This window comes from Kitasatospora sp. NPDC127067 (assembly GCF_042724755.1).
Taxonomy (GTDB): Bacteria; Actinomycetota; Actinomycetes; order Streptomycetales; family Streptomycetaceae; genus Kitasatospora; species Kitasatospora lactacystinica.
In genome coordinates this window covers 1-57,671 of the sequence record NZ_JBHXEM010000008.1, presented here as the reverse complement: position 1 = coordinate 57,671, position 57,671 = coordinate 1, and the positions used below count along the sequence as shown (strand labels likewise).

The following is a 57,671-nucleotide window of genomic DNA, read 5'->3' as shown; positions in this document are numbered from 1 at the left end:
CGAGCAGGTACTGGCCACGGTGCCGGCCGGCGGTCCGGCCGACGTCGACGCGGCGGTGACGGCGGCCCGCCGGGCGGCCCGGAGCTGGGGCTCCACCACCCGCGAGGAGCGGCTGGCCCTGCTGACCCGGCTGCGGGACGGGATCGCCGCCGCGCAGAACGAGATCACCGAGACCGTCGTCGCCGAGCTGGGCTCGCCGGTCGGCTTCGCCGGGGCCGTGCACGCCGGGCTGCCGCTCGCCGTGGCGACCTCCTACCTGACCCTGCTCGCCGAGCACCCCTTCGAGGAGCGGATCGGCAACTCGGTGGTGCACGCCGAGCCGGCCGGGGTGGTCGCGGCGATCACGCCCTGGAACTACCCGCTGCACCAGATCGTGGCCAAGGCCGTCCCGGCGCTGGCGGCCGGCTGCCCGGTGGTCCTCAAGCCGGCCGAGGACACCCCGCTGGTGGCCCGGCTGTTCGCCCGGCTGGTGCACGAGGCCGGCTTCCCGGCCGGCACCTTCCACCTGGTGACCGGCACCGGCGCGGTGGCGGGCGCGGCGCTCGTCGGGCACCGGGAAGTGGACCTGGTCTCCTTCACCGGCTCCACCGCCGTCGGCCGGCAGATCGCCGAGACGGCCGGCCGGGGGCTGAAGCGGGTCTCCCTGGAGCTGGGCGGCAAGTCCGCCAACGTGGTGCTGCCGGGCGCCGACCTGGCCCGCGCGGTCAAGGCCAACGTCGCCAACGTCTTCGCCAACTCGGGCCAGACGTGCAGCGCGCTGACCCGGCTGCTGGTGCACGAGGACCAGTACGACGAGGCGGTCACCCGGGCCGAGGAGCTCGCCGCCCAGTACCGGCCGGGCGACCCGACCGACCCGCGGACCCGGATCGGCCCGCTGGTCAACGCCAGGCAGCTGGACCGGGTGCGCGGCTACATCGACGGCGCGCTGGCCGAGGGCGCCCGGCTCGTCGTCGGCGGCTCGGAGCCCGTCGCCGAGCTGCCCACCGGCTACTACGTCCGCCCGACCGTGCTCGCCGACGTGACCCCGGAGATGACGGTGGCCCAGGAGGAGGTCTTCGGCCCGGTCCTGGCGATCCTCCGCTACCGCGACGAGGAGCACGCCGCCGAACTCGCCAACGGCACCCCGTACGGCCTTGGCGGCGGCGTCTGGGCCCGCGACACCGACACCGCCGCCGCCTTCGCCCGCCGCCTCGACACCGGCCAGGTGGACCTCAACGGCGGCCGCTTCAACCCGCTCGCGCCCTTCGGCGGCTACAAGAACTCGGGCCTCGGCCGGGAGCTGGGCCGCCACGGGCTGGAGGAGTTCCTCCAGTACAAGTCCCTGCAGTACTAGCCGCACCGGGCCGCCCGCGCCCGGGGATGTGGAGGCCGGGCGGGGTGGGGCGAACGACCGACAGCTGACAGCTGACAACTTTCAGATTTCAGCGAACAGATGACAGATTTCGAAATCTGTCATCTGTTCGCCGTCTGCCGTCCGCCGTCAGGCCAGGTCGACGCCCGGGTAGAGCGGGTACGGGGCGAGCAGGTCGGCAGCGCGCTTGGCGGTGGCGTCGCGGAGGGCGGCGTCCAGGCTGTAGGCGGCCTTGGACGGGGAGCCCTTGGCCGTGGTGGTGGGGGTGGTGGCGCTCAGGACGGTGTGGATCAGGTCGGCGATCTCGTCCATCTCCGCGGTGCCGAGGCCGCGGGTGGTGAGGGCCGGGGTGCCGAGGCGGACGCCCGAGGTGTACCAGGCGCCGTTCGGGTCCAGCGGGACGGAGTTGCGGTTGGTGACGATGCCCGAGTCGAGCAGGGCCGCCTCGGCCTGGCGGCCGGTCAGGCCGTAGCCGGAGACGTCGGCCAGGACCAGGTGGTTGTCGGTGCCGCCGGTGACCAGCTTGCCGCCGCGGCGCAGCAGGCCCTCGGCGAGCGCCTGGGCGTTGGCGACGACGGCGCGGGCGTAGGCCTGGAACTCGGGGCGGCGGGCCTCGGCGAGGGCGACCGCCTTGGCGGCCATGACGTGCGAGAGCGGGCCGCCGAGCACCAGCGGGCAGCCGCGGTCGACGTGCTCGGCCAGTTCTGACTGGCACAGCACCATGCCGCCGCGCGGGCCGCGCAGGGACTTGTGGGTGGTGGTGGTGACGATGTGGGCGTGCGGGACCGGGTCGTGGTCGCCGGTCAGCACCTTGCCCGCGACCAGGCCGGCGAAGTGCGCCATGTCGACCATGAGGGTCGCGCCGACCTCGTCCGCGATCTCGCGCATCCTGCGGAAGTTCACCAGGCGCGGGTAGGCGGAGTAGCCGGCGACGATGATCAGCGGGCGGAACTCGCGGGCGGTCTCGCGCAGCGCGTCGTAGTCGATCAGGCCGGTGGCCGGGTCGGTGCCGTAGCTGCGCTGCTCGAACATCTTGCCCGAGATGTTGGGCCGGAAGCCGTGGGTGAGGTGGCCGCCGGTGTCCAGGGACATGCCGAGCATCCGCTGGTTGCCGAGCTCCTGGCGCAGCCGCGCCCAGTCCTCCTCGGTGAGGTCGTTGACGTTGCGCACCGCGGCGCGCTCCAGGGCCGGGCTCTCGACCCGCTGGGAGAGGACGGCCCAGAAGGCGGTGAGGTTGGCGTCGATGCCGGAGTGCGGCTGGACGTAGGCGTGGTCGGCGCCGAACAGTTCGCGGGCGTGCTCGGCGGCGATGCTCTCGACGGTGTCGACATTGCGGCAGCCCGCGTAGAAGCGGCGGCCGACGGTGCCCTCGGCGTACTTGTCGCTGAGCCAGTTGCCCATGGTGAGCAGGACCGCCGGGGAGGCGTAGTTCTCGCTGGCGATCAGCTTGAGCGAGGCGCGCTGGTCCGCCAGCTCCTGGCCGATGGCGGCGGCGATCCGGGGTTCGACGCCGGCGACCACGTCGAGGGCGCTGCGGAAGGCGGTGTCGGCCGCGGCGGAGGCGGCGGTGTGGGGCTGCTGGGCCATGGCGGTCTCCTGGTGGGGATGCGGGGGCCCAGGCGCTCGGCAAGTTCACGTGAGGATTCACGGGGCCGCTTCCCGATGGTTGATTCCATCCCTACGCGCCAGTTGCGGCCCACCGGGATCGTACCAACACCGGAGGGACTGTGGCGGAGGTCTCAGAATGCGGAACGGGCAGTCCGCTATGTGCTGCTATGTCCGTTCTTTTGCAACGCCGGTGTTTCGGCGAAATGAAGCCGCCACATATCCCGAAACAGTTCCGCAGGAATGACCCGAACGACCTCCGAAGGTGATTTGCGGAACCTCGGACGCATCCGATCCAATGGCGCTCGAACGGCCGCCGGGAAAACCCCGGGACGCCGTACCGGAAATGCACACCAGCGCACCCTCACCCATGGGGCGGCGGAGAATTCGGGGGTTACGCCTCATGGCAGCGGTCGACACCGTCCCAGGCACCACGGCCGGGCCCGCACCCACCGCCGACGCCGGCCTGCTCCGCCGGATCCTGCGGGACCGGGTCGGCGCCGCCGCCCTGGCGGTGGTGGTGCTGTTCCTGCTGCTCGCACTCGGCGCCCCGCTGGTCGCCGCGCTGTACGGGAAGAACCCGGTCGACCACTACGGCCAGAACGTCCCGGGCCTGCTCAGCGACAGCGGACTGCCGATGCTGCCGAACGGCGGGATCTCCGGCGACTTCTGGTTCGGCCTGGAGCCCGGCCTCGGCCGGGACGTCTTCACCCAGCTGCTGTACGGCATCCGCACCTCGCTGCTGATCGCCTTCGCGGCCGCCGCGGTGACCACCACCCTGGGCGTGCTGGCCGGCGTCGCGGTCGGCTACCTGGGCGGGATCACGGACCGGCTGTTCGGATTCCTCGCGAATGTGCTGCTGGCCTTTCCCACGCTGCTCCTGCTGCTCGCGCTCAGCCCGGTGATCCAGTCCCGTTTGGTCGACCCGGGCACCGCGGAACCGGAGTGGATGCAGTTCCTGGTGCTGATCCTGGTTTTCTCGGCGTTCGGCTGGATTCCGCTCGCGCTTTCCCTGCGGGCCACCGTCCGCTCACTCCGGGAAAGGGATTTCGTGCAGTCCGCACGGGCCCAGGGCGCCGGCCGGTTCCATGTCGTCGTCCACGAACTTCTGCCGAATGTGCGCTCGCAGCTGCTGGTGCACGCCACCATGGCGGTGCCGACCTTCGTGGCCTCCGAGGCCGCGCTGTCCTTCCTCGGCGTCGGCATCACCGAGCCGGTCCCGGACTGGGGGCGGATGATCGCGCGCGGCTCCGAGGTCTTCCAGGCCGACCCCACCTACATGGTGTTCCCAGGCGTGGCGCTGCTGCTGTTCGTCATCGCCTTCAACCTGCTCGGCGACGCCGTCCGGGACGCGCTGGACCCGCGCGCCCGCACTGCCCGCTGAGCCCCCTCGCCTCCTCCCATCCATCAACCCGAGCCCGCCCCGGCACGATCCGCCGGGGCAAGGAGAGATTCGCCATGCGCTGGACCAGACCGTCCCTCGCCGTCATCGCCACCGCCCTGCTGGCGACCTCCTGCTCGGCCGGCGCGGGCAGCACCACCGGCTCCGGCGGCGCCGCCGGAGCCTCCGCCAAGGAGACCTCCCCGCTGACCGCCGTGCTCGGCAGCGAGCAGGAGAGCGCCGGCCCGGCCCCGGCCGTCCCGGGCGCCCGCGCGGGCGGCACGGTGAACGTGTACAACAGCGTGGAGTTCCGCCACCTCGACCCGCAGAAGGTCTACGCGGGCGCCGCCTACAACGCCTCGCTGCTCTGGGGCCGCCAGCTGACCCAGTACCAGGTCGTGGACGGCAAGGCCAAGCTGGTCGGCGACCTGGCCACCGACACCGGCACCCCGGCCGACGGCGGCCGCACCTGGACGTACCGCCTCAAGCCGGGTGTCGCCTGGGAGGACGGGCAGCCGATCACCGCCCAGGACGTCAAGTACGGCATCGAGCGCACCTTCGGCAAGGGCTACGAGGTCGGCCCGCCGTACTGGCCGCAGTGGCTCACCGGCGAGGCCGGCTACGAGGCGGCGCGCACCAAGTACGCGGGCCCGCAGGCCGGCGACCTGGACGCGATCGAGACGCCGGACGAGCGCACGATCGTCTTCCACTTCCCGCAGCCGCAGGCCGACGTCCCGTACATGGCCGCGCAGTCCTCCTCCTCCCCGGTGCGCCGGGACAAGGACACCGGGACGGACTACGACCGACTGCCGTTCGCGACCGGGCCGTACCGGATCGTCGAGCACGTCCAGAACACCCGCATGGTGCTGGAGCGCAACCCGGCCTGGAAGCCCGAGACGGACCCGATCCGCAGCCAGTACCCGGAGAAGTTCGTCTTCACGTACGGCAAGGAGGCACTCAACCTCAACCAGGAGATCCTCTCCGGACGGGACGGCGGCGCCAACGCCACCACCGCCTCCGACACCCTCTCCGCCGAGCTGTACCAGACCACCGACACCGACCCGAAGGCCAAGGAACTGGTGGTCTCCGGGCGGCAGGGCGCCTTCGTCACCCAGCTGATGATCAACAACGAGCGGGTGCCCGACGTCGAGGTCCGCAAGGCGCTGCACCTGGCCTACCCGCGCCAGCAGGCCCGCCAGGTCCAGGGCGGCGCCCGGACCGGCGAGCTGGCCACCACACTGAGCTCCCCCGCGCTGATCGACTACCAGAAGTACGACCTCTACCCGGCCAGGCCCGAGGGCGACCCGGAGGCCGCCAGGGCCGCGCTCGCCAAGGCCGAGCAGGCGCCCGGGAGCCTGACCTACGCGTACCGGAACACCCCGACCGGGCAACGCGTCGCGCAGGTGCTGGTCGAGGGCTTCGGCAAGGCCGGGATCACCGTCGTGCCCAAGCCGGTCGACCCCAAGGCCTTCCTGGACGAGGTGCACCGCACCGACTCCCCGTACGACCTGTTCGAGGAGACCAGCTCGGTCGACTGGCCGACCCCGTCCACCCTCGTCCCGTTCTCCTTCGACGGCCGGGCCGGCAGCGACATCAACTCCGCGCGCTACCGCAACCCGGAGGTCGACAAGGAGATCGACCGGATCAACCAGATCGGCGAACCCCGCGCCAAGGCCAAGGAGCTGTACGCGCTGGAGCAGACCGTGATGAAGGACCTGCCGGTGCTGCCGTTCGCCTACCCGACGGTCAACCAGCTGCGCGGCAGCAACGTCGGCGGGGCGTTCGTCCACCCGATCTACGGGACCGTCTCGCTGGCCTGGCTGTACCTGAAGTCCTGAGCGCCGGGGCCCGCTCCCGCTCCCCGGGTTCCACGGCGGAACGGGGGCGGGCCCCTTCCCCCTCCCTGCTCGCCCGCTCCCGCTCGCCCGCTTCCCGCTCAGCTGCTCGCCCTTCGCGCGCCTCCCCCGTCACGTCGACCCCGGATCGGCCATGCTCTCCTTCGTCCTGCGGCGGACCGCCCAGGCCCTCGCGGTCCTGGTCGCGGTCTCCGCCGCCGCCTTCGCCCTCTTCTACGCCGCGCCCGCCGACCCGGCCCGCGCCGCCTGCGGCCCGCGCTGCGACAGCGGGCAGGTCGCGGCGGTGCGCCAGAGCATGGGCCTGGACCAGCCGCTGCTCACCCAGTACACCGACTACCTGGTCGGAGTGGTCGCCGGCCGGGACATCGGCGACGTGGACGGCTCGACCATCCACTGCGACGCCCCCTGCCTCGGCTACTCCTACCGGCTGCACCAGCCCGTCACCGAGGCGCTGGCCGACCACCTGCCCGTCACCCTCTCGCTGACCGCCGGGGCGCTCGCCGTCCTGCTGGTGTTCGGCCTCGGCACCGGGTTCGTCTCCGCGCTGCGGCACGGGCGGCGGACCGACCGGCTGCTCTCCGGCTTCACCCTGGTCGGTGCGAGCGTGCAGATCTACTTCCTCGGGTACGTCGCGCAGTGGCTGCTGGTGTACTCCACCGGGCTGCTGCCGCTGCCCTCCTACACTCCGCCGGCCGAGGACCCGGCCGCCTGGGCGGGCGGGATGCTGCTCCCCTGGTTCATCCTGGGCTTCGTCAACTCGGCCGTGTTCGCCCGGCTTTCGCGCTCGCAGCTGCTGGAGACGATGAACGAGGAGTACGTCCGCACGGCGCGCGGCAAGGGTCTGGGACGGCTGCGCGCCCACCTGAAGTACACCTCGCGCGGCGCCGCCGGGCCGCTGGTGCAGCTGATCGGGCTGGAGGCCGGGGTGCTGCTCGGCGGAGCCGTGATCACCGAGACGGTGTTCGGGCTGAACGGGGTCGGACGGTTCGCCGCGGAGGCCGTCGCCGGGCAGGACCTGCCCGCCGTGGTCGGCGCGGTGCTGCTGGCCGCCTGCTTCATGGTGCTGTTCGTCGCGCTGGCCGACCTCGCGGTCGCCTGGCTCGATCCGCGTGTGCGGCTGAGCTGATGGGGAGTCCTTCGATGAAATCCACTGTTCCCGGGGACGGCGTGCGGCGCGAAGGGGCGAAGGGCACCGCGGCGGGGAGCGACGAGCCGGTGCTGAGCGTCCGCGACCTGACCGTCGCCTTCGCCGACCCGCGCGGCGGCGCACCCGTGACCGCCGTCCGGAACCTCTCCTTCGACCTCGCGCCGGGTGAAGTCCTGGGCCTGGTCGGCGAGTCGGGCTCCGGCAAGTCGACCGTCGGGCTCGCCGTCCTCGGTCTGCACGACCCGCGTACCACCACCGTCACCGGCTCGATCCGGCTGGGCGGACAGGAGGTCGTCGGTGCCGAGGAGTCCGCGCTGCGCGGGGTGCGGGGCGGACGGGCGGCGCTGGTCTTCCAGGACGCGCTCACCTCGCTCAGCCCCTTCCACGGCGTGGGCGCCCAGCTCGCCGAGATGTACCGGCTGCACCACCCGGGCACGGGCCGCGCCGAGGCGGGCCGGCGGGCAGCCGAGATGCTCGACCGGGTCGGCATCCCGGCGGCCCGGAGCCGCGACTACCCGCACCAGTTCTCCGGCGGCATGCGCCAGCGGGTGATGATCGCGATGGCGCTGATGAACGACCCCCGGCTGATCATCGCGGACGAGCCGACCACCGCCCTGGACGCCCGCGTCCAGCGGCAGGTCCTCGACCTGCTCGGCGAGTTGCAGCGCGAGCACGGGACGGCGGTGCTGCTGGTCAGCCACGACCTGGGCGTGGTCGCCGGGACGACGGACCGCACGCTGGTCATGCGCGGCGGGGCCGGGATCGAGTCCGCGCCGACCGCCGAACTGCTGGCCGCGCCGCGCGAGCCGTACACCCGGGCCCTGGTGGGCGCGGCGCTCCGGCTGGACTCGGTGCCGGGCACCGCCCTGCCGACGGTCGACGAGCCGACACCCTCGCGGACGTTCCGGCCGCGGACCGTCGGGCGCCCCGAGCGCTGGCTGGTCGAGGTTGACGACCTGTCCGTGCACTTCCCGGGGCGCCGGGGCCTCCCCGGCCTGCGGGCCGAACCGGTCCGGGCGGTCGAGGGCGTCGGCCTGCGGATCGCCCCGGGCGAGACACTCGGGCTGGTCGGCGAGTCCGGCTCCGGGAAGTCCACCACCTCGCGGGTCCTGGCCGGACTGCAACGACCCACCGGCGGAAGGGTGCTGTACGACGGCCAGGACGTCACCCGGCCCGACCGGGAGCTCAGGAAGCGGCTCAGCCGCGAGATCCAGCTGGTCTTCCAGGACCCGTACGCCTCGCTCAACCCGCGCCGGACGATCGGCCGGACCCTGGACACCCCGCTGCGCCTGCACACCTCGCTGGGCCCGGCCGAACGGCGGGAGCGCTCCGTCGAACTGCTGGAGCAGGTCGGGCTGGAGGCCGGGCACCTGGACCGCTACCCGCACGAGTTCTCCGGCGGGCAGCGCCAGCGGATCGGCATCGCCCGGGCGCTGGCCCCGCAGCCGCGGCTGATCATCGCCGACGAGCCGGTCTCCGCGCTCGACGTGTCGGTGCAGGCCCAGGTGCTCAACCTGCTGATGGAGCTGCGCGAACGGCTCGGCGTGGCGTTCCTGTTCGTCTCCCACGACCTCGCGGTGGTGCGGCACTTCTGCGACCGGGTGGCGGTGATGCACCGGGGCCGGCTGGTCGAGTCCACCGACCGGGACCAGCTCTTCGAGGCGCCGCACACCGAGTACACGAGGGAGCTGCTGGCGGCGGTGCACTGAGACGGTCCGGGCCGCCCGGCGAGTGGTCCGGCGACGGCTCGGCGGACGGCTCGACGAGTGGCTCGGCGGACGGCTCGGCGAGTGGCGTGGGAGTGAACGGGCAGGTCGTTCGCCGTTCGTTCGGCTGCGCCGGTCCGGCTCAAGACGCTAGCGTGCAGGCGATGTGACGTAGGAGACCCGAGCAAGGAATCACCAACCGAGGAGGCACATTTGTCGGACGACCTGCTCATCGCAAAGATCAACCACGGCTTCGATCACCTCGACGCCGACGGCGACGGCCTGCTCACCGAGCGGGACCACGTCCTGATGGGCCTCTCGGTGGCCCGCTCGCTCGGCCATCAGGAGGGTTCCGAGGCCGAGGCCGTGATAGTCCGCGCCTACCTGACGACCTGGCACGACCTGCACCTCGCCCGGCTGCCCGCCGGCACCGAGGCGATCACCCGCCAGCAGTTCGTCACCTCGACCGGCTCGCTCGCCGACGACCCCGAGGCCGCGCGCGAGATCCTCGGCGCGCTCGCCGAGGCCTTCCTCGCCGTCGCCGACGCCGACCGCAGCGGGACGGTGGACGCCGGTGAGTTCTTCGTCTTCCAGCGCGGCCACTTCGCCGGCCTCTCCCGCGACGACGCCGACGAGGCCTTCCGCCACCTCGACACCGACGGCGACGGCGTGCTCTCCGCCGCCGAGTTCACCACCGCGATCATCGAGTTCTGGACCAGCCGCGACCCGGACGCGCCCGGCAACTGGTGGACGGGCAAGCCGCCGTACGCCTTCTGAGCCGTACGGCGGACGGCCCTCCCCCGTGAGCCGGAAGCGCGGGGGCGGGCCGCCGTTGACATCGTGGACGCCGTGGCCGTCCTGACTGCTGTGGATGCCGTGGACGCCGTGACCGCCGTGGCCGTCGTCCGGGGCGGTGGTGGCGGGCCGGGCTCACCTCCGAGCGGACGGCTCCTTCGCCGGACGGGCCGGACTCCCGGCGCGCGACGCGCCGCCCGAACGCCGGCTGACGCTCACCACCAGGCAGACGCCCGCCACCACGATCGCGCCGCCCGCGAGGGTCGGGCCGGTCAGCGGTTCGGCGAGGATGAGCCAGCCCAGCAGCACCGCGACCACCGGGTTCACGTAGGCGTAGGTGGCGACCAGGGTCAGCGGGGCCGACCGCAGCAGCCAGGCGTACGCGGTGAAGGCGAGCAGCGAGCCGAACATCACCAGGTAGGCGAGGGCCAGCCAGGAGCGCCCGGAGATCGTTCCGAGGTCCAGCCCGTGCTGCTCTCCACGGCCCAGTCCGATCACCAGGTCGCCGACTCCGCCGACCAGCATCTGGTAGGCGCTCGCGGCCAGCACGTTGTCGGGCATCGGGATCCTCTTGGTCGCGAAGGAGCCGGTCGCCCAGAGCAGGGTGGCAGCGATGATCATGATCACGCCGGTCGGCTCGATCGACCCGCCGATCGCGGGCGCCGACAGGACGCCGAGGCCGACCAGTCCGAGCAGCACCCCGGCCAGCTCGGCGGGCCTCGGGCGCTCGCCGCCGACCGCCGTGAGCACCACCATCCACAGCGGGACCGCGGCCACCAGCAGGGCGGCCAGCCCGGAGGGGACGGAGGTCTCGCCCAGGACCACCAGTCCGTTGCCGCCGGTCAGCAGCAGCAGGCCGACCAGGGCGGAGGAGGCCAGCTGCCGCTTGGTCACCTTCAGACCGGCCGGGCCCTGGCGCACCAGGAGGTAGCCGGTCAGCAGCAGGCCGGCGACGAGGAAGCGGGCGGCGGCGGAGAGGAAGGAGGGCATCGTCTCCACGGCGATCCGGATCGCGAGGTACGTCGACCCCCAGACGATGTAGACCACGAGGAGGGCCAGCCAGACCGCGCCGCCGAGGCGGGGGCCGCGGGCGGGGGCCGCCTCGGCCCTGACGGCGGCGTCGGCGGGGACGGGGCTGTCGGCGCGGACGGGGGCGTCGGGGCGAACGAGGGCGTCGGCGGGCGCGGGAACGTCGGGGGCCACGCCGGGGGTCGGGCCGGGATCCGCGGCCGGTTGGGAGGGTGAAGCGGGCGATGTCATGGGTGTCCCCCTTGGACGGTGCTGGCCGAACATCCGACATGACAGCGCATGGACGGCCCGGTGCGCCAGTCCGTATCGGAACCCGGACCGCGGGACGTACGGTGGGCGATCCCCGACGAGGAGGTCGAACCCGTGCCCGCATCCGAGGAGTCCCTGCCGTTCTTCGTGTACGGCACCCTGCGCAGCGGCGGCCGCAATCACGCCGCCCACCTGGCCGGACGCTGCGCCGAGATCCGGCCGGCGGTCCTGGAGGGCGCCGCGCTGCACGAGGGCCCCGGCTTCCCGTACGCGGTGCCGGATCCGGCGCCCGGGCGCCGGATCCTGGGCGAGCTCGTCACCGTACGCCCGGGCGCGTACGCCGGAGCCCTGGACGCCCTGGACCGGCTGGAGGACTGCCGGGCGGACGGGACCGGGCTGTACGTGCGGCGGCGGATGGCGGTGCGGACGGCGGCGGGCGAGTTGCGGGAGGCCTGGGTCTACCTCGCCGGACCGAGGGCCGAGGCACGGCTGCGGGAGCGGCCGGCGCTGATCGAATCGGGGGACTGGGGAGCAGCCGGGGGAGGAGTGGGATGACGGGTGGCGGATGACAACCGCCAGGTAGGCTGCCCCGGCCAATGAGATTTCCTGCTCATCGGCCCATCGAACGACGAGGAGCCACCCGGTGCCCGAGCTGCCACCCCCGATCACCGTCGTCGGGATCGGGGCCGACGGCTGGCCCGGCCTCGCCGCCGGCTCCCGGGCCGCGCTGCGGGAGGCCGAGACCGTCGTCGGCGGCCCCCGCCAGCTGGACCTCCTCCCCCACGACGACGTCACCGCCGAACGCGTCCCCTGGCCGTCCCCGCTGCGCCCCGCCGTCCCCGGACTGCTCGCCGCCCACGCCGGCCGCCGCATCGCCGTCCTGGCCAGCGGCGATCCGATGTTCTACGGCATCGGCCGCACCCTCGCCGAGACCGTCGGCGCCGAACGCCTGCGCGTCCTGCCGCACCCCTCCGCCGTCTCCTACGCCTGCGCCCGGCTCGGCTGGCCGCTGGAGGCCACCGAGGTGGTCAGCCTGGTCGGCCGGCCGCTGGACGCCCTCTCCCTCGCCCTCCACCCCGGCCGCCGCCTGCTGGTGCTCAGCGCCGACGCCGCCACCCCGGCCGCCGTCGCCGAGCTGCTCACCGCCCGCGGCTTCGGCGGCGCCCGCCTGCGGGTGCTCGAACAGCTCGGCGCCCCCGCCGAACGCCACCTCGACGGCCCCGCCGACGGCTGGCCGCACCCGCCCGGCGACCCGCTGAACGTCATCGCCGTCGACCTCGGCGACGGCCCCCGCGCCTCCCTCGTCCCCGGCCTGCCCGACGCCGCGTACGAGAGCGACGGCCAGCTCACCAAGCGCCACGTCCGCGCCGCGACCCTCGCCACGCTGGCCCCCTCCCCCGGCGAGCTGCTCTGGGACGTCGGCGGCGGCTCCGGCTCGATCGCCGTCGAGTGGCTGCGCGCCCACCGCGACTGCCGGGCCGTCAGCATCGAGCGCGACCCGGCGCGGGCCGGGCGGATCGTCCGCAACGCCGCCGCACTCGGGGTGCCCCGGCTCCGCGTGGTGACCGGCCCCGCCCCCGCCGCTCTCGCCGAACTCCCCACCCCCGACGCCGTGTTCATCGGCGGCGGCCTCACCGCGCCCGGCCTGCTGGACGCCTGCTGGGCCGCGCTGCGCCCGGGCGGCCGGATCGTCGCCAACACCGTGACGCTGGAGTCCGAGGCGCTGCTCACCGAGTGGTACCGGCGCCACGGCGGGGAGCTCGTCAAACTCGCCGTCGCCCACGCCGTCCCGGTGGGCGGCTTCACCGGGTGGCGCCAGGCCATGCCGGTCACCCAGTGGTCCGCAGTCAAGCCCGAAACCCCTCAGGAGAACGCCTCGTGACCGTCCACTTCATCGGAGCCGGCCCGGGCGCCGCCGATCTGATCACCCTGCGCGGCCAGCGCATCCTGGCCCGCGCCGAGGTCTGCCTGTACGCGGGCAGCCTCGTCCCGCGCGAGCTGCTGGACGAGTGCCCGCCCGGCGCCCGCCTGATCGACACCGCCCAGCTCAACCTGGACCAGATCACCGCCGAGCTGGTCGCCGCCCACCGCGCCGGCCAGGACGTGGCCCGGCTGCACTCCGGCGACCCGTCCGTCTTCTCCGCCGTCGCCGAGCAGATGCGCCGCCTGGACGCGGCCGGCGTGCCGTACGAGGTGGTCCCCGGTGTGCCCGCCTTCGCCGCCGCCGCGGCCGCGCTGAAGCGGGAGCTGACCGTCCCGACCGTCGGCCAGACCGTCATCCTCACCCGGATCGCCAAGCGCGCCACCCCGATGCCCGAGGGCGAGGACCTCGCCACCCTCGGCCGCAGCGGCGCCCTGCTGGTGCTGCACCTGGCCGCCGGCTACGTGGACGACGTGGTCGAGCAGCTGCTCCCCCACTACGGCGCGGACTGCCCGGCCGCCGTGGTCGCGATGGCCAGCCGCCCCGACGAGCTGGTGCTGCGCGGCACCGTCGGCGACATCGCCGAGCAGGTCAAGGCTGCGGGCGTGGTCCGCACCGCCGTCATCCTCGTCGGCCGCACGCTGGCCGCCGAGCAGTTCCGCGACAGCCACCTCTACTCGGCGGACCGCGAGCGCCCGCACGAGCCCTGCGGGGCGTGATGCGGCACGTCCTGATCCTCGGCGGCACCACCGAAGGGCGGGCGCTGGCCGCCGAGCTCGCCCCGACCGCGCACCGGGTCACCAGTTCGCTGGCCGGCCGGGTCGCCCAGCCTCGGCTGCCCGCCGGGGAGGTGCGGATCGGCGGCTTCGGCGGACCGGAGGGTCTGGCCGACTGGCTGCGCACCGAGCAGGTGGACGCGGTGGTGGACGCCACCCACCCGTTCGCCGCCGGCATCTCCCGGAACGCCGCCCTCGCGGCCGCCGCCACCGCGGTCCCGCTGCTGGTGCTGCGCCGCCCCGGCTTCACCCGCGTCGACGGCGACCACTGGCTCCCCGTCCCCTCCCTCGCCGCGGCGGCCGACCTGCTGCCCCGGCGCGGGGAACGGGTCTTCCTCACCGTCGGACGACAGGGCGTCGGCGCCTTCGCCCACCTGGACGGGGTCCACTTCCTCGCCCGCTCGGTGGACCCGCCCGAGCCCCCGGTACCGCCCTCGTTCGAAGTCCTGCTGGACCGGGGGCCGTTCACGATCCACGGCGAAGAGGCACTGCTGCGCGGACACGCCATCGACGTCCTGGTCACCAAGGACAGCGGCGGCGCCGCGACCGCCCCCAAGCTGACCGCCGCACGCGGACTCGGCCTGCCCGTCATCATCGTGGACCGCCCGCCGGTCACGGAAGGCGTCCCGGTCGCACCGGACGTCCCCGGCGCACTGCGCTGGCTGGAGCACCTGGGCTAGCCGGCCCGGGCGCTGGACGGCCCGAGCACCAGCCGGCCCGGGCGCTGCGGCTGCTCACCGTCGTGCTGGTACCTGCTCGCCCGGTCGTCCCGCGGAAATTGCGGGGCGACCCCGGTGGACGCCGGGAAGGATGGCCCGATGACCGATGATCAGCGTACGCAGACTCCCCGCACCGCCGACGAACGCGCCACCCTGGCGGGCTTCCTGGACTACCAGCGCGACACCCTCGCGATGAAGTGCGCGGGCCTCACCGCGGAGCAGCTCCGCGCCCGCGTGCTGGAACCGTCCGGGCTCTCCCTGCTCGGGCTGGTCCGCCACCTCGCCGAGGTGGAGCGCAGCTGGTTCCGCAACGTCCTCAACGACGAGGGCCTGCCGGGCTTCTGGAAGCACCCGGACGGGTCCTTCGCCGAGTTCGACGCCGACACCGCCGACCCCGACGAGGCCTTCGCGATCTGGCGCCGGGAGTGCGACCACGCCCGGGAACTCGTGTCCGCCGCCGAGTCGTTGGACGTCCTGGGCCACTACGGCGACGAGGTCTTCTCGCTCCGCTGGATCCTCACCCACATGATCGAGGAGTACGCCCGCCACAACGGCCACGCCGACCTGCTCCGTGAGCACCTCGACGGCACCACCGGCGAGTAGCACCGGAAGCAGCACCGGACGCGGCCGGACGACGAGGGAGCGAACAGAGCGTGCGGACCCGCCAGAAGGGACGCGACACCCCCGGGCCGTCCGAGCCCTGGAACGAGATCGTCCCCGGGCTCTGGATGGGCGGGCACTACTTCACCCGGCCCGGCGGCGAGCTGGAACTCGCGATCGTACGGGCCGAGTTCGACCTGGTGGTCAGCCTGTTCACCCGTTCCGGGCACGGTCCGGCACCGGGGGTGGAGCACGTCGTCCGGGAGGTGCCCGACGCCCCGCTCTCCCCCGGTCAGCTGCTCGCCGTCCAGGAGGCGGCCGAGCTCACCGCGGCGGCCGTCCGCCGGGGCCGGCGGACGCTGGTGCGCTGCCACTCGGGGTACAACCGCTCGGGCCTGGTGGCGGCGCAGGCGCTCATCGGCCTCGGCCACGAGAGCGGCGAGGCGGTCCGGCTGGTCCGGGAACGGCGCTCGCCCTGGGCACTGAACAACCCGGTGTTCGTGGACTACCTGGACACCGGACTGGAGGTCGCCGTACTGCTGACCGGCCTCAACGGGTGAGGCCGGTCAGCGACATGACGTTCCGTCAGGCTTCTCAGATGTCGCGGAAGGTCTCGATCTGGGCGCCGATGGAGTTGAGGCGCTCGGCGAGGTCCTCGTAGCCGCGGTTGATGACGTAGACGTTGCGCAGCACCGAGGTGCCCTTGGCGGCGAGCATGGCGAGCAGGATGACCACGGCGGGACGCAGGGCCGGCGGGCACATCATCTCGGCGGCACGCCACCGGGTCGGCCCCTGGACCAGCACCCGGTGCGGGTCGAGGAGCTTGACGTCGGCGCCGAGGCGGGTCAGCTCGGTCAGGTAGATCGCGCGGTTGTCGTACACCCAGTCGTGGATCATCGTGGTGCCGTGCGCGGCCGCGGCGATGGCGGCGAAGAACGGCACGTTGTCGATGTTGATGCCGGGGAACGGCATCGGGTGGATGGTGTCGATCGGCGCGGTCAGCTTGGACGGGCGCACGGTGAGGTCGACCAGCCGGGTGTGACCGTTGTGGGCCCGGTACTCGGGGGTGCGGTCGTAGTCGAGACCCATGCCCTCCAGCACGGCGAGCTCGATCTCCAGGAACTCGATCGGCACCCGGCGGACGGTCAGCTCGGAGGAGGTGACGACGGCGGCGGCCAGCAGGCTCATCGCCTCCACCGGGTCCTCGGCCGGGGTGTAGTCGACGTCGCAGGTGATCTGCGGGACGCCGTGCACGGTGAGGGTGGTGGTGCCGATGCCCTCGATCCGCACGCCCAGCTTCTCCAGGAAGAAGCAGAGGTCCTGGACCATGTAGTTGGGCGAGGCGTTGCGGATGACGCTGACGCCGTCGTGCCGGGCGGCGGCCAACAGGGCGTTCTCGGTGACCGTGTCCCCGCGCTCGGTCAGCACGATCGGGCGGTCCATCGGGGCGCCCGGCTCGACCGAGGCGTGGTAGGCGCCGCCGGTGGTGGCGACCTCCAGGCCGAAGCGGCGCAGCGCGGTCAGGTGCGGCTGCACGGTGCGGGTGCCGAGGTCGCAGCCGCCCGCGTACGGGATGGCGAAATGCTGGGCGCGGTGCATCAGCGGGCCGAGGAACATCAGCACGCTGCGGGTGCGGCGGGCCGCCTCGACGTCCATCGCCGCGAGGTCCAGCTCGGCGGGCGGGGTGAGTTCGAGGTCGCGGCCCTCGTTGATCCAGCGGCTCTTGACGCCGATGCTGGTGAGCACCTCGAGGATGCGGTAGACCTCCTCGATCCGCGCGACGCTGCGGATCGTGGTGCGGCCGGTGGTCAGCAGCGAGGCGCAGAGGATCGCCACGCAGGCGTTCTTGCTGCTGCGGACGTCGATCGCACCGGAGAGCCGGGTGCCGCCGGCGACGCGCAGGTGCATCGGGCCGGAGTAGCCGAGGGAGACGATCTCGCTGTCGAGGGCTTCGCCGATGCGGGCGATCATCTCAAGGCTGACGTTCTGCTTGCCCTGTTCGATGCGGTTGACCGCGCTCTGGCTGGTTCCGAGGGCCTCTCCGAGCTGCGCCTGGGACCAGCCGCGGTGCTGGCGCGCGGTACGGATGAGGGTGCCGATACGGGTGAGGTAGTCGCCTGTCACTCGCCAGACGATATCTCATGGTTGAGATGGCGACAGACCGGGGGCCCGGCGTGGTACTCCATTTGTCCGTTTCTCGCCCCGTATGGACGTCAGTTCTTCACATCACCAGGTGAGGTTGTCACGCCGTCGTGACACTCGTGACAGTGTCACGGCCCGAGCGGCTCCGCCCGGCCGACGACGGTGCCCGCGCGGTCGATGCAGATGACGTCCACCGCGACCGGCGAGCCCAGCAGCACGCCGAGCGCCGTCGCCCGGGCCGCCTCGGCGACCAGATCCCCGAGCGGCACCCCGGCCGCCCGGCACAACTGCACCGCTTCCAGTGCGGTGTTGGCGCCCGCGACCGCCCCGGCCAGCGCCTCGTCGGCCCCGCCCCGACGGGCCAGTTCGGCCAAGTACCCCTTGTCCACCTGGGAGCGCGCCGAGTGGAGGTCGAGGTGGCCGGCCGCGAGCTTGGACAGCTTGGCGAAGCCGCCCGCGATGGTCAGCCGGGGCACCGGGTGGCGCTTGAGGTACTTGAGCACGGCGCCGGCGAAATCGCCCATGTCCAGCAGCGCGTCCTCGGGCAGCCCGTGCTCCGCCACCGCGACCTTCTCCGAGGTCGACCCGGTGCAGCCGGCCACGTGGGTGCGCCCCGCCGCCCGGGCCACGTCCACCCCGCGGCGGATCGAGTCGATCCAGGCCGAGCAGGAGTAGGGGACGACCACCCCGGTCGTGCCGAGGATGGACAGACCGCCGAGGATGCCGAGCCGGGGGTTCCAGGTGGAACGGGCGATCTCCTCTCCATGGTCGACCGAGATCTCCACCACCACGTCCCCGCTGCCACCGCGGGCGGCGGCCACCTCGGCTACCGCGTCCCGGATCATCTGCCGGGGCACCGGGTTGATGGCGGGCTCGCCGACCGGCAGCGGCAGGCCGGCCTTGGTGACCGTCCCCACCCCGGGACCGGCCCGGAACACCACCCCGGTGCCGGGCGCGCCGGGCCGTACGGTCGAGCGGATCAGCGCGCCGTGGGTGACGTCGGGGTCGTCGCCCGCGTCCTTGACCACCCCGGCCATGGCGGCGATGCGCCGGTCGGGGCCGGGCACACCGGGCATACCGGGCTTGTCGGGCGCACCGGCCGGCTCTCCGGTGACGGGGTTCGCGGCGGCGGCCGACCCCTCGGCGGTAGCCGGCTCTCCGACGGTGGCCGGCTCCTCGGCGGCGGTCAGTTCCTCGGCGGCGAGGGCGAAGGCGGGCTGCTGGCCCTTGGGCAGGGTGATGACCACCGGGTCCGGGAACTCGCCGGTGAGCAGCGCGGTGTACGCCGCCTTGGTGGCCGCGGTGGCGCAGGCCCCCGTCGTCCAGCCGGGCCGCAGGCCGCTGCTCTTCAGCTGGCCGGCCCGGCCTCCTGCTCCGGCTCCCGCCTCGGCTCCCGCTGCGGCCACCCTGCGCCCCGTTTCCGACGGCGCCCGCGCCGTCCTGCTCCGCTCCGGCGGCCACACCGGCCGCCGCCGCCGATTTTCCCCCACCGGGCCGGGTGGGACCCGACCGGGGTGGCGGCACCCGCGTCCCGCGCGGTGCGGAGGAATCCCGATCACGAGCTGCACGGGGCCGCTGCCCCGCGTTCCCGAAGAGTTCTCCGCACGGGCCTCGCCCACCGTGCCTACCAGTGAGTAATCTGGCGGTCCGCCAGAAGCGGGTTCATGACAGACGTGGGCCCGGCCGGGGTCGAAGCGCCCCGCCGGGCCATCAGCATGTGGGGGTTTTTGTGGCAGGGATGAGTCGGCGTACGTTCCTCACCGGTACGTCGGTGGCCGCCGCCTGGTCGGCCTTGTCGCTGGGCGGCGCGCAGTTCGCCTCGGCCGCGGCGCGCGACCGGGCGCTGGCGACGACGGCCGAGCGGGCGGTCAGGATCACCGGGACCACGCTGGAGCAGGTGGCCACCCCGGTCGGCACCGGTGGCTACAAGCGGCTGACGGCCGGACCGGGCTGGCCGCTGATGGTGCGCGGCGACCTGGCGTCGGCGACCACCGGACGGGACGACCGCCGGACCGGCCTCGCCAGCTTCGTCCAGTTCAGCGACCTGCACCTGGTGGACACCGAGTCCCCGGTGCGCTTCGAGTACCTGGCCAAGCTCAACGGCAGCGCCTACCGGCCGCAGGAGGCCCTGAACGCCCGCGGTGTCTCGGCCCTCGTCGAGCGGGTCAACTCGCTCGCCGGCGGCCCCTACACCGGGATGCCGTTCAGCATGGTGATGGCCACCGGCGACAACACCGACAACCACGAGCTCGCCGAACTCGACTGGTACCTCAAGGTCATGGGCGGCGGCCGGCTGGCCCAGAACACCGGTGACCCGAGCCGCTACGAAGGGGTGCAGAACTCCGGCAACGCCGCCTACTGGAACCCCGAACTCTCCTACAGCGACGGCTACAAGGCGAAGGGCTTCCCGCAGATACCCGGCTTCCTGTCCGCCGCCGGCCGCCCCTTCGACGCGCCCGGCCTGCGCACGCCCTGGTACACCACGGTCGGCAACCACGACGACAGCATCGAGGGCTCGCTGCCGGACCTCGGACTGCTGAACGACCTGTACGCCGGGCAGTACAAGCTGGAGGGCTGCGACGACGCCACGGCCGCCCAGCTGATGGACTCGCTGCGCCGTGACCCGGCGGGCGCCGTACTGCTGCTCGCGAAGCTGATCGCCAGCGGTGACCTGGTGCGCAGGATCACCCCGGACGATCGCCGCCGGCCGTTCACGCTCAAGGAGTTCGCCAAGGCCCACCTGAACCCGGCGGTCACCGGCGCGGGCCCGTACGGGCACGGCTTCACCTCGGACATGGCCAACAGCGGCAAGCTCTACTACACCTTCCGCATCTCGGAGAAGGTGGTCGGCATCAGCCTGGACACCACCAACCAGGCCGGGTTCGCCGACGGTTCGCTGGGTACCGCGCAACTGCGCTGGCTGGAGCAGCAGTTGAAGGCGCACAGCGGACACTGGTACGACGCCGACGGGCGCAAGGTGACCGGCGGGAGCACGGACGACCTGGTCCTCGTCTTCAGCCACCACACCAGCGGCACGATGGGCAACCTGCTGCCGGACCCGCGCAACATCTTCGAGGGGCGGCACGACGGCAACGAGCTGGTGGCGCTGCTCCAGCGCTACCCGAACGTGGTCGCGTGGGTGAACGGGCACACCCACATGAACAAGATCACGCCGCACGGCCACGCGGTGCCGGAGCGGGCGTTCTGGGAGATCAACACCGCCTCGCACATCGACTACCCGCAGCACGGGCGGATCATCGAGATCGCGGACAACGGGGACGGCACGCTCTCGCTGTTCACCACGCTGATCGAGTCCTCCGCACCGTACGGGACGGACTTCGGCAGCACCTCGGACGCCAACCTCGCGGCGCTCTACCGCGAGCTGTCGTACAACGACCCGAACGGCCGGCCGACGGCACTGCTGGGCACGGACGGGGACCACAACACGGAGCTGCTGCTCACCAAGCCGACCCGGTAACGGCCGGGGTCCGGCGAACGGCGGCCAACGGGTGACGGCCGACAGTCGACGGATGGCGGATGACAGCTGACGGATGACAGCGAACAGATTATGAAATCTGTTCGCTGTCATCCGTCGCCCGTCACTCCTCCGGGTACCGCCGCGGCGTCCAGACGACCTCCACGCCGCCGCCCCGCTCGACCGCCCGGGTCTGCGAGGAACCGATCAGCAGAACGGTCCGCATGTCGACCAGCGCCGGGTCCAGCTCGCCCAGCCGGACGATCCGCACCCGCTCGGTCGGGCCGCCGACGTCGCGGGCCATCACCACCGGGGTCTCCGGCGCCCGGTACTCCAGCAGCAGGTCCCGGGCGAGCCCGACCTGGGTGGTCCGGGACTTCGAGCCCGGGTTGTACAGCGCGAGCACCAGGTCCGCCCCGGCCGCGGCGCGCAGCCGCTTCGCCACCACGTCCCAGGGCTTGAGCCGGTCCGAGAGCGAGATCGTCGCGTAGTCGTGCCCGAGCGGGGCGCCGACCCGGGAGGCGGCCGCATGGGCGGCGGTCATCCCCGGGAGCACCCGCACCGGGACGTCCCGGTACGCCTCCTCGCAGGCGACCTCCAGCACCGCGGTGGCCATCGCGAACACCCCCGGGTCACCCGAGGAGACCACCGCGACGCGGTGCCCGCGCCGGGCGAGGTCCAGGGCGTACTCGGCGCGCTCCGACTCCACCTTGTTGTCCGAGCCGTGCCGCCGCTGCCCCGGCCGTTCCGGCACCCGGTCCAGGTAGGTGGTGTAGCCGACCAGGTCGGTGGCCTCGGACAGCGCGCCGCGCGCCTCGGCGGTCAGCCAGAGCGGTCCGGCCGGCCCGGTGCCGACCACGGTCACACTGCCGACGCCGTCCGACAGCCGGATCTCCGGCTCCAGCGGCGCGACCTTGCTCGGCAGCACCGCGACCGAGAAGTACGGCACCGTCCCTTCCTCTACCTCGGCGAGCGGCGCGACCCGCTCCCCCGCCATGAAGGCCCGCTCCACGTACTGCGCGTCCGCCAGCCGCCCGGCCCGCTCCAGGGCCCGGCGGACGGTCGGGAAGGTGCGCCCCAGCTTCATGATCACGGCCGAGTCGGCGGCCGCGATCCGCGCCGTCAGCTCCTCCTCGGGCAGCGTGCCGGGGATGACGGTGAGCGTCTCCTCGGCCTCGGTCAGCGGCTGTCCGAGCCGGGCGGCGGCCGCGCTGAGCGAGGTCACGCCCGGCACCACCTCGGTCGGGTAGCGGTGCGCGAGCCGCTTGTGCATGTGCTGGTAGGAGCCGTAGAAGAGCGGGTCGCCCTCGGCGAGGACCACCACGTCGCGCCCGGCGTCCAGGTGGGCGGCCAGCCGGGCGGCGGCCTCCTCGTAGAAGTCGTCCAGCGCGCCGCGGTAGCCGCCCGGGTGGTCGGTGGTCTCGACGGTGAGCGGGTAGACCAGCTTCTCCTCGATCTGACCGCCCGTCAGATACCGCTCGGCGATCGAGCGCGCGATGGACCGCCCGTGCCGGGCGCTGTGGTAGGCCACCACGTCGGCCTTGCCGATGAGTTCGGCGGCCCGGACGGTCACCAGCGACGGGTCGCCCGGGCCGAGCCCGACACCGTACAGCCGGCCCGTGGGGTTCTGATGCTCCGTCACTCTTCTTCGCTCGCAATCGCGTTGACGGCGGCGGCGGCCATCGCGCTGCCGCCGCGCCGGCCGCGCACCACCAGGTGCTCCAGGCCGGACGGGTGCTCGGCCAGGGCCTGCTTGGACTCGGCGGCGCCGATGAAGCCGACCGGAACGCCGATCACCGCGGCCGGTCGCGGCGCGCCCGCCTCGATCATCTCCAGCAGCCGGAACAGCGAGGTCGGCGCGTTGCCGACGGCGACCACCGCGCCCTCCAGCCGGGGCAGCCACAGCTCCATGGCCGCGGCGCTGCGGGTGTTGCCCATCTTCCGGGCGAGTTCGGGCACCGACGGGTCGGTGAGGGTGCAGATCACCTCGTTGTCGGCGGGCAGCCGCTTGCGGGTGACGCCGCTCGCGACCATGTTGACGTCGCAGAGGATGGGCGCACCGGCGTGCAGCGCGGCGCGCGCGGAGGCGACCACACCGGGCGAGTACACCAGGTCCTCGACCAGGTCGACCATCCCGCAGGCGTGGATCATCCGCACCGCGACCTGGGAGACGTCCGCCGGAAGGGCGGCCAGATCGGCCTCCGCGCGGATGGTGGCAAAGGACTGGCGGTAGATGGACGCGCCGTCCTTCTCGTACTCGATCACTTCGTCGTCCTCCTGGCCTCGGCGACCGCCTCGGCCATCTCCTCGTTCGTCACGTCGACGCCCGTCGCGTCCTTGACGTCCACCGCATCGGCAGCCGTCGCACCGGCTCCCGCGGCGTTCACCGTCACCCGGTAGCCGCGCCCTGTGGCGAGCACGTCCACCCAGCGCCCGGCCGGGTGGCCGCAGCGCCGTTCACAGCCCGACCAGTGGACGGGCAGCACACCTGTGGGCCCGGCACCGGCCCCCATCGCGAGACCCGCTCCCGCAGCGGCACCGGCGTCCAACGCGGCACCCGCTCCCGCGGCGGCACCGGAGTCCAACGTCCGGGCCGCGTCCGAGCGGACGTCGGCCAGCGACTTGGCGCAGCCCGGCAGCCCGGTGCAGGCGGTGGCCCGCTCCCAGGCCGAGCCCGGCTCGGTGCGGAAGCCGGCAGCGGCGAGCGCCGGCAGCCGGTCGGCCGGAGCGCCGGGCAGCACCGCCCCGCGCCAGGGGGTCAGTCGCAGTTCGCCGGCCGAGGCGGCGACCAGCGTCCGCCACTGCCCGGCGCCCGCCCGGCCGAAGCGCAGTCCCACCGAGAGCCCGCCGGGCAGCACGCCGACGGCGGGCGCGGCACCGGCGAAGGCGGGCAGCGGCACCGGGCCGGCCGGCAGCAGGTCGGGGACCTCGCGCAGGTGCCAGGCCTTGCGCCCGTTGGTCCGCAGCGCCGCCAGGAAGGAGCGGGCCGCGTCCAGCACGGCCGTCACCTCCTGCCCGGCCTCGACCGGGTGTCCGCGGTCGGCTCGCCCGAGGCGCAGCAGCCGGGTGCCGTCCGGGCCTGCGATCAATGTCACATCGGCGTCGAGCGCGGCGACGTCGCCCCGCCCGTCGTCCAGCGCGAACAGGAACTTGCCGGAGAGCCCGGCCGCCCAGTCGCTCGCGCACAGTCGTGCGTCCAACTCCCGCACCCAGGCCTGTACATCGGCTCTGCCGGGGCCGCCTGCGGCGTCCAGTCCGGCCGTCGGTGAGGCGACGATGTTGCGGACCCGCTCGTGGGTGTCCGAGGGCAGCAGTCCGACGGTGCGCAGCCGGTCGGCGAGCTCGGCCGCGCAGTGCGGGGCCAGGCCGCGCAGCTGGACGTTGCCGCGCGAGGTGGTCTCCAGCTCACCGTCGCCGAGGGCCTCGGCCGCCTCGGCCAGGGCGAGGGCCTGACGGTCCGTCAGCAGCCCGCCGGGCAGGCGGATCCGGGCGAGGGCGCCGTCGTCGGCCGTATGCAGACGAAGCGCTCCGGGGCAGGCGTCCGCACGCCCCCGGTCGGGCACCTCCCGGTCGGGTCCTGCGGCGCCCGGCGCGGTGGCGTCGGGTGTCGGTGGCATGGCGGCGAGCATACAGATGATCCGATCGCTTGCCTCCGTCCGCTGCATCACATCCGGGCCGCACCCCGGTCGCGCCCCGGCCGCACCCCGACCACCTCATCGGCTTCACCACCGGCCCCGCCCCCCGCTTCGGCCCCGCTACACCCCCCGCCTCGGCCCAGCTTCGTCGCGCTTCGGCCCCGCTTCGGCCCCGCTTCACCGCCGCCTCGTTGTCGCCTCGCATACCCGAACGTCCGAAAGCTCACTCTCCCCCAGGTCAGCCGTACCCCGTACGATGCTGACGGGCGGTCCCAGCGGGCCGCCCACACGCCAGCGACGGCGCAGGGGAGGAAACCGGTGCGAACCCGGTGCGGTCCCGCCACTGTGACCGCGGTTCACCGGTAGACCGGTCGGCCGCGGGAGCCAGGAACTCCTGCCGTCCTCCACCGGCCCGGGGCGCGGACCCCGAGGAAGGCAGACATGTTCCAGCGCTGTCGCATGCCCGCGCCCGCGTCCCCGGCCGCCATCACGGCCGTTCCGGCCGCCGCCACGACCACCCCGGTCGACCGCGCGGCCGCTCCGGCCACCTCTGCGGCCGACCCGGCCCAGATCCCGGCCGCCCTGGCCACCGACGAGGCCGGGAGGGCCTTCATATGATCCTGCTGCTGTCGACGTCCGACACCGACCTGCTCAGCGCCCGCGCTTCCGAGGGCCCGGTGCGCTACCGGCTCGGCAACCCGGCCCGACTCACCCCCGAGGACCTGCCCGCGCTGCTGGAGGGCACCGAGCTCGTCGTGGTCCGCCTGCTCGGCGGGCGCCGCGCCTGGCAGGAGGGCCTGGACACGCTGCTGGCCGGCCCCCGCCCGGTCATCGTCCTGACGGGTGAGCAGGCCCCCGACGCCCAGCTGATGGAGCTGTCCACCGTCCCGGCCGGCATCGCCGCCGAGGCGCACGCCTACCTGGCGCACGGCGGCGCGGCCAACCTGGCCGAGCTGGGCGCCTTCCTCTCCGACACCGTGCTGCTGACCGGCCACGGCTTCGCCCCGCCCGCCTCCGCCCCGGCCTGGGGCCCGCTGGAGCGCGAAGCCCGTACGACCGAGGGCCCGACCGTCGCGGTGCTCTACTACCGCGCCCACCACATGAGCGGCAACACCGCCTTCGTGGAGACGCTCTGCCGGGCCGTCGAGGACCAGGGAGCCCGGGCCAAGGCCTACTACTGCGCCTCGCTGCGCGGCGCCGAGCCCGAGCTGCTGGCCGCGCTCGGCGAGGCCGACGCCATCGTCACCACCGTGCTCGCCGCCGGCGGCACCCGCCCGGCCGACGCCCAGGCCGGCGGGGACGAGGAGGCCTGGGACGCGGGCGCGCTGGCCGCCCTCGACCGGCCGATCCTCCAGGCGCTCTGCCTCACCTGGTCGCGCGCCCAGTGGGAGGCCAGCGACGACGGCCTGTCCCCGCTGGACACCGCCACCCAGATCGCCGTGCCGGAGTTCGACGGCCGCCTGATCAGCGTCCCGTTCTCCTTCAAGGAGCTGGACGAGGACGGCCTCACCGTCTACGCCGCCGACCCGGAGCGCGCCGCCCGGGTCGCCGGCACCGCCGTCAAGCACGCCCGGCTGCGGCACGTTCCGGCCGCCGAGCGCCGCCTCGCCCTGGTGCTGTCCGCGTACCCGACCAAGCACGCCCGGGTCGGCAACGCCGTCGGCCTGGACACCCCGGCCAGCGCGGTGCGGCTGCTGGAGCGGCTGCGCGCGGAGGGCATGGACCTCGGGAACGACCTCCCCTCGTTCGACGACGGCGAGGGCGGCCACGAGGGCGACGCGCTGATCCACGCCCTGATCGCGGCCGGCGGCTACGACCAGGACTGGCTCACCGAGGACCAGCTGGCCCGCAACCCGGTGCGCATCCCCGCGGCCGACTACCGCCGCTGGTACGCCACCCTGCCGCAGGGCCTGCGCGAGCAGGTCGAGGAGCACTGGGGCCCGGCCCCCGGCGAGCTGTACGTCGACCGCTCGCAGAACCCGGACGGCGACATCGTGCTGGCCGCGATCCGCTCCGGGAACCTGCTCGTGCTGATCCAGCCGCCGCGCGGCTTCGGCGAGAACCCGGTCGCCATCTACCACGACCCCGACCTGCCGCCGAGCCACCACTACCTGGCCGCCTACCGCTGGATCGAGGCCGCCCAGGAGGACGGCGGCTTCGGCGCCCACGCGGTGATCCACCTCGGCAAGCACGGCAACCTGGAGTGGCTGCCCGGCAAGACCGCCGCGCTGTCCGCCGAGTGCGGCCCGGACGCCGTCCTCGGCGACCTGCCGCTGGTCTACCCCTTCCTGGTCAACGACCCGGGCGAGGGCACCCAGGCCAAGCGCCGCGCCCACGCCACGCTCGTCGACCACCTCGTCCCGCCGATGGCCCGCGCCGACTCCTACGGCGACATCGCGCGCCTGGAGCAGCTGCTGGACGAGCACTCCAACATCGCCGCGATGGACCCGGCCAAGCTGCCGGCGATCCGCGCCCAGATCTGGACCCTGATCCAGGCCGCCAAGCTCGACCACGACCTCGGCCTGGACGAGCGCCCCGAGGACGACGGCTTCGACGACTTCCTGCTGCACGTCGACGGCTGGCTCTGCGAGGTCAAGGACGCCCAGATCCGCGACGGTCTGCACGTCCTCGGCCAGGCTCCGGCCGGCACCGACCGGGTCAACATCGTGCTCGCCATCCTGCGCGCCCGGCAGATCTGGGGCGGCGTCAGCGCCCTGCCCGGTCTGCGCGAGGCGCTCGGCCTGGACGAGGCGGCGCTCACCCTCGGCGCCACCGACGCGGCCGAGGCCGAGGCGCGCGCCCTGGTCGAGGCCATGGAGGCGGAGGACTGGGCGCCCGAGGCGGTCGAGAAGGTCACCGCCGAGCTGCCGGAGACCGTCCAGGAGGCCGTCCGCCAGGTGCTGGACTTCGCCGCCACCCAGGTGGTGCCGCGGCTGTCCGCCACCACCGACGAGCTGGACGCCGTGCTGCACGCGCTCCAGGGCGGCTTCGTCCCGGCCGGCCCGTCCGGCTCGCCGCTGCGCGGCCTGGTCAACGTGCTGCCGACCGGCCGCAACTTCTACTCCGTCGACCCGAAGGCCGTCCCCAGCAAGCTCGCCTGGGAGACCGGCCAGGCCCTCGCCACCTCGCTGGTCGAGCGGTACACCGCCGACAACGACGGCGCCTACCCGCCCTCGGTCGGGCTCTCGCTCTGGGGCACCAGCGCGATGCGCACGGCCGGCGACGACATCGCCGAGGCCTTCGCCCTGCTCGGCGTGCGCCCGGTCTGGGACGACGCCTCGCGCCGGGTCACCGGCCTGGAGCCGATCCCGCTGGAGGAGCTGGGCCGCCCGCGCATCGACGTCACGCTGCGCATCTCCGGCTTCTTCCGGGACGCCTTCCCGCACGTCGTCGCCCTGCTGGACGACGCGGTGCGCCTGGCCGCCGCCCAGGAGGAGTCCCCCGAGTCGAACTACGTTCGTGCCCACGTCCAGGCCGACCTCGCCGTCCACGGCGACGAGCGCAAGGCCACCGTCCGGGTCTTCGGCTCCCGCCCGGGCACGTACGGGGCGGGCCTGCTGCAGCTGATCGACAGCCGGGACTGGCGCACCGACGCCGACCTGGCCGAGGTGTACACGGTCTGGGGCGGCTACGCGTACGGCCGCGGGCTGGACGGGCGCCCGGCGCGCGAGGAGATGGAGACCGCGTACAAGCGGATCACCGTCGCCGCGAAGAACACCGACACCCGCGAGCACGACATCGCCGACTCGGACGACTACTTCCAGTACCACGGCGGCATGGTGGCCACCGTGCGCGCCCTCACCGGCAAGGCACCGACCGCCTACATCGGCGACTCGACCCGCCCGGAGACGGTCCGCACCCGCACCCTGACCGAGGAGGCCGCCCGCGTCTTCCGCGCCCGGGTCGTCAACCCGCGCTGGATCGAGGCGATGCGCCGCCACGGCTACAAGGGCGCCTTCGAGATGGCCGCGACGGTGGACTACCTGTTCGGCTACGACGCCACCACGGGCGTGGTCGCGGACTGGATGTACGAGAAGCTGACCCAGGAGTACGTCCTCGACCCGGTCAACCGGGAGTTCCTCGCGGGCGCCAACCCGTGGGCGCTGCACGGGATCAGCGAGCGGCTGCTGGAGGCGGCGAGCCGCGGGCTGTGGGAGCAGCCGGACCCGCAGCTGATCGAGCAGCTGCAGGCCGCGTTCCTGGAGACCGAGGGTGACCTGGAGGGCGGCGAGGACTGACGCCCCGCTGAGCGGAGGCCGCCGGGGTCAGGACCGGCGGCCTTCGCGTTCCCACCACTGCGCTTCGAGGCGGGCCCGCCAGCGGTCGGCCTCCTCGGTCCGGCCGGCGGCGATCAGGACGTCCAGGTAGGTGGCCTGGAAGGCGAGACCGACGTGGCCGTCGTCGACCCGTCGTTCCACCAGCTTCAGCGCGTCGTCGTACCTCTCGGCGGTCAGCAGAATCCGGGCCAGGATCTGCGCGATGTACGCCCGGTCCGTCAACGGGCGCAGCTCCTGCTCCGCCTCGTCGAACTTCCCTTGGAGTGCCAGGGCCTGGGCGAGCCACTCCTTGACCTCGATGTCATCGCTGCCCGACGACCGGGCGACCCGCTCGGCCTCGGCGAACCGGCCGGCCTTGACCAACGCCCTGGCACAGCCGGCCACGCAGAGGTTGTCGGTCGGGAAGAGCTCAGCACCCCGCCGGTAGTACGGCAGAGCCTCCTCGGGCCGGTTCAGGTAGTCGAGATAGCCCGCCACGGACCAGGCGTACAGCCCGTTGCCGGGGTCGAGCCGAAGGGCGTTCAGCATGTGTCCGAGCGACGCCTCGACGTCCCCGAGGTGGTCCTCCAGGTAATCGGCGACCGCTTCGGCCGCGTCCGCGGACTCCATGTCCACGCCCCGGAGCATCTTCAGAACAGCTGTGATCCCGCTGTCATTCGACTTGGCCAGAGCGCGCAGGTACAACACCGTCAACGGGCTCCGAGGGCTCCCTTCGAATTCCTTCTTCAGGAATTTCGCAGCTTCTTCAGGATTTCCGGAGTCGAGCATCCTCTCGGCGATGCGGTACGCGATGCGCTGCCTCCCCAGACCCGTTTCCGTCCCTTCCGACAGCCGGTAGCGCCGACTGTCCGTGGGCGTCGCCCGGTCGGCGGGTTCCTCCGGGCGGTCCTCCTGAAGCCGTGCGGACTTCCAGGCGGCACGGAACTCCTCCGGATCTCCCCCGAGCGCCTCCACGATCAGCTCCAGCGCGCCCCACCTGGGCAGGCGCTTGCCGGTCAGCGCCTGGTGGACGGTGCTGTGGCTCACCGCGCCGGCGGTCCCGGCGGCGATCCGGCGGGTGCTGGGCTCGCCGGCGTTGAGGTGCAGCTCACGAAGTCGCATGGTCAGGTCGGCGAGCGCTCCACCATTTTGCACGTATTGCCCCCTTTTTCCGTAATCCCTCGTAAAACGTTACACCACTCCCGTCCCGCCGGGTCCCGCCACGTATCACTCGGTAACGCTTTGCCCGGCCCCGTATTCGACACGTCCCGGTACACCAGATTTGAAGCATGACGACGAACACCGAAACCAGCACGGCCGGGAACGGGAAACTCCACGAGCGCATCAAAGTCGCGGTCAACATCCTTTCCGCGGCCAATCTCCTCACCCAGGTGATTTCGGGGGTGATCCAGTTGTTCCGATGATTCGCCGACCCGCCGGTCCGCGTCGGCCTCGTGTGCGGCCATCTGGCACCGAGGACGGTCCGAGCGGACAATACGGGGCATGTCGCGCCGCACCGCTCCCACCAGCCCTGCTCCGACCACGACGACCACGCCCCCCACCGAGGGGCGGGAGCCGCACGCGCCGCACCGGTACCGGGGGCGGATCGGTGCGCTGGCGGCCGGAGCGGTTCCGGTGCTCGCCTTCCCCGAACCCGGGCAGGCGTGGCTGGCGTGGATCGCGCTGGTGCCCGGGCTGCTGCTGATGCAGCGGGCGCCGTCGGGCCGGGAGGCGGCGGTGCGCGGCTGGTGGTTCGGGGCGGGGTTCATCCTCGCCGCGATGTCCTGGCTGGTCCCGTCCATCGGGCCGGGGCTGCCGGTGCTCGCGGTGCTGCTCGGGGCGCTCCAGAGCGGCGTCGGGTACACCGTGCACCGGCTGCTGCACCCCCGGCTCTCCGCCCGGCGGGCGCTCCTGGCGCTCCTGGTCGTCCCCGCGGTCTGGGTGACCGCCGAGTACGCGCGGTCCTGGCCCGCACTCGGCGGCCCGTGGGCGCTGCTCGGCGCCACCCAGTGGCGACACCCGGCGATCCTCGCCCTGGCCTCGGCCGGCGGGATCTGGCTGGTCAGTGCGGCGGTGGCGGCGGTGAACACCGGGGTGCTGATCGCGCTGACCGCGGTGCACCGGCGGCCGCGGGCCGTCGCCGCCGGCTCCGTCGTGCTGGTGCTGGCCGCCGGCCCGCTGCTGTTCGCACTGCGCGAGGCGCCCGCCAGGGACGGGGCCGCGACCGTGGCACTGGTCCAGCCCGGCATCGTGGAGGACCCCAAGGCCCGGTTCGAGGCGAGCGCGCGGATCACGGCCGGACTCGTCGGGCAGCCGGTGGACCTGGTCGTGTGGGGTGAGAGCAGCACCACCGCCGACCTGGACCGCGACCCGGCCGCGCTGGACACGCTGCGCGGGCTCGCCGCGACCACCGGCGCCGAGATCGTCGCCGGGGAGGACGCGCGCAAGGCGGACGGGCGGATCTCCAAGGACGCGGTACTGGTCTCCCCCGCCGGCGTGGTGGACCGCTACCGCAAGATCCGGCTGGTGCCGTTCGGCGAGTACATCCCGCTGCGGCCGGCGCTCGGCTGGATCGCCGGGGTCAGCCGGGCGGCGGGCGAGAACCGGGCGCCCGGCACGTCCTTCCACGTCCTGCCCGCCACCGACCGGGCGGGCGCTCCGCTGCCCGTCGGGGCGCTGATCTGCTTCGAGTCGGCCTTCCCCGACATGGCCCGCACCGCCGCCCGGGACGGCGCCCGGGTGCTGGTCTACCAGTCCTCGACCTCGACCTTCCAGCACACCTGGGCGCCCGAGCAGCACGTCTCGCTGGCGGCGATCCGGGCCGCCGAGACCGGCCGGCCGGCCGTGCAGGGTTCGCTGACCGGGGTCTCGGCCGCCTTCGACGCCCAGGGCCGGGAGCTCGCCCGGCTCGGTACCGGCGGCACCGGCGCGCTGGGCGTCCGGCTGCCGCTCACCGCGCCCGGAACCCTGACCTGGTACGACCGGATCGGCGACGTGGTGCCGCTCGGGGCGCTGCTGGTCACGGCGGGGGCGGCGCTGGTGGCGGTGGCCGGGTGGCGGCGCTCGCGCGTCGCCCGGCGGGCCGGTCAGCCCTCGGCGCCGGCGGTGTAGACCCCGAACGCGGCGCCCTGGGGGTCGCGCAGCACGGCGATCCGCCGTCCCCCCGGCAGTCCGGTGGCGGGCATCAGGACGTCCCCGCCGAGCGCCGTCGCCCGACCGACGGTGTTGTCGACGTCGGCGACCGCGAAGTACGGCAGCCAGTGCGGTGGCACCTGGGGCGGGAAGCGGTCGTCCATCGTCAGCATGCCGCCGAAGTCCCTTCCGTCCAGGCCCCATTGGGGGTAGTGCTCGGACGGGGCGACGGACCAGCCGAAGACCTCCGGGTAGAAGGCGAGCGCGCCGGCCGGGTCACGGGTGAGCAGTTCCACCCAGCCGAGCGAGCCGGGCTCGTTGAACACCCCGGCGCCCCGGAAGGCGCGGGCCTGCCAGACGATGAGCACCGCGCCGGAGGGGTCGGCGGCCACCGAGAAGCGGCCGAAGTCGGAGACGTCGGCGGGGTCCTTCAGGACCCGGCCGCCGGACTCCTTGACCCTCGCGGCGGTGGCGTCGGCATCGGCGACCGCGATGCAGACCGTCCAGGCGATCGGCTGCTGCGGGGCGTAGCGCGGGGTGATGGCGGCGGCCGGGGCGCCCCCGACCAGCATCTGGGTGTAGTCGCCGTGCCCGGGGCGGGCCGTGTCGTCCACCTGCCAGCCGAAGAGTTCGGTGTAGAAGGCCAGGGCGGCGGGCGGGTCGGAGGTGCCCAGCTCCGTCCAGCAGGGGGCGTTGGTGGTCACGGAGGTCTGCTTCATGGCGTCTGTCCTCGCAGCTTGCTCGGGAACTCCCGGGTTTTTCGGCGCCTCGGCCCCCGCACCTCCCGCCCCAGCATGCGGGGCGGGGGCGGAGCTTGGCGGGCGGTGGTGGGCCGAACGGGGTGGACGAACAGATGACAGCTGACAGATTTCGAAATCTGTCAGCTGTCATCTGTTATTCGTCATCGGTTATCTGTCGACTGTTGTCCGTCAGCCGTTGTCCGACGGCGGGCGTCCGACGGCAGGTGCCCGCCGGCTGCCGCCCGTCATCCGTCAGCTGCGCACGGCCCGTGCCACCGGGATCCACAGCTCCGCCTCGGCGTCGCCCGTCCCCGGCACGGGGCGGACCCGAAGGATCTCCGGACCCGGCCGGGCCTCGTACGGGTTGGACGGGAACCACTGGCTCGCCACGTCCCCCCACATCTCCTGCAGGGCCTGCGGGAACGGCCCGGTGTTGGTGAACACCGCCCAGGTGCCGGCCGGGACGTCGAGCACGTCCAGATCCGCCGGGACGGCGACACCGTCGCGCGCCACCACCGCGTGCCAGTAGTCGAGTTCGGACCCCTCCTCGCGGTTCGGCGCGAAGTCGTCGCTCACCGAAAGGATCCCGGCCGGGTCGTCCCCGGACAGGGCCGCGATCCGAGCGACCGTGTCCTTGTCGAGCCCCTTGATGAACTCGGCGATCCCCGGGTTGATCCCCAGGTAGATCAGGGTGACCCGGGCCTTCTTGCCGACGATCCGGAAGTCCGGCTTCTCCACAATCCGGTATTCCATGCTGCTGCTCCCCTCCACGACGAGTCGGAAGGACATCCGGGGCTGGGAGACGAGCACCGCACCGTCGCGCCGGACCTCGCCCGGCCCGACTCCGTGCATGGCCCGGAACGCCCGGGCGAACGCCTCCCCCGAGGAGTACCCGTACCGGACCGCGATGTCGAGCAACGTCCGCTCGCCGTCGAGGACTTCGGCCCCGGCGACGGTGAGCCGCCGACGCCGGACGTACTCCGACAGCGGCATCCCGGCGAGCATCGAGAACAGCCGCCGGAAGTGGTACTCCGACGTCATCGCGATCCGCGCCAGCTCGGCCACGTCGACCTCGCGGTCCAGGTCTCGTTCGATCCGGTCCATCGCCCGGTTCAGGTGCTCCAGCACGCCAACCCCGCCCTTCCCTTGTGACACTCACCATAGGAAGGACCCACCCTGCCGCACCCGACAATCGGTGCCCGCTCCGGTCGGGTACCGATCGCCGGGTACCGATCGTCGGGCAACGGCCGTCGGGTGACGGCCGTCGGCGGCGAGGATTCGGCGGTGCTGCCTCAGCGGCACCGAGGCAGCTGCCTTGCGCCAGCGGGCCTCGCGTCAGCGGCTCAGATCAGGCCCTGGGCCAGCATCGCGTCGGCGACCAGCTCGAAGCCGGCGATGTTCGCGCCGACCACGTAGTTGCCCGGGTGACCGTAGCGCTCGGCGGTGGTGAAGCAGGAGTCATGGACGTGCTTCATGATCCCGGCCAGCCGCTCCTCGGTGTGCTCGAAGGTCCAGGAGTCGCGCGAGGCGTTCTGCTGCATCTCCAGGGCGCTGGTCGCGACGCCGCCGGCGTTCGCCGCCTTGCCCGGACCGAAGGCCACCCCGGCCTCCTGGAACACCCGCACCGCCTCCGGAGTGGTGGGCATGTTCGCGCCCTCGGCGACGGCCAGCACCCCGTTGCGCACCAGGGCCAGCGCGTCGGCCTCCGCCAGCTCGTTCTGGGTGGCGCAGGGCAGCGCGACGTCGCAGGGGACGCTCCACACGCCCGGGCCCTCGACGAACCGGACGTGGCCACCGCGCAGTCGGGCGTAGTCGGAGACCCGCCCGCGCCGGACCTCCTTGACCTCCTTGAGCAGGTCGAGGTCGATGCCCTTCTCGTCCACCACGTAACCGGAGGAGTCGGAGCAGGTGAGCACGGTCGCGCCGAGCTGCTGGGCCTTCTCGATCGCGTAGACCGCGACGTTGCCGGCCCCGGAGACAACCACCCGGCGCCCGTCCAGGCTCTCGCCGCGGCTGTGCAGCATCTCGGAGGTGAACATGACGCAGCCGTAGCCGGTGGCCTCGGTACGGACCTGCGCGCCGCCCCAGCCGAGGCCCTTTCCGGTGAGCACGCCGCTCTCGTACCGGTTGGTGATCCGCTTGTACTGGCCGAAGAGGTAGCCGATCTCCCGACCGCCGACGCCGATGTCCCCGGCCGGCACGTCGGTGTACTCGCCGAGGTGGCGGTAGAGCTCGGTCATGAAGGACTGACAGAACCGCATGATCTCGGCATCCGACCGGCCCTTGGGGTCGAAGTCGGAGCCGCCCTTGCCCCCGCCGATGGGCAGACCGGTGAGCGCGTTCTTGAAGATCTGCTCGAAGCCCAGGAACTTGACGATCCCGAGGTTCACCGAGGGGTGGAAGCGCAGCCCGCCCTTGTACGGCCCGAGGGCGCTGCTGAACTCCACCCGGAAGCCGCGGTTGACGTGGATGTCACCGGAGTCGTCCGTCCACGGCACCCGGAACATCAGCTGCCGCTCGGGCTCGCAGATCCGCTCGATGATCCGGGCGTCGAGGAGCTCGGGGCGGTGGGCGAGCACCGGCGCGAGGGTCTCCAGCACCTCGTGGACGGCCTGGTGGAACTCGTCCTCGCCCCGGTTGCGGCGGACCACGTCCGCGTAGAGCGCCTCTATCGCGCGCCGCTCGGCGTCGAGGGAGGAGTCAAGAGAGGAGTCGAGGGAGGAGTGGGGGGTGGCGGGGGTCAGCGGCATCTGGTCAGGACCCTTCCGTGGTCGTCGATGGGCGTGCGCGGTGTCCCGGCGGGCCTGAGGGACGTGCCCAGGAAACGCGGCAAGTCTCGCAGTGTCCACACCGCGGGTCTCGCACCATCCACATGCTGGAAGGCCTGGTGGGAACAGTCGGGACCGGTGGGGTGTTGTGCGCCTCCGCGGTCGAGCCCCGTCCCATCGACCCGATAGTTGTTCAAATTGGAACTACCTAGTACGGTCGACCTCCGATCCACCGCGATCCGTCCGGACCGGTCGAACCCACCCGGTTCGTCCCGGTCCACCCCAGATTCGTCCCGATCCATCCCCGATCCACGGAGGCCCACCCATGCCGCAGCCCGGCTCCGCCACGGTGCGCTCGCGTGTGCGCATCCCGCTGACCTTCCCCGACGGCTACCGCGCCGAGGCGGAGACCTTCACCTTTCACGGCCTCGCCGACGGCGCCGAGCACCTGGCGCTCGCGCTCGGCACGGTCCCCGAGGGCGGGACGCCGCTGGTGCGGCTGCACTCCGAGTGCCTGACCGGCGACGTCTTCGGCTCCGACCGCTGCGACTGCGGGCCGCAGCTGCGCGAGTCGGTGGAACGGATCAGCGAGGCCGGCGGGTACCTGCTCTACCTGCGGCAGGAGGGCCGCGGCATCGGGCTCTACAACAAGCTGGACGCGTACGCCCTCCAGGACTCCGGCCTGGACACGTACGACGCCAACACCGCCCTCGGCCTGCCCGAGGACGGCCGGGACTACACCGCGGCCGCCCAGATGCTCGCCGCGCTCGGCACCACGGGGATCGACCTGCTGAGCAACAACCCGGACAAGGCGGCGCAGCTGGCCGAGCTGGGGATCGTCGTGCGGCACCGGGTGCCGACGGGCGTGCACCTGTCGGCGAGCAACGTCCGCTACCTGCGCGCGAAGGTGGAGCGGACGGGACACTCGATCGAGCTCTCCCGACTGGTCGGCTGAGCGTCGGCAGAGGACGGGCCGCAGCGAACAGAGAGCAGAGAACAGATGACGGATGACAGCTGACAGATTTCGAAATCTGTCAGCTGTCATCCGTCAGTCGTCATCTGTCCGCTGCCAGCTGTCAGTCGTCGCCCCTCACCTGCGCCCCGCCCGTCCCCGGACCGTCCGCAGCCCCCCGTACGCCGCCAGTGGCAGCATCACCAGCAGGGCGGCCCAGAAGGCCCCGTGCCCCCACAGCCCGGCGATCGATCTGAACGGCCCCTCGAAGACCGGTATCCGCAGTGCCTCGACCGGTCCCAGCGGCCCGGGCCAGGCCCCCAGGAACAGGGTGGCCGGGACCCAGAGCGCGAACAGCCCCCGGGCGGTGGCCGGAGTCCCGAGGGCGCTCACCAGCGACACCACCGCCAGCAGCAGGACGAACCCGGCCTGGTAGGCCGCGCCGCTCTGTCCCGTCCCCCAGGAGCCGGGCGTCCGGTGCACCCCGGTGGCCGCGAGCCTGACCTCGACCGCCGTCCACAGCAGCAGCACCAGCACCGCCGTCGTCCCGAGCGCGAACCGCACCCGGTCACGGGTCCCCGCGCCGCCCGTCCGCCACCGCCCGGACGGCGCGCTCCACACCCGTTCGCCGCCGGCGGCCCCGGGCGATTGCCCCACGCTCCGCTCGTCCAGCCGCCGCCAGGCCGCCCGGACCTGGGTGCGCGCCTCCTGGGCGGGCTTCAGCAGCCGATTGGAGGCCCGTTCCACCAGGACGAGCGAGACCACGATCGCCACCACCGCCGCGATGCCGGCCCAGCTCCCCATCCCGCCCTCGAACACGACCACCCGGTCGGCCACCGACTGCGGCGTCGCCGGCGCGGTCATCGGCGGCCCGAGCCGCAGGTAGCCGATGGCGAGGGCCCCGGCCCCGGTCAGCAGTGCCGTGCCGATGCCCACCCGGGCGGGGAAGAAGGCGATCACGGCGGCCGCCACGAGCCCCGCACCGAGCTGTCCGACCACCTGCCGGGCCGCGTGGTCGCCGGCGTTGCGCAGGTGACCGCCGAAGGCGCCGGCGGGCGAGAGGTCGAGCTTGTCGCCCGCCTCGACCGGGTAGCGGAGCACCGCTCCCGCCCACAGCAGCAGTCCGAAGGCGAGGAGCAGCAGCAGGACCGCCCCGGCGCGGCGCGGCAGCGCGGTGCGGGCGTAGGGCCACCAGGCCGCCAGTCGGGCCCGCCGGTCCACCGGGGGCCGCCGGCGCCGGTTGTGCCACAGCCGGGCCACCCGCCCTTCCTGTCGTACCCCGGCGTCCGGCTCGGGCCGCTCGGGCTGCTCGGACCGTCCCCGGCCGCGCCGCCGCAGTGCCTCCGCCGCGATCAGGGCCGCCCGCCCGCCCGGCTGCGCCGGGTCGGCGCCCACCGCCCGGCGCCGCAGCGCGGACCAGCGGCGCCGCACCACGTCCCGGGCGGTGGCCGCCGCCGGGTCCGGCGCCGGCCTGCGGGCCGCCGCTCGTACGGCGGTGCGGGCGCCCGCGTCCACCGCCAGCGCGCCGTCCACCACCGTGGCGGCCACCACGGCCGCGAGCTCGGACACCCGCTCGGGCAGCGGCAGCCGGTGCAGGGCGGCGGGCAGCGGCGAGAGCCGGCCGAGCAGCCGTGCGCGCTCCTCGGGCCGGATGCTCAGCCAGACCGCCTGCCGGTGCGCCTCCTCGCGTTCCTCGGGGCTGAGCCCGTCGCCGCCGCGCCGGCCGCCGCCGACGGTGCGCGCCAGCCGGTCCACCTCGGCCAGCACCTCCGGCAGTCCGGCCAGCGCGAGCAGCCGTGAGCAGTGCTCGCCCGCGCACTCGGGGTGGAAGCAGTCGTAGCGGGCGACCACGGTCGGCGCCCCGCCCCGGACCAGTTCGTCGATGAACTCGGCGCCGTCCGGTTCGGTGACGACGCGTTCCAGACCGGTGGTGTCGATCGGGCGGTCGCGGTAGTGCGGGACGGTGCCCGGGGCGAAGGCGGCGCCCAGGGCGAGCACCGCGACCGCCGCCACGGACTCGCGCCGGGAGCCGGGCGCCCGGGCCACGTCGGAGAGGTAGTGCAGGTCGAAGACGGTGTCCTCGACCTCGTCCCGCAGCCAGTCGCGCACCCGTTCCGCTCCCCCGGTGGAGAGCCAGCGGGCCGCCGCGCCGGAGTTCTTGAGCAGCGCCTCGGTGAGCCGGACCGGGTCGGTGAACGGGTTGCCGAGGAAGGTGACCGGCCGGTGCGCCCGGGCCTGCGCCTGCGGTCGGCGGCGGATCACCTCGGGGGTGCCGCCTGCCAGCCAGCCGCGGACCTGCGGCGCGGTCCAGCGGTCCTCCGGCTTCTTGGTGAACAGCCCTTGGAGGAGCAGCAGTTGGCGCGGGTCGCGGACGGCTGAGAGGTCCACCTCCTCGCCCATGACCAGTTCCAGTTCCAGCTCCTGGTCGGCCGGGCGCTCGCCGTCCGCGCCGATGAAGCGCGGGCGGCCGACGAACAGCTCGTACAGCACGTTGCCGAGCCCCCACCAGGGCCCGGCCTGGTGGTTCTTGCCGGCCAGCTGCTCGGGGGCCATGTAGGCGACGGTGACCATCATCGCGGAGGTGAACCGGCGGCTGTCGGTGAGCCGGTCGACGCCGCCGAAGTCGGCGATCACGAACTCCCCGGACCCGCTGCCGGGGCGCACCAGGATGTTGGCGGGCTTGAAGTCCAGCGGGTTGCGCTTGATCCGCTGCTGCCAGAAGTCGAGCAGGGCGACGAGCTCGTAGACGATCTGCTCGGTGGTCCGCCGGTCACCGTGACCGCCCTCCCGCCACAGCCCGGCGACGTGCGCGGCGAGGGTGATCGGCAGGTACTCCATGGCCACCCAGTCCACCAGGGCGCCGTGGTGGCCGACCCGGCCGAAGTCGATCAGGTGCGGGACGTGCCGGCGGAAGCCGTCGTTGCGCAGGTGGGCGAGCAGGTCGTGGTCCATCGGGTGGCCGGCGACGGCCACCTTGACGGCCGCGTCACCGCCTCCGTCGGTGCGCCGGACGTACCAGACGGTGCCCTCGGAACCGGCCCCGGCCCGGCCCAGCGGGATGAAGCGGCCGCGCAGGGCGTCCGGGAAGGCGCCCTCGAAGGGGCCGTCGGAGCCCGGGCGTTCGCCGGGGCCTCCGGCCGGAGCGGGACCGCCGGGCCCGATGCCGTCCTGCCAGGAGGGCGAGCCGCCTCCGCCTCCCGCCCCGGACCTGGGCCGGACGACCTCGGTGACCGCCTCCGGGTCGGCGCCGCCCGAACGTCCCGGGTGCGTCGGATGCCCCGGCCGGCCCGGACTCCCCGGCCTCCCCGGCCGGACCTCCGTCAGCGCGTCCGGGTCGGACCCCCGCCCGGCATCCGGCCTGCGGCGGGTGGCCGCCTCCGGGTCGAACCGCGGCTCGGCGCGGGACGTCCGACGCGTCGCCGCCTCCGGGTCGAACCGCGGCGGGACGACGGGCGCCCGACGGGTCGCGGCGCGCGGGTCCACCCGGGTCGGCGGATCCACCCCGGGCGGCACCGACCCTGAAGGCAGCGACCCCGAAGGCAGCGACCCCGAAGGCAGCGACCCTGAAGGCACCGACCCGGGCGGGACCGACCCGAGCCGGGAGGGCCGGTCAGTGGCGGCTTCGGAGCCGCGCCAACGCCCCCGCGACCACCGCTCCACCCTGCTCCCCGGCGGATTCCCCGGCTCGGCTCCGGCGGCCGACCGGGGCCTCGGCCCGCGCCGTTCGCCCTCGGCCGGAACCGCGCCCTCCGTCGTGCCCATGCGACGTTTCCCTCCCCCGCAGCCCGGACCGGCGCGGGGTCGTGACCGCGGGCGCACCGGTGCCGGGGTGGATTGTGACGCGTCATCATCCCGCACGGCGGGCGCGGGTGTCGGGCGCTTTTCCGGATCAGGACCGACCCGTCGCAGGACCGGTACGCAAGCGCCTCCCGCGACGCGGCACCGGGCGCCGTCGGCCCTCAGTGCTCCCCGACCGGGCGCCCCGCCGGCTCCTCCACGATCCGCCGGGCGATCTCGTCGGGCCGCACCGGGCGCCCGAAGTGCCACCCCTGCGCCCAGTCGCAGCCCATGGTCCGCAGCCGCTCCGCGTCCCGGTGGGTCTCCACGCCCTCGGCGGTGACGTTCAGCCCGAGCGCGTGCGCCATCGACACCAGTCCGCTGACGATCCGCCACCCGGTGGACTCGTCCTTCCCCGGTTCGTGCAGGTCACCGACGAAGGAACCGGCGATCTTCAGCCCGGAGACCGGCAGGTCGCGCAGGTAGGCGAGGTTGGACCAGCCGGTGCCGAAGTCGTCCACGGCCAGCGACACCCCGAGGTCGACCAGCCCGTGCAGGGTGCGCAGCGCCTCGTCCTCGGGTCCGACCACGGTCGACTCGGTGATCTCCAGCTGCAGCCGGGCCGGGTCCAGTCCGGTGCCGTCGAGGATCCGGCCGAGGTCCGTGACCAGGGCGGCGCTGCGGGCCTGCCGGACCGCCAGGTTGACGTTCAGCTGCGGGGCGGCGTCGCCGTACCGCTTGATCCAGTCGGCGGCCTGGCCGCAGGCCTGCTCCAGCACCCAGCGGCCGAGCGGCATGATCAGCCCGGTCTCCTCGGCGGTGGTGACGAACTCGTCCGGGCCGAGCACGCCGAGCTGCGGGTGGCGCCAGCGCACCAGCGCCTCCACGGCGGCCAGCCGGCCGTCCGCGAGGCGGTAGAGCGGCTGGTAGTCGATGAAGAACTCGCCGCGGTCGAGGGCCGCGGGCATCCGCACCGACACCGCGTAGCGGCTGACCGCGCGGGCGTTCTCCTTGGGGTCGAACAGCGTCCAGCGGCCGCGGCCGGCCTCCTTGGCGCGGTACAGCGTGAGGTCGGCGGCGCGGACGGCCGCGCCCGGGGTGGTGGTGGACACCCGCCGCTCCAGCACGCCGACGCTGGCACCGACGGCGAGCTTGTGGTCGCCGATCAGCACCGGCCCGGCGAGCGCCTTGAGCACGGTCTTCGCGGCGGCCACCGCCTCCTGCTCGCCCCGGCAGCGCTCCAGCAGGACGACGAACTCGTCGCCGCCGAGCCGGGCGACCAGGTGGCCCAGCGGGCTGAGGGCGGCCTTCAGCCGGGCGCCGACGGCGGCCAGCAGCTGGTCGCCCATGTCGTGGCCGAGGCTGTCGTTGACCACCTTGAAGCCGTCGAGGTCGACGTAGCAGAGGCCGAAGCGGGCACCCGGCTCGGGCTCCTCGAACAGCTTCTCCAGCCGCTCGAAGAAGGCCGCGCGGTTGGGCAGGCCGGTCAGCGGGTCGTGGGTGGCCTGGTGGCGCAGCCGCTCCTGGAGCCGGTAGCGGTCGGTGACGTCCTCCAGCATCGCGACCTGGTACTGCGGGATGCCGTCGTCGTCGCGGATCAGCGAGACGGTCAGGTGGGTCCAGATCACCTCGCCGTCCTGGCGGTAGTACGGCTTGTCGAACTGGAAGTAGTCCCGCTTGCCGCTGATCAGCTCCTCGTACGCCTCCCACACGCCCGGGGTGTCCTCGGGGTGCACGAGGTCGCCGACCCGGCGCCCGATCATGTCCTCCGGGCCCGCGCCGAACAGCTCCTGGAGGGCCTTGTTGACCGCCATGATGTTGCCGTCGGTGTCGCCGATGCCGATGCCGATCGCGGCGCTCTCGAACAGCGCCCGGAACCGGGCCTCGGACGCGCGCAGCGCCCGCTCGGCCTCCTTGCGGGCGGCGTCGGCGGCGGTGCGGATCGCCTCCTGCTCGATCAGCGTGCGCTCGCGCAGGGCGCCCGCCCAGCCGGCCGCGAAGGCGCCGGTCAGGGCCGGGCCGCGGTCGTCGTGGACGGGCTGCGCCTGGAGCAGCTCGACCGCCCGGGCCAGCAGCACCGGGTCGGTGAAGTGCGCGTCGACCAGCTCGGCGCCGGCCTGCGCGGCCAGCCGCGGCTCGAACGGGTCGTCCTCCTGGGCGCGGTGCAGCAGCGCGGCGGTGCGCGCGACCAGCCGGCCGAGCAGTCCGGGGTGGACGGCGATGCCGTGGTCGGCGGAGAGCAGCCGGGCCCAGTCCTCGTGGAAGCGCTCCGCGTTGCCGCGCACCGGGGTGGTACTCATCTGCTGAACCTGGTTCCTCTGCTGTGCGCGCCGGTTGCGGCGGGCCCGGCGACGGCCGCTCGGCCGCTCCCGTTGCCCCGGGTCGTGCTGCCGCCCGGGCCCGGCACCGCGCTTCCGGCGGCCGCCGCGCGGGGCGCACGGCCGTCGGTGCCTCGTCCGTCGCGTCCGATCAAGGGCGGAACCCCACGCCCGCCACCCCGGTCATCCGCTCGGGGTGCTCACCGACCGTACCGGGCTGGTCCGGGCGCCACTGCGGCAGGTAGACCACGCCCGGCTCGACCAGCTCGAAGCCGGAGAACATCGCGGTGATCTGCTCGTGGGTGCGCATGGTCAGCGGGGTCGGCGTCATCCGGTACAGCTTCTGGTGGTCCTCCGCCTGGTCCGGGCGGCCCTCCAGGGAGGCGTGCGAGAGCACCAGCGCGCTGCCGGGCGGGAGGGCGTCGCGGATCACGCCGATCAGCTTCCACGGGTCCTCCTCGTCGCTGACGAAGTGGGCGACGGCGACCAGCAGTACGGCCACCGGCTCGCCGGCCGCCAGCAGCTCGGCGACCTCGGGGCGGGCCAGCAGGTCGGCCACGTCGCGCAGGTCGGCCTGGACGACGGCGCTGTCCCGGTCGTCCTCCAGCAGCAGACGGCTGTGCGCGACGGCGACCGGGTCGCGGTCCACGTAGACGACCTTCGCCCCGGGGCGGATCTCGCGGGCGATCTCGTGCACCGCGCTGAAGGTCGGGATGCCGGAGCCGATGTCCAGGAAGCGGCTGACGCCCTGCTCGGCGAGGAAGGTCACGGCGCGGCGCAGGAAGGCGCGGTTGGAGCGCATGATCTGCGGCAGCTCCGGCCACAGGGCCATCGCCTTGCGGGCCATCTCCCGGTCGACCTCGAAGTTGTGGGAGCCCCCCAGGTAGTAGTCGTAGACCCGCGCGGCGTTCGGTTTGTCCAGGTCCGTACCCTCCGGTACCCAGCTCGGTCGCCGCATGCCTGTGACTCCTTCACTCCGGTTCTGGGGTGGCAGCACCCTGGGGATGCTGCTGTGACTGTTGAGACTACAAGCACACAAGATCCTCCCCCGCACCCCGAACGGGTGCAAGCGGAATGCACCCTTCCCGAAGGACGGACGCCTCCGGAACGCCCGCTCTCCGGCGCGGGTCCGCACCGGGGACCAACTCGACAACGGTCCACCGGCGTTCGCCCCTCGGGCCGGCCGGGCCGCACTAGGGTGGGGTGGTGGACCCCAACCACTACCGATTCCGGGGCATCTGGCGGCTCGCGGCTCCGGCGCCAGCCGTGTACGCGGCACTGGAGGACGTGCGGAGCTACCCGCTGTGGTGGCCGGAGATCCGCGAGGTCCGGCCGACCGGCGAGGACCGCGGGGACGTGGTGGTGCGCGCACTGCTGCCGTACCGGCTGGTGATCGGCCTGGTGGCGAGCCGGCGCGACCCGGCCGCCGGGGTACTGGAGGTGACCATGCGGGGCGACCTGACCGGGTGGACGCGGTTCACGGTGACGCCGGACTCCGCCGGCGGCGCGGGCAGCCAGGGCAGCGCGGGCAGCCGGGTGCTGTTCGAGGAGGACACCCGGCCCGGCAAGCCCTTGCTGCGCCGGCTCGCCCTGCCGCTGCACCCGCTGTTCCGGGCCAACCACGCGGTGATGATGTGCCGGGGGCGGCGGGGGCTCGCCGCCCATCTGGCGGGCGGCGGGCGGCGGGCGGCGGACGACGGACGACGAGCGACGGACGACGAGCGGCGGGTGACGGCGAACAGATGACGGACGACAGCTTTCAGCGAACAGATGACAGATTTCGAAATCTGTCATCTGTTCGCGGCGCCCCCGTCTCCGGCCCCGCTTCCGGCTCCGCCTCCGCCCCCACCCCCGACTTCGGGTTCGACGCCCCCTTCGACCGGACCGGCACCGGCAGCAGCAAGTGGGCCCGCGCGGACGCCCCCGGGGTGATCCCGATGAGCCTCGCCGACATGGACCTGCCCGGTCCGCCCGCCGTCGCCGAGGCGCTGGAACGGCGCGCCCGCCACCGCGCGTACGGCTACACGGTGTGCGACCCGGCCGGCCGCACCCTGGTGGCCGACTGGTACCGCGCCCGGCACGGCGCCGCGGTGGACCCGGACTGGGTCCTGCTGCTGCCCTGCGGCCCGCGCACCGCGCTGCGCATCCTGCTGGAGACCGTACGGCCGCAGGCCCCCGTCCTCTTCCCCACCCCCGAGTGGGGCGGTTTCGCCCAGCTCTGCCGCACGGCCGGCCTCCCCCACCACGCGCTGCCGCTGCACCTGGGCCCGGACGGCTACCGGCTCCCGCACGGCCCGCTCCCCCGCCCCGCCGGCGCCGTGCTGCTGAGCAACCCGCACAACCCCTCCGGCACCGTGTGGCCCCTCGGCGCGGTGCGCGGTCTCGCCGCGCGGGCGGCCGAGAGCGGCGCGCTGCTGGTCTCGGACGAGGTGCACGGCGACCTCACCCACCCCGGCCAGACCCACCCCGTCGCCGTCGCCACCGCCGACCCGGCGCACCTGCGCCACGTCGTCACCCTCAACTCCGTCGGCAAGACCTTCAACTGCTCCGGCATCCCCAGCGGTTTCGCCCTCGTCCCCGATGCCGGGCTGCGCGCCCGGTTCGCCGAGGCGCTGGCCGGCTACGGCCTCTGGGAGGGCGGCCTGCTGGAGCAGACCGTGCAGCAGGCGGCACTGCGCGAGGGCGGCCCCTGGCTGGACGCCCTGCTCGCCCACCTGGCCGCCGCCCGCATCCGGCTGACCGACCGGCTCGGGCCCGCCGTCCGCTCCGCCCCGCACGCCTCCTACCTGCTCTGGCTGGACGCCGCCGCGCTCGGCCTGCCGCCCGCCGACGCCCGCCGGGCCCTGCTGGAGCGCTGCGGCCTGGAGGCCTCCGACGGCGCCGAGTTCGGCTCCGGCGGCCGGGGTTCGCTGCGGCTGAACTACGCCCTGCCGGGGCCGGTCCTGATGACCGTCCTGGAGCGGCTGGAGCGCCTGTGACCCCGGCACATGCCCCGGCCGGATCGGGCCCGGGCCCCGCCCGCCGGTCGGCCGGAAAATCCCGCCCTCACCCGTTCGCCACGCCCCTGACCTGCAAAAACGAATGTTCACGCGAATTTTGCGGGGCGCCCCCGCATGCTCCGTAGCAGACTGGGCAAGGTAGACCGGGCCGCAATCGTGATCCCGAGGATGGTGAGTCCGGTGATACCGGTATCCCGCACCACTCCGCCCGAACGGCAGAGCACGCCACTACCCCCGTCGGGGGTGACCCCGTTGACCGAATCGGGGGCGCGCAGCCACGTGTCGGGCGTCTGCTTCAAGATCGGACCTCCCCGCCTCGTGGGGGTGGAGGTCGAGTGGTTCGTCCATGACGATCAATGTCCCACCCGGCCCGTACGGCCGGAACTGCTCCACGCCGCACTGGATTCACTGCCCCTCGGCGGCCCGGACGGCGACTCCCTCCCCTCCGGTTCGCGCCTCACGCTCGAACCCGGCGGACAGGTCGAGCTCAGCTCCCCGCCCGCCACCGGCCTCCTGGCCTGCGTCGAGGACACCCGACGTGATCTGACCGCCCTGCGGGCCGCCTTCGCGGCGCAGGGCCTTCGACTCACCGGCACCGGAACGGACCCGCTGGCCCGTCCCCGACCGATGGTGCTGGACCACCCCCGCTACCTCGCGATGGAGCACTTCTTCGACTCCGCGGGGCCCTGGGGCCGGATCATGATGACCGGTACCGCGTCGGTGCAGGTGTGCCTGGACGCCGGCGACACGGACGGTCCGCACGCGGTGGAGCGCCGCTGGCGACTGGCCCATCTGCTGGGCCCGGTGCTGGTCGCCGCCTTCGCCAACTCGCCTATCCTGGACGGAAGTCCGACCGGTCACCGGTCCACCCGGCAGACCGTCTGGTCCCGGATGGACCCGACCCGCACGCTGGCCCCCGAGCCGGATCACGGCGATCCGCGCGAGGCGTGGGCGCAGTACGTGCTGGACGCCCGGGTGCTGTGCGTGCGACGGCCCGAGGGCCTGCCCTGGACGGCCCCGGCCGGTCTGACGTTCCGCGACTGGATCCGCGGCGCGGGCGAACGCCCGCCCACCCTCGACGACTTGGACTACCACCGCACCACCCTCTTCCCGCCGGTGCGCCCGCGCGGCCACCTGGAGCTGCGGATGATCGACGCCCAGCCCGGGGACGGCTGGGTGGTGGTCACCGCGCTGGTGACCGCACTGCTGGAGGACGCGCTGGCCGCCGATGCCGCACTGGCCGCGCTGGAGCCGCTGGACGCCATCGACCGGCGGGAGGGGGCGGACGGTCCGCGACCGCCGCGCAGCGGGGTCTGGCGCCGCGCCGCCACCCTGGCGACGGCCGACCCCGAGCTGCGCCGCGCCGCCCTCGCCTGCTTCGCCGCCGCCGACGCCGCACTGGGCCGCCTGCCCGGTGCCGGGCGGCTGCGCACCACCGTCGCCGAGTTCGCCGAGCGCTATCCCGCGCGCGGCCGCTGCCCGGCCGACGACCAGCTGGACGCCCTGCGCTCCGGCACCCGACGCACTCCCCCGGAGGAGGCCGCATCATGACCGACGTCCGACCCCACGGGGATGCCGGGGCAGGCAGCACGGACCGCACCGACGCCACGGGTGGAACCGGCCCCACCGGCACCACCGGCACCACCGACGGCCTCGACGGCCTCGACGACCTCGGCACCGCCGGCACCGAGGCACTGCGCGAGAGCATCGCCACCGAGCTGCTGGCCGCCCGCGCCCGCACCGCCGCCCTGACCGACTGCGTCGAGGACGGCGATCTCACCGCCCAGCACTCCCCGCTGATGTCCCCGCTGGTCTGGGACCTCGCGCACATCGGCAACCAGGAGGAGCTCTGGCTGCTGCGCAACGTCGGCGGCCGCGACCCGATGCACCCGGAGATCGATCCGCTCTACGACGCCTTCCAGCACCCCCGCGCCGAGCGCCCCGCCCTGCCGCTGCTGCCGCCGGCCGAGGCCCGCGCCTACGCCCACGAGGTACGCGGCCGGGTGCTGGACCTGCTGGCCGCCAGCCCGCTGGAGGGCGCGCCGCTGCTGGAGGCCGGGTTCGCGTTCGGGATGATCGCCCAGCACGAGCAGCAGCACGACGAGACCATGCTGATCACCCACCAGCTGCGCACCGGCGAGCCGGCCCTGGCCGCTCCTCCACCGCCGCCCGCGCCCGCCGACGCGGCCACTCTGCCCGCCGAAGTCCTCATCCCCGCAGGGCCGTTCACCATGGGAACGGACACCGAGCCGTGGGCGCTGGACAACGAGCGCCCGGCGCACACCGTCGACCTGCCGGCCTTCCTGCTGGACACCACCCCGGTCACCAACGCGGCCTACCAGCGGTTCATCGCGGACGGCGGCTACGACGACCCGCGCTGGTGGACGCCGGAGGGCTGGGAGCACCGCCGGCGCGCCGACCTGACCGCCCCGCTCTTCTGGCGCCACCTGGACGGCCAGTGGCTGCGCCGGCGCTTCGGCACGGTCGCACCGGTCGAGCCGGACGAGCCGGTCCTGCACGTCAGTTGGTACGAGGCGGACGCGTACGCCCGGTGGGCCGGACGACGGCTTCCGACCGAGGCCGAGTGGGAGAAGGCAGCCCGGAACGATCCGGCCACCGGCCGCTCCCGCCGCTACCCCTGGGGCGACGGGCCGCCCGGCCCCGAGCACGCCAACCTCGGCCAGCGCCATCTGCGCCCGGCCGGTGCGGGCAGCTACCCGAAGGGGCAGTCCCCGTACGGGGTACGCCAGTTGATCGGCGACGTGTGGGAGTGGACGGCCAGCGACTTCCGCTCCTACCCGGGGTTCCGGGCCTGGCCGTACCAGGAGTACTCGGAGGTGTTCTTCGGCCCCGAGTACAAGGTGCTGCGCGGCGGCTGCTTCGCGGTGGCGCCGGTGGCCTGCCGGGGCACCTTCCGCAACTGGGACTACCCGATCCGGCGGCAGATCTTCGCCGGGTTCCGCACCGCGCGCGACCTGGAGTCGGCCTGATGTGCCGCCACATCGCCTATCTGGGCGAGCCGCTGACCCCCCGGGAACTTCTGGTGCACCCGCCGTACGGCCTGTACCGGCAGTCCTGGGCCCCCCGGGTCCAGCAGTACGGCACGGTCAACGCGGACGGCTTCGGCCTCGGCTGGTACGCGGACGGCGACGAAGTACCCGCCCGCTACCGCCGGACCGGTCCGATCTGGGCGGACGAGACCTTCGCCGACCTCGCCCGGGTGGTCCGCACCCGGGCGCTGCTGGCCGCCGTCCGCTCCGCCACCGAGGGCTGCGCGCCGGGCGAGGGCGCGGCCGCGCCGTTCGCCGCCGAGCGCTGGCTGTTCAGCCACAACGGCGCGGTGGCCGGCTGGCCCGGCAAGCTGGACGCCCTGGCCGCCCTGCTGCCCCCGGCCGAGCTGCTGGACCTGCAGGCGCGCACCGACTCGGCGCTGTTGTGGGCGCTCGCCCTGCACCGGCTGCGGGCCGGCGCGGGGCTCGGTGAGGCGCTGGCGGGCACCGTGGCGGACGTCGCCGCGCACACCACCGGCCGGCTCAACCTGCTGCTCACCGACGGCACCGCGATCGCCGCGACCACCTGGGGCGACACCCTGTACCACCGCACGCTGCCGGGCCTCGGCACGGTGGTGGCCTCCGAGCCGTACGACGACGCGCCCGGCTGGACGCCCGTCCCGGACGGTTCGCTACTGCTGGTGGACGCGCGCGGCATCGCCGTGAACCGCCTCCCCGGCCGCGACTGACCCCCACTCTCCCTTCATCTTCTGAACAGAGGAACCACCCTGTCATGGACACATTCGATCTCGTCCGACTGCTGCCCTCCGACCACTTCAGCACCGCGCTGCGCCATGACGTGCGGCACGGACTGACCTCGCAGCCCAAGTGGCTGCCGCCGAAGTGGTTCTACGACGCGCGGGGCAGCGAGCTGTTCGAGGAGATCACCCGACTGCCCGAGTACTACCCGACCCGCGCGGAGCGGGCCATCCTGACCGCCCGGGCCGGCGAGATCGCGGCCGCCACCGGGGCCCGCACCCTGGTCGAACTGGGCTCCGGCTCCTCCGAGAAGACCCGGCTGCTGCTGGACGCCCTGCGCGCGCTCGGCACCCTGGAGACGTACGTCCCGGTGGACGTCAGCGAGAGCGCCCTGACCGCGGCCGGCGCCGCGCTCGCCGCCGAGTACCCCGGGCTCGCGGTGCACGGCGTGCTCGCCGACTTCACCACCCGGCTCGGGCTGCCCCCGGAGGGCGGCCCGCGCCTGGTCGCCTTCCTCGGCGGCACCCTCGGCAACCTGCTGCCCCAGGAGCGCGCCGCCTTCCTGCGCGGCCTGCGCACCGCCCTCGACCCGGGCGACTTCCTGCTGCTCGGCACCGACCTGGTCAAGGACCCGGCGGTGCTGGTCGCCGCCTACGACGACGCCGCCGGGGTGACCGCCGAGTTCAACCGGAACGTGCTGAACGTGCTCAACCGCGAGCTGGGCGCCGACTTCGACCCGGAGGCCTTCGAGCACGTCGCGCTCTGGGACGCCGAGCAGGAGTGGATCGAGATGCGGCTGCGCTCGCTGCGCTCGCAGACCGTGAAGATCCCGACCCTGGACCTGCCGGTGCACTTCGCCCGGGGCGAGGAGCTGCGCACCGAGGTCTCGGCCAAGTTCCGCCGGGAACGGGTGGCCCGGGAGCTGTCGGCGGCCGGGCTGGGACTGAGCCACTGGTGGACCGACCCCCGGGACCGCTTCGGGCTCTCGCTCGCCTCGCCGGCCTGACCGGCGCACCCGGGCGGCCCAATTTGCTTGTTCACCTTACGAATTCTCAGAGCGAAACTTGAGGGTCCAGGTGTACAAGACTTAAACGAATAGGGGTTACGATCTCGGCTACCGAGCTCAGCGTTGAGTACCAGGAGTCAGATCGTGAGCGTCACCCAGAAGCCCTCCGGGGCGGTCGAGGCCCCCGCGCCCGGCCGCCTCGGCTTCGTCGTCTTCATCACCGCGGCAGCGGCCCTCGGCGGCTTCCTCTTCGGCTACGACAGCTCCGTGATCAACGGCGCCGTCTCCGGGATCCAGGAGAAGTTCGGCGTCGGCAGCGGCGTGACCGGCCTGATCGTCTCCTCCGCACTGCTGGGCTCGGCGGTCGGTGCCGCGTTCGCCGGACGGTTCGCCGACCGGTACGGCCGCATCAAGGTCATGAAGGCGGGCGCGCTGCTCTTCGCGATCAGCGCGGTCGGCTCGATGCTGCCGTTCTCCGCCTGGGACCTCGCCCTCTGGCGCGTCCTCGGCGGCGCGGCCATCGGCATCGCCTCGGTGATCGCCCCGACCTACATCGCCGAGGTCGCGCCGACCAAGTACCGGGGCCGGCTGGCCTCCTTCCAGCAGGCCGCCATCGTGCTCGGCATCGCGATATCCCAGCTGGTCAACTGGGTGCTGGCGCAGGCGGCCGGCGGCGACACCCGCGGCCAGCTGCTCGGGCTGGAGGCCTGGCAGTGGATGCTCGGCATCTGCGTCGTCCCGGCCGCGGTCTACTTCGTGCTCTCCTCGGTCATCCCCGAGTCCCCGCGCTACCTGATCCAGGCCGAGCGCCTGGACGACGCCCGCAAGGTGCTCGCCGAGGTCGAGGGCGAGGGAACGGACACCGACGCCCGGATCGCCGAGATCCAGTCGCTGATCGCCTCCGACCACCGCCCGCGCTTCCGCGACCTGCTCGGCGGCCGGTTCGGCCTGCTCCCCGTCGTCTGGGTCGGCATCGGCCTGTCGGTCTTCCAGCAGCTGGTCGGCATCAACGTGATCTTCTACTACTCGTCGATCCTCTGGCAGTCGGTCGGCATCGACCAGAGCAACTCGCTGCTGATCAGCTTCGTCGGCTCGGTGATCAACATCCTCGGCACCGTGATCGCGATCGTGCTGGTCGACCGGATCGGCCGCAAGCCGCTCGCCCTGATCGGCTCGGTCGGCATGGCGGTCGCGCTCGGCACCGCCGGCTGGGCCTTCTCCTCGGCCACCGGCAGCGGGGACAACCTCACCCTGCCCGACCTCCAGGGCACCGTCGCGCTGGTCGCCGCCAACGCCTTCGTGCTGTTCTTCGCGATGTCCTGGGGCGTGGTCGTCTGGGTGATGCTCGGCGAGATGTTCCCGAACCGGATCCGCGCCGCCGCCCTCTCCGTCGCCGCCTCCGCGCAGTGGATCGCGAACTGGGTGATCACCGTCTCATTCCCGTCCATGTCGCGCTGGAACCTGTCGGCGACCTACCTGGTCTACGCCGCCTTCGCGGCGCTGTCCGTCCTCTTCGTGGCGAAGTTCATGAAGGAGACCAAGGGTGTCCGGCTGGAGGACATGGGCTGATCCGCCGCCCCTCGGCCTCCCGGCCCCCGCATCCCCGCGCGCGATCGGCGCGGAGGCGCGGGGGCCGCGTCGTTTCCGCGGGGCCGGGCCCGCACGGCGAAGCGGGCCCGCACGGCGAAGGGGAAGTCCGGCGAGGCGTCGCGCTGCGAAAGGGTGAGGCGCCGCGCGGCGGGCGTCTCGCGACGAGGGTGTCCCGACGGGTCAGGGCCGCTCGGCGAGCCTGGCGTAGCGCAGGGCGAGCCCGTCGAGCAGCGCCTCCAGCCCGGTCTCGAAGGCGCCCTCGTCCACCGTCCCCCGGTGCCCGGCCAGCCGGTGCGCCTCACCGAGGTGCGGGTAGTCGGCCGCGTCGTAGACCTCGGCGTCCGCCGGGAAGCCGGCCGCGAAGGAGGCGAGCGCCGAGCCCGTGACGAAGTAGCGCATCAGCGCGCCGATCCTGGTGGCCTGTCCGCGGGGCCACCCGGACTCGACCAGGTGGCCGAAGACCGCGTCGGCCAGCCGCAGCGCGTTCGGCCGGCGCCCGGGGCCCTGGGCCAGGACCGGGACGATGTTGGGGTGGGCGGCCAGCGCGGCGCGGTAGGAGCGCGCCCAGTCGCGCAGCGCCTGCGGCCAGGCGCTCCCGGTGCTCCCAGCAGCTCCCGCGGCTCCCGCGGCCTCGGCGTCCCCCGCGGCCCCGGCGTCCCCCGCGGCCTCGGCGGCGGCCCCGAACATCGACAGGTCGACCTCGCCGATGACGCTGTCCACCACCGCGTCCAGCAGGTCGTCCTTGGTGGCGAAGTGGTTGTAGAGCGAGGGCCCGCTGACGGACAGCTCGGTGGCGAGTCGGCGGGTGGAGAGGGCGTCCAGCCCCTCGTCGTCGATCAGCCGCAGTGCGGCGGCGACGATGCGCTCGCGGCTGAGCAGCGGGGTGCGTGGACGGGCCATCGCGGCGGGTTCCTCCGGTTCCTCCGGTCGGGTGTGTCGGGGACCGATTCTGGCAGGTGCCCCTTCCCAGCGCGGGCCGGGCGGGGCTACAGTCGCTCCCATAAAACTTGCAGCGCTAGTTTAATCGGCCCGGACCCCGCACCGGGCCCAGGACACCGGATTCGGGAGCCGCCGTGAACCTGGAGCTGTCCGAGGAGCAGAGCGCCGTCCGTGACCTCGCCGCCTCCTTCACCGACCGCGAGATCGTCCCGTACGCCGCCGAGTGGGACCGCGCCGAGTCCGTCGACCGGGCGATCGTCGGCAAGCTGGCGAAGGTCGGCTTCCTCGGACTGACCGTCCCGGAGGAGTACGGCGGCAGCGGCGGCGACCACCTCGCGTACTGTCTCGTGCTGGAGGAGCTCGGGCGCGGCGACTCGGCCGTGCGCGGGATCGTCTCGGTCTCGCTCGGTCTGGTCGGCAAGTCCGTCAACGCCTTCGGCACCGAGGAGCAGAAGCGGCACTGGCTGCCCCGGCTCACCTCCGGCGAGTCCCTCGCCTGCTTCGCGCTCACCGAGCCGGGCACCGGATCGGACGCCGCCAACCTCACCACCCGGGCCGTCCGGGACGGCGACCACTGGCTGATCAGCGGAGCCAAGACCTTCATCACCAACGGCACCTGGGCCGACGTCGCGCTGGTCTTCGCCCGCACCGGCGGCGACGGACCGCAGGAGCGCGGCCACCGGGGCATCACCGCCTTCCTGGTCCCCACCGACCTGCCCGGCTTCACCCGCACCGAGATCCACGGCAAGCTCGGCCTGCGCGGCCAGGCCACCGCCGGGCTCTCCTTCGAGGATGTCCGGGTGCCGGACACCGCCCGGCTCGGCGAGGTCGGCAAGGGCTTCACCGTGGCGATGGCCGCGCTGGCCAAGGGCCGGATGTCGGTGGCGGCCGGCTGTGTCGGCATCGCCCGGGCCTGCCTGGAGGCCGCCGTCCGCTACGCGGGCGAGCGCGAGCAGTTCGGCAAGCCGATCGCCGCGCACCAACTCGTCCAGGAACTGCTGGCCGACATCGCCGTCGACGTCGAGGCGGCCCGGCTGCTCACCTGGAAGGTCGCCGACCACATCGAGCGCGGCCTGCCGTTCGCCACCGAGTCCTCCGTCGCCAAGCTGTACGCCAGTGAGGCAGCCGTGCGGGCCGCCAACAACGCGCTCCAGGTCTTCGGCGGCTACGGCTTCATCGACGAGTACCCGGTCGGCAAGTACCTGCGCGACGCGCGGGTGATGACGCTCTACGAGGGCACCAGCCAGATCCACCAGTTGCTCATCGGACGCGCCCTGACCGGCGTCAACGCCTTCTGAACCCGCCACGGACACCCCCGCCCCACCACCCGACAAGGAGCCCGACGACGTGCGTCCCGTCTACTTCGCCGCCGCCCGCCGCACACCCATCGGCCGGCTGCGCGGCGCGCTCGCCACGGTCCGCCCGGACGACCTCTCGGCCACCGTGCTGCGCGCCCTGCTCGCCGACGTCCCCGCGCTCGACCCCGCCCGGATCGACGACGTCTACTGGGGCGCCGCCAACCAGGCCGGCGAGGACAACCGCAACGCCGCCCGGATGGCCGTCCTGCTGGCCGGCCTGCCGGAGACCGTCCCCGGAGCCACCGTCAACCGGCTCTGCGCCTCCGGCCTGGAGGCCGTCACCCTCGCCGCCCGGGCCATCGGCTCCGGCGAGGCGGACGTGGTGCTGGCCGGCGGCTGCGAGTCGATGACCCGCGCCCCCTTCGTCCTGCCCCGCCCGGACGAGGCGCTGCCGCACCGGATGGAGACCTTCGACACCCGGCTCGGCTGGCGGCTCACCAACCCGCGGATGGCCGAACTGCACGGCGTGCTCGGCATGGGCGAGACCGCCGAGGAGGTGGCCGCCCGGTACGGCATCGGCCGGGAGCGCCAGGACGCCTTCGCGCTGCGCAGCCACCAACGGGCCGGCGCCGCCCGCAAGGACGGGCACTTCGACGCCGAACTGGTCCCGGTCGAGCGGCCGGACGGGATGACGGTGAGCCGGGACGAGGGCATCCGCGAGGACACCAGCCTGGCGAAGCTCGCCGGCCTCAAGCCGGTGTTCCGCGCCGGGGGCACGGTCACCGCCGGGAACGCCTCGCCGATGAACGACGGCGCGGCCGGGCTCGTCCTGGTCGGCGAGGAGGCGCTGCGCGACCTCGGGCTCCAGCCGCTCGGCCGGTACGTGGCCGGCGCCTCGGCCGGGGTGCACCCGGACGTCATGGGCATCGGTCCGGTGCCGGCCACGGCGAAGGTGCTCGCGCGGGCCGGCTGGTCGCTCGCCGATCTGGACACCGCCGAACTGAACGAGGCCTTCGCCGCCCAGGCGCTGGCCTCCGCCGACGGCATCGGTTTCGGACCGGAGCAGGCCGAGGAGGTGGTCAACCCCAGCGGCGGAGCGATCGCGCTCGGCCACCCCCTGGGCGGCTCCGGCGCCCGCATCCTCACCACCCTGCTGCACCGGATGCGCCGTACCGGTGCCCGGCGCGGCCTGGCCACCATGTGCGTGGGCGTGGGGCAGGGAACGGCCGTGCTGGTCGAGAACGTCTGACCATCCGTGGTCCACCGCTTGTCGACCGTCAACTTGTCGACTGTCGATCCCAACCACCGAGGAGTTCACATGACGCGGTTCGCGGACAAGGTCGCCGTGGTGACCGGCGCGGCGCAGGGCATCGGGGCGGCCACCGCCCGCCGGCTGGCGAAGGAGGGCGCGGCGGTCGCCGTCGTCGACCTCACCGCCGAGCGGGCGGCCGGGACGGTCGCCGAGATCACCGCCAAGGGCGGCACCGCACGGGCGTACGGCTGCGACGTGGCCGACTACGACGCCGTGGAGGCGGTGTTCGCCCAGGTCGCGGCGGACCTCGGCGGGCTGCACATCCTGGTCAACAACGCCGGGATCACCCGGGACAACCTGTTCTTCCGGATGCCCAAGACCGACTGGGACGCGGTGCTGACGGTCAACCTGACCAGCGCGTACAACTGCAGCCACGTGGCACAGAAGTACATGGTGGCGCAGAAGTACGGGAAGATCGTCTCGCTCAGCTCGCGCTCCGCCCTCGGCAACCGGGGCCAGGCCAACTACGCGGCCGCCAAGGCCGGCATCCAGGGCCTCACCGCGACCCTGGCGATCGAGCTGGGCCCGTTCAACATCAACGTCAACGCCGTCGCGCCCGGGTACATCGCCACCGCGATGACCGCGGCCACCGCCGAACGGGTCGGCAGCAGCGCCGAGGACCACCAGGGCGAGGTCGCCGCCCGGACGCCGCTGCGCCGGGTCGGGCAGCCGGAGGAGATCGCCTCGGTCGTCGCCTTCCTGGCCAGCGAGGAGGCCTCCTACGTCAGCGGGCAGACGCTGTACGTCAACGGCGGGGCGCGCTAGCCGCCTTCCTGACGCGTCGTCACCAGATCGTCCCAGGTGGGGAGTTACTTTCCCCTGGGACGGCCTTTACCTTTTCGCGTGGCCGAGCATGACCATGCCCTTGATCATACGACCCCACCAATTGACTATGGCATGATCATGCGGCTCTCGATGGGATGGCCGGACCGACCCGACCGAACCAGGTCAGGCCCTGCGCCCCAAGGAGCCCCATGGGCAGCCCCGCCACCCTCCGCCGCGCCCTGGCCCTTCTCGCCGTGGGGGCCACCGCCCTCACGGCCGGCACCGTCGCCGTACCGGCCGCCGGTACCGCGATCGCCTCCCCCGCCCACGACCTCACGGGCGTCCACGTCCGCCCCGCCTCCTTCGGGCAGCACAGCGCCCAGGGCCGCCCCGCCCCGCTGAGCACCACCCAGTGCGTCAGCCAGGTCGGCATCCACTGCTACTCGCCGCTCCAGTACCGGGCCGCCTACAACCTGAACCCGCTGTACCAGGAGGGCATCACCGGCAAGGGCCGCACGATCGTCATCGTCGACTCCTTCGGCTCGCCGACCATCCAGCACGACCTGGAGGTCTTCGACAAGCAGTGGGGCATCCCGGACACCAACGTCGAGGTGGTCAAGTGGGGCAACGTCCCCACCTGGGACCCGAAGAACCCCGACCACACCGGCTGGGCCGGCGAGACCACCCTGGACGTCGAGTACGCCCACGCGATCGCCCCCGACGCCCACATCATCCTGGTCGAGACCGGCGTCGCCGAGACCGAGGGCATCACCGGCCTGCCCGAGATGATGGACGCCGAGAAGGCCCTCATCAAGGCCGGCCGCGCCGACGTCATCTCGCAGAGCTTCGGCGCCACCGAGAACACCTTCCCGGGCTACGACAAGGGCGACTTCAAGTCGCTCACCGATCTGCGGTACGCCTTCCAGGCCGCCGCCGACCACAACGTGACCGTGCTCGCCGCCTCCGGCGACAACGGCGCCACCGACGCCCAGGAGAACGGCAGCGACCTGTACCCGTACAAGGTCAACTCCTGGCCGTCCTCGGACCCGCTGGTCACCTCCATCGGCGGCACCCAGCTCACCCTGGACGACTCCGGCAACCGCACCGCGCCCGACAAGGTGTGGCACGACAAGTCCGGCGCCGGCGGCGGTGGCGTCTCGGGCATCTTCGAGCGCCCGTGGTACCAGGCCGGCGTCGCCAACGTCACCGGCAACCACCGCGGCACCCCGGACATCAGCATGAGCGCGGCCGTGGACGGCGCCGCCTGGACCTACGAGTCCTACGACCCGACCTCGGTCGGCTGGCACCTCACCGGCGGCACCAGCGAGGCCACCCCGCTGTTCTCGGGCGTCGTCGCGCTCGCCGACCAGCTCGCCGGCCACCGCCTCGGCCAGCTCAACTGGCGCCTGTACGGCATGAACCTGCTGCCGAGCAAGTGGAGCGGCATCGTGGACGTCAAGCAGGGCGACAACGGCTGGAACGGCGTCACCGGTTACAACGCCGCCGAGGGCTACGACCTCGCCAGCGGCCTGGGCACCATCGACGGCGCGAAGTTCGTGCACGCGATCGCCGGTCGGTGAGCCGACCGGTCGCCGGGTCGCGCGTGACAGGTGACCGGTAACAGGTGACCGATAACAGATGACAGCGAACAGCTGACAGATTTCGAAATCTGTCAGCTGTTCG

The 57,671-nt window shown here is 73.6% G+C and carries 44 protein-coding genes and 2 riboswitches (1 of these 46 running past the window's edge); of the genes, 29 read left to right on the top strand and 15 right to left on the bottom strand.

The annotated features are described in order from the left end of the window. Positions 1–1,333, top strand: the 3' portion of a protein-coding gene (locus tag ACFWJ4_RS05535; protein ID WP_380539517.1) for an aldehyde dehydrogenase family protein. 104 nt of this gene lie to the left of the window's left edge; 1,333 of the gene's 1,437 nt are visible here — the last part of the coding sequence; the start codon falls outside the window, past its left edge; it ends in the stop codon at positions 1,331–1,333. A 147-nt stretch (positions 1,334–1,480) separates the two neighbouring features. On the opposite strand, the gene ACFWJ4_RS05530 is transcribed toward ACFWJ4_RS05535, so the two are convergent. Next, entirely contained in the window at positions 1,481–2,938 is a 1,458-nt protein-coding gene (locus ACFWJ4_RS05530; protein WP_380539514.1) for a glycine hydroxymethyltransferase, read from the bottom strand. 19 nt (positions 2,939–2,957) lie between these two features. Further along, positions 2,958–3,054, bottom strand: a riboswitch (ZMP/ZTP riboswitch). A 305-nt stretch (positions 3,055–3,359) separates the two neighbouring features. On the opposite strand from ACFWJ4_RS05530, the gene ACFWJ4_RS05525 reads away from it, so the two are divergent. The 5 genes from ACFWJ4_RS05525 to ACFWJ4_RS05505 all read left to right on the top strand — a co-directional run bounded on the left by ACFWJ4_RS05525 (position 3,360) and on the right by ACFWJ4_RS05505 (position 9,823). Then, entirely contained in the window at positions 3,360–4,340 is a 981-nt protein-coding gene (locus ACFWJ4_RS05525) for an ABC transporter permease (RefSeq protein WP_380539511.1), read from the top strand. Positions 4,341–4,414: 74 nt separating this feature from the next. Further along, a complete protein-coding gene (locus ACFWJ4_RS05520; protein WP_380539508.1) occupies positions 4,415–6,175 on the top strand; it encodes an ABC transporter substrate-binding protein in 1,761 nt (586 codons plus the stop codon). A gap of 151 nt (positions 6,176–6,326) precedes the next feature. After that, the gene (locus ACFWJ4_RS05515) at positions 6,327–7,319 is read left to right on the top strand and encodes an ABC transporter permease (protein WP_380539505.1); all 993 of its coding nucleotides are present in this window, start codon (positions 6,327–6,329) and stop codon (positions 7,317–7,319) included. 14 nt (positions 7,320–7,333) lie between these two features. Continuing rightward, complete coding sequence (locus ACFWJ4_RS05510) at positions 7,334–9,049, top strand: dipeptide ABC transporter ATP-binding protein (RefSeq protein ID WP_380539502.1); 1,716 nt, start codon at positions 7,334–7,336, stop codon at positions 9,047–9,049. A gap of 210 nt (positions 9,050–9,259) precedes the next feature. Continuing rightward, complete coding sequence (locus tag ACFWJ4_RS05505; RefSeq protein WP_359901645.1) at positions 9,260–9,823, top strand: EF-hand domain-containing protein; 564 nt, start codon at positions 9,260–9,262, stop codon at positions 9,821–9,823. A 153-nt stretch (positions 9,824–9,976) separates the two neighbouring features. Here ACFWJ4_RS05505 and ACFWJ4_RS05500 read toward each other — a convergent pair whose 3' ends face one another. Then, a complete protein-coding gene (locus ACFWJ4_RS05500; protein WP_380539499.1) occupies positions 9,977–11,101 on the bottom strand; it encodes an EamA family transporter in 1,125 nt (374 codons plus the stop codon). A 132-nt stretch (positions 11,102–11,233) separates the two neighbouring features. On the opposite strand from ACFWJ4_RS05500, the gene ACFWJ4_RS05495 reads away from it, so the two are divergent. The 6 genes from ACFWJ4_RS05495 (at position 11,234) to ACFWJ4_RS05470 (ending at position 15,695) form a co-directional block, all read left to right on the top strand. Further along, entirely contained in the window at positions 11,234–11,674 is a 441-nt protein-coding gene (locus tag ACFWJ4_RS05495; RefSeq protein WP_380539497.1) for a gamma-glutamylcyclotransferase family protein, read from the top strand. An 88-nt stretch (positions 11,675–11,762) separates the two neighbouring features. Continuing rightward, positions 11,763–13,001, top strand: coding sequence for a precorrin-6y C5,15-methyltransferase (decarboxylating) subunit CbiE (cbiE, locus tag ACFWJ4_RS05490; protein ID WP_380539494.1), 1,239 nt, complete (start codon positions 11,763–11,765; stop codon positions 12,999–13,001). Continuing rightward, positions 12,998–13,759 (top strand): precorrin-4 C(11)-methyltransferase, encoded by a 762-nt coding sequence (cobM, locus tag ACFWJ4_RS05485; RefSeq protein ID WP_359901657.1) that lies wholly within the window; start codon positions 12,998–13,000, stop codon positions 13,757–13,759. Before cbiE ends, cobM begins: the two co-directional genes overlap by 4 nt. Then, positions 13,759–14,496, top strand: a complete 738-nt coding sequence (locus ACFWJ4_RS05480; RefSeq protein WP_380539622.1) for a cobalt-precorrin-6A reductase — start codon at positions 13,759–13,761, stop codon at positions 14,494–14,496. Before cobM ends, ACFWJ4_RS05480 begins: the two co-directional genes overlap by 1 nt. Before the next feature lie 138 nt (positions 14,497–14,634). Further along, positions 14,635–15,138, top strand: a complete 504-nt coding sequence (locus ACFWJ4_RS05475; protein WP_380539491.1) for a DinB family protein — start codon at positions 14,635–14,637, stop codon at positions 15,136–15,138. A 50-nt stretch (positions 15,139–15,188) separates the two neighbouring features. Then, positions 15,189–15,695, top strand: coding sequence for a protein phosphatase (locus ACFWJ4_RS05470; RefSeq protein WP_380539488.1), 507 nt, complete (start codon positions 15,189–15,191; stop codon positions 15,693–15,695). 34 nt (positions 15,696–15,729) lie between these two features. Here the strand turns inward: ACFWJ4_RS05470 and ACFWJ4_RS05465 are convergent, their stop codons facing one another. After that, positions 15,730–17,259, bottom strand: coding sequence for a UDP-N-acetylglucosamine 1-carboxyvinyltransferase (locus ACFWJ4_RS05465; RefSeq protein ID WP_380348769.1), 1,530 nt, complete (start codon positions 17,257–17,259; stop codon positions 15,730–15,732). 146 nt (positions 17,260–17,405) lie between these two features. Next, complete coding sequence (locus ACFWJ4_RS05460; protein ID WP_380539485.1) at positions 17,406–18,683, bottom strand: cobalt-precorrin-5B (C(1))-methyltransferase; 1,278 nt, start codon at positions 18,681–18,683, stop codon at positions 17,406–17,408. Between the two features lie 332 nt (positions 18,684–19,015). Between ACFWJ4_RS05460 and ACFWJ4_RS05455 the strand changes: the two genes are divergently transcribed. Continuing rightward, positions 19,016–20,755, top strand: coding sequence for a TIGR03767 family metallophosphoesterase (locus tag ACFWJ4_RS05455; protein WP_380539482.1), 1,740 nt, complete (start codon positions 19,016–19,018; stop codon positions 20,753–20,755). 121 nt (positions 20,756–20,876) lie between these two features. Here ACFWJ4_RS05455 and ACFWJ4_RS05450 read toward each other — a convergent pair whose 3' ends face one another. Genes ACFWJ4_RS05450 through ACFWJ4_RS05440 form a run of 3 tightly spaced genes read right to left on the bottom strand, consistent with a single transcriptional unit; the run spans position 20,877 to position 24,381 of the window. After that, positions 20,877–22,394, bottom strand: coding sequence for a precorrin-2 C(20)-methyltransferase (locus tag ACFWJ4_RS05450; protein WP_380539479.1), 1,518 nt, complete (start codon positions 22,392–22,394; stop codon positions 20,877–20,879). Beyond that, the gene (locus ACFWJ4_RS05445; RefSeq protein ID WP_359901678.1) at positions 22,391–23,017 is read right to left on the bottom strand and encodes a precorrin-8X methylmutase; all 627 of its coding nucleotides are present in this window, start codon (positions 23,015–23,017) and stop codon (positions 22,391–22,393) included. Before ACFWJ4_RS05445 ends, ACFWJ4_RS05450 begins: the two co-directional genes overlap by 4 nt. Further along, positions 23,014–24,381 (bottom strand): hypothetical protein, encoded by a 1,368-nt coding sequence (locus tag ACFWJ4_RS05440; RefSeq protein WP_380539477.1) that lies wholly within the window; start codon positions 24,379–24,381, stop codon positions 23,014–23,016. Before ACFWJ4_RS05440 ends, ACFWJ4_RS05445 begins: the two co-directional genes overlap by 4 nt. Positions 24,382–24,695: 314 nt before the next feature. Then, a riboswitch (cobalamin riboswitch) is annotated at positions 24,696–24,781 on the top strand. Between the two features lie 47 nt (positions 24,782–24,828). On the opposite strand from ACFWJ4_RS05440, the gene ACFWJ4_RS05435 reads away from it, so the two are divergent. Together ACFWJ4_RS05435 and cobN are read left to right on the top strand one after the other, a co-directional pair. Beyond that, positions 24,829–25,005 (top strand): hypothetical protein, encoded by a 177-nt coding sequence (locus ACFWJ4_RS05435; RefSeq protein ID WP_380539474.1) that lies wholly within the window; start codon positions 24,829–24,831, stop codon positions 25,003–25,005. Next, positions 25,002–28,625, top strand: a complete 3,624-nt coding sequence (cobN, locus tag ACFWJ4_RS05430; RefSeq protein ID WP_380539471.1) for a cobaltochelatase subunit CobN — start codon at positions 25,002–25,004, stop codon at positions 28,623–28,625. Before ACFWJ4_RS05435 ends, cobN begins: the two co-directional genes overlap by 4 nt. Before the next feature lie 27 nt (positions 28,626–28,652). Here cobN and ACFWJ4_RS05425 read toward each other — a convergent pair whose 3' ends face one another. Further along, positions 28,653–29,798, bottom strand: a complete 1,146-nt coding sequence (locus ACFWJ4_RS05425; RefSeq protein ID WP_380539468.1) for a tetratricopeptide repeat protein — start codon at positions 29,796–29,798, stop codon at positions 28,653–28,655. 134 nt (positions 29,799–29,932) lie between these two features. On the opposite strand from ACFWJ4_RS05425, the gene ACFWJ4_RS05420 reads away from it, so the two are divergent. Further along, on the top strand, positions 29,933–30,067 hold the full coding sequence (locus ACFWJ4_RS05420) for a hypothetical protein (RefSeq protein ID WP_380539465.1): 135 nt from the start codon (positions 29,933–29,935) through the stop codon (positions 30,065–30,067). 79 nt (positions 30,068–30,146) lie between these two features. Continuing rightward, positions 30,147–31,754: an apolipoprotein N-acyltransferase gene (gene lnt, locus ACFWJ4_RS05415; RefSeq protein ID WP_380539462.1), complete on the top strand. Its 1,608-nt coding sequence runs from the start codon at positions 30,147–30,149 to the stop codon at positions 31,752–31,754. On the opposite strand, the gene ACFWJ4_RS05410 is transcribed toward lnt, so the two are convergent. From ACFWJ4_RS05410 to gdhA, 3 genes are all read right to left on the bottom strand, one after another. Continuing rightward, a complete protein-coding gene (locus ACFWJ4_RS05410) occupies positions 31,730–32,494 on the bottom strand; it encodes a VOC family protein (protein ID WP_380539459.1) in 765 nt (254 codons plus the stop codon). The genes lnt and ACFWJ4_RS05410 overlap by 25 nt on opposite strands. Positions 32,495–32,767: 273 nt before the next feature. After that, positions 32,768–33,643, bottom strand: coding sequence for a GyrI-like domain-containing protein (locus ACFWJ4_RS05405; RefSeq protein ID WP_380539456.1), 876 nt, complete (start codon positions 33,641–33,643; stop codon positions 32,768–32,770). 215 nt (positions 33,644–33,858) lie between these two features. Beyond that, positions 33,859–35,265: an NADP-specific glutamate dehydrogenase gene (gdhA, locus tag ACFWJ4_RS05400; RefSeq protein ID WP_380539453.1), complete on the bottom strand. Its 1,407-nt coding sequence runs from the start codon at positions 35,263–35,265 to the stop codon at positions 33,859–33,861. Positions 35,266–35,608: 343 nt separating this feature from the next. Between gdhA and ribA the strand changes: the two genes are divergently transcribed. Next, a complete protein-coding gene (ribA, locus tag ACFWJ4_RS05395) occupies positions 35,609–36,238 on the top strand; it encodes a GTP cyclohydrolase II (protein ID WP_380539450.1) in 630 nt (209 codons plus the stop codon). A 135-nt stretch (positions 36,239–36,373) separates the two neighbouring features. On the opposite strand, the gene ACFWJ4_RS05390 is transcribed toward ribA, so the two are convergent. From ACFWJ4_RS05390 to ACFWJ4_RS05380, 3 genes are all read right to left on the bottom strand, one after another. After that, positions 36,374–39,736: a hypothetical protein gene (locus ACFWJ4_RS05390; protein ID WP_380539447.1), complete on the bottom strand. Its 3,363-nt coding sequence runs from the start codon at positions 39,734–39,736 to the stop codon at positions 36,374–36,376. Between the two features lie 458 nt (positions 39,737–40,194). After that, on the bottom strand, positions 40,195–42,312 hold the full coding sequence (locus tag ACFWJ4_RS05385) for an EAL domain-containing protein (protein WP_359901712.1): 2,118 nt from the start codon (positions 42,310–42,312) through the stop codon (positions 40,195–40,197). Between the two features lie 169 nt (positions 42,313–42,481). Then, a complete protein-coding gene (locus ACFWJ4_RS05380) occupies positions 42,482–43,288 on the bottom strand; it encodes an SAM-dependent methyltransferase (RefSeq protein ID WP_359901715.1) in 807 nt (268 codons plus the stop codon). A gap of 248 nt (positions 43,289–43,536) precedes the next feature. Between ACFWJ4_RS05380 and ACFWJ4_RS05375 the strand changes: the two genes are divergently transcribed. The 7 genes from ACFWJ4_RS05375 to ACFWJ4_RS05345 all read left to right on the top strand — a co-directional run bounded on the left by ACFWJ4_RS05375 (position 43,537) and on the right by ACFWJ4_RS05345 (position 51,653). Next, positions 43,537–44,076 carry an SRPBCC family protein gene (locus ACFWJ4_RS05375; RefSeq protein ID WP_380539444.1) on the top strand — a complete coding sequence of 180 codons (540 nt, stop codon included), beginning with the start codon at positions 43,537–43,539 and terminating at the stop codon, positions 44,074–44,076. Positions 44,077–44,267: 191 nt separating this feature from the next. Next, a complete protein-coding gene (locus ACFWJ4_RS05370; protein WP_380539441.1) occupies positions 44,268–45,308 on the top strand; it encodes an aminotransferase class I/II-fold pyridoxal phosphate-dependent enzyme in 1,041 nt (346 codons plus the stop codon). A gap of 189 nt (positions 45,309–45,497) precedes the next feature. Further along, positions 45,498–46,880, top strand: coding sequence for an ergothioneine biosynthesis glutamate--cysteine ligase EgtA (gene egtA, locus ACFWJ4_RS05365; RefSeq protein ID WP_380539438.1), 1,383 nt, complete (start codon positions 45,498–45,500; stop codon positions 46,878–46,880). Further along, the gene (gene egtB / locus ACFWJ4_RS05360) at positions 46,877–48,319 is read left to right on the top strand and encodes an ergothioneine biosynthesis protein EgtB (protein ID WP_380539435.1); all 1,443 of its coding nucleotides are present in this window, start codon (positions 46,877–46,879) and stop codon (positions 48,317–48,319) included. The genes egtA and egtB overlap by 4 nt, the downstream gene beginning before the upstream one ends. Continuing rightward, complete coding sequence (egtC, locus tag ACFWJ4_RS05355; protein WP_359901730.1) at positions 48,319–49,068, top strand: ergothioneine biosynthesis protein EgtC; 750 nt, start codon at positions 48,319–48,321, stop codon at positions 49,066–49,068. The genes egtB and egtC overlap by 1 nt, the downstream gene beginning before the upstream one ends. Positions 49,069–49,112: 44 nt before the next feature. After that, on the top strand, positions 49,113–50,084 hold the full coding sequence (gene egtD, locus ACFWJ4_RS05350; protein ID WP_380539432.1) for an L-histidine N(alpha)-methyltransferase: 972 nt from the start codon (positions 49,113–49,115) through the stop codon (positions 50,082–50,084). A gap of 144 nt (positions 50,085–50,228) precedes the next feature. Beyond that, a complete protein-coding gene (locus ACFWJ4_RS05345) occupies positions 50,229–51,653 on the top strand; it encodes a sugar porter family MFS transporter (RefSeq protein WP_359901736.1) in 1,425 nt (474 codons plus the stop codon). 201 nt (positions 51,654–51,854) lie between these two features. Here ACFWJ4_RS05345 and ACFWJ4_RS05340 read toward each other — a convergent pair whose 3' ends face one another. Then, a complete protein-coding gene (locus ACFWJ4_RS05340; protein WP_380539429.1) occupies positions 51,855–52,574 on the bottom strand; it encodes a TetR/AcrR family transcriptional regulator in 720 nt (239 codons plus the stop codon). A gap of 173 nt (positions 52,575–52,747) precedes the next feature. Between ACFWJ4_RS05340 and ACFWJ4_RS05335 the strand changes: the two genes are divergently transcribed. The 4 genes from ACFWJ4_RS05335 (at position 52,748) to ACFWJ4_RS05320 (ending at position 57,568) form a co-directional block, all read left to right on the top strand. After that, positions 52,748–53,911, top strand: a complete 1,164-nt coding sequence (locus tag ACFWJ4_RS05335) for an acyl-CoA dehydrogenase family protein (protein ID WP_380539426.1) — start codon at positions 52,748–52,750, stop codon at positions 53,909–53,911. A 49-nt stretch (positions 53,912–53,960) separates the two neighbouring features. Beyond that, entirely contained in the window at positions 53,961–55,160 is a 1,200-nt protein-coding gene (locus ACFWJ4_RS05330; protein ID WP_380539423.1) for a thiolase family protein, read from the top strand. 69 nt (positions 55,161–55,229) lie between these two features. Continuing rightward, positions 55,230–55,988, top strand: a complete 759-nt coding sequence (fabG, locus tag ACFWJ4_RS05325) for a 3-oxoacyl-ACP reductase FabG (protein ID WP_380539421.1) — start codon at positions 55,230–55,232, stop codon at positions 55,986–55,988. A gap of 209 nt (positions 55,989–56,197) precedes the next feature. Beyond that, positions 56,198–57,568, top strand: coding sequence for a S8 family serine peptidase (locus ACFWJ4_RS05320; RefSeq protein WP_380539419.1), 1,371 nt, complete (start codon positions 56,198–56,200; stop codon positions 57,566–57,568). The last annotated feature ends 103 nt before the right edge of the window (positions 57,569–57,671 follow it).

Excerpts from the sequence above, each read along its gene's own strand:
- egtA (WP_380539438.1), top strand. The coding sequence starts at position 45,498 with ATGGTGAGTCCGGTGATACCGGTATCCCGCACCACTCCGCCCGAACGG.
- cobN (WP_380539471.1), top strand. The coding sequence starts at position 25,002 with ATGATCCTGCTGCTGTCGACGTCCGACACCGACCTGCTCAGCGCCCGC.
- ACFWJ4_RS05500 (WP_380539499.1), bottom strand. The coding sequence starts at position 11,101 with ATGACATCGCCCGCTTCACCCTCCCAACCGGCCGCGGATCCCGGCCCG.
- fabG (WP_380539421.1), top strand. The coding sequence starts at position 55,230 with ATGACGCGGTTCGCGGACAAGGTCGCCGTGGTGACCGGCGCGGCGCAG.
- ACFWJ4_RS05455 (WP_380539482.1), top strand. The coding sequence starts at position 19,016 with ATGAGTCGGCGTACGTTCCTCACCGGTACGTCGGTGGCCGCCGCCTGG.
- ACFWJ4_RS05525 (WP_380539511.1), top strand. The coding sequence starts at position 3,360 with ATGGCAGCGGTCGACACCGTCCCAGGCACCACGGCCGGGCCCGCACCC.
- lnt (WP_380539462.1), top strand. The coding sequence starts at position 30,147 with ATGTCGCGCCGCACCGCTCCCACCAGCCCTGCTCCGACCACGACGACC.
- ACFWJ4_RS05530 (WP_380539514.1), bottom strand. The coding sequence starts at position 2,938 with ATGGCCCAGCAGCCCCACACCGCCGCCTCCGCCGCGGCCGACACCGCC.
- ACFWJ4_RS05475 (WP_380539491.1), top strand. The coding sequence starts at position 14,635 with ATGACCGATGATCAGCGTACGCAGACTCCCCGCACCGCCGACGAACGC.
- ACFWJ4_RS05320 (WP_380539419.1), top strand. The coding sequence starts at position 56,198 with ATGGGCAGCCCCGCCACCCTCCGCCGCGCCCTGGCCCTTCTCGCCGTG.
- egtB (WP_380539435.1), top strand. The coding sequence starts at position 46,877 with ATGACCGACGTCCGACCCCACGGGGATGCCGGGGCAGGCAGCACGGAC.
- ACFWJ4_RS05435 (WP_380539474.1), top strand. The coding sequence starts at position 24,829 with ATGTTCCAGCGCTGTCGCATGCCCGCGCCCGCGTCCCCGGCCGCCATC.
- ACFWJ4_RS05410 (WP_380539459.1), bottom strand. The coding sequence starts at position 32,494 with ATGAAGCAGACCTCCGTGACCACCAACGCCCCCTGCTGGACGGAGCTG.
- ACFWJ4_RS05385 (WP_359901712.1), bottom strand. The coding sequence starts at position 42,312 with ATGAGTACCACCCCGGTGCGCGGCAACGCGGAGCGCTTCCACGAGGAC.
- ACFWJ4_RS05380 (WP_359901715.1), bottom strand. The coding sequence starts at position 43,288 with ATGCGGCGACCGAGCTGGGTACCGGAGGGTACGGACCTGGACAAACCG.
- ACFWJ4_RS05480 (WP_380539622.1), top strand. The coding sequence starts at position 13,759 with ATGCGGCACGTCCTGATCCTCGGCGGCACCACCGAAGGGCGGGCGCTG.
- egtD (WP_380539432.1), top strand. The coding sequence starts at position 49,113 with ATGGACACATTCGATCTCGTCCGACTGCTGCCCTCCGACCACTTCAGC.
- ACFWJ4_RS05440 (WP_380539477.1), bottom strand. The coding sequence starts at position 24,381 with ATGCTCGCCGCCATGCCACCGACACCCGACGCCACCGCGCCGGGCGCC.
- egtC (WP_359901730.1), top strand. The coding sequence starts at position 48,319 with ATGTGCCGCCACATCGCCTATCTGGGCGAGCCGCTGACCCCCCGGGAA.
- ACFWJ4_RS05370 (WP_380539441.1), top strand. The coding sequence starts at position 44,268 with ATGAGCCTCGCCGACATGGACCTGCCCGGTCCGCCCGCCGTCGCCGAG.
- ACFWJ4_RS05340 (WP_380539429.1), bottom strand. The coding sequence starts at position 52,574 with ATGGCCCGTCCACGCACCCCGCTGCTCAGCCGCGAGCGCATCGTCGCC.
- ACFWJ4_RS05520 (WP_380539508.1), top strand. The coding sequence starts at position 4,415 with ATGCGCTGGACCAGACCGTCCCTCGCCGTCATCGCCACCGCCCTGCTG.
- ribA (WP_380539450.1), top strand. The coding sequence starts at position 35,609 with ATGCCGCAGCCCGGCTCCGCCACGGTGCGCTCGCGTGTGCGCATCCCG.
- ACFWJ4_RS05510 (WP_380539502.1), top strand. The coding sequence starts at position 7,334 with ATGAAATCCACTGTTCCCGGGGACGGCGTGCGGCGCGAAGGGGCGAAG.
- ACFWJ4_RS05515 (WP_380539505.1), top strand. The coding sequence starts at position 6,327 with ATGCTCTCCTTCGTCCTGCGGCGGACCGCCCAGGCCCTCGCGGTCCTG.
- ACFWJ4_RS05420 (WP_380539465.1), top strand. The coding sequence starts at position 29,933 with ATGACGACGAACACCGAAACCAGCACGGCCGGGAACGGGAAACTCCAC.
- gdhA (WP_380539453.1), bottom strand. The coding sequence starts at position 35,265 with ATGCCGCTGACCCCCGCCACCCCCCACTCCTCCCTCGACTCCTCTCTT.